This is a genomic window from Flavobacterium sp. ENC, assembly GCF_020991415.1.
GTDB lineage: Bacteria > Bacteroidota > Bacteroidia > Flavobacteriales > Flavobacteriaceae > Flavobacterium.
The window spans coordinates 57,672-115,342 of the sequence record NZ_JAJMOY010000010.1 but is presented as its reverse complement, the minus strand read 5'-3'; the positions used below and the strand labels follow the sequence as shown (position 1 = coordinate 115,342).

Annotated in this window: 45 protein-coding genes and 3 tRNA genes (2 of these 48 cut by a window edge); 27 read left to right on the top strand and 21 right to left on the bottom strand. The window is 36.8% G+C overall.

Annotation, left to right across the window (positions count from 1 at the left end; genetic code table 11):
- Nucleotides 1-1,748, top strand: partial view of a transthyretin-like family protein gene (locus LPB89_RS19785; RefSeq protein ID WP_230703368.1) — the 3' portion only. 121 nt of this gene lie to the left of the window's left edge; 1,748 of the gene's 1,869 nt are visible here — the last part of the coding sequence; the start codon falls outside the window, past its left edge; the stop codon is at nt 1,746-1,748.
- Nucleotides 1,749-1,825: 77 nt separating this feature from the next.
- Here LPB89_RS19785 and der read toward each other — a convergent pair whose 3' ends face one another.
- Both der and era read right to left on the bottom strand, forming a co-directional pair.
- Nucleotides 1,826-3,136, bottom strand: a complete 1,311-nt coding sequence (gene der, locus LPB89_RS19780) for a ribosome biogenesis GTPase Der (protein ID WP_127340343.1) — start codon at nt 3,134-3,136, stop codon at nt 1,826-1,828.
- 468 nt (nt 3,137-3,604) lie between these two features.
- On the bottom strand, nt 3,605-4,486 hold the full coding sequence (gene era, locus LPB89_RS19775) for a GTPase Era (protein WP_127340344.1): 882 nt from the start codon (nt 4,484-4,486) through the stop codon (nt 3,605-3,607).
- 116 nt (nt 4,487-4,602) lie between these two features.
- Here era and LPB89_RS19770 point away from each other — a divergent pair.
- A tRNA-Met gene (locus LPB89_RS19770) sits at nt 4,603-4,675 on the top strand.
- Between the two features lie 377 nt (nt 4,676-5,052).
- Here LPB89_RS19770 and LPB89_RS19765 read toward each other — a convergent pair.
- The 9 genes from LPB89_RS19765 to LPB89_RS19725 all read right to left on the bottom strand — a co-directional run bounded on the left by LPB89_RS19765 (nt 5,053) and on the right by LPB89_RS19725 (nt 18,157).
- Nucleotides 5,053-5,559: a hypothetical protein gene (locus LPB89_RS19765; RefSeq protein WP_230703367.1), complete on the bottom strand. Its 507-nt coding sequence runs from the start codon at nt 5,557-5,559 to the stop codon at nt 5,053-5,055.
- 11 nt (nt 5,560-5,570) lie between these two features.
- Nucleotides 5,571-9,314 carry a DUF6443 domain-containing protein gene (locus LPB89_RS19760; protein WP_230703366.1) on the bottom strand — a complete coding sequence of 1,248 codons (3,744 nt, stop codon included), beginning with the start codon at nt 9,312-9,314 and terminating at the stop codon, nt 5,571-5,573.
- Nucleotides 9,315-9,326: 12 nt separating this feature from the next.
- Nucleotides 9,327-12,542, bottom strand: coding sequence for a hypothetical protein (locus tag LPB89_RS19755; RefSeq protein ID WP_230703365.1), 3,216 nt, complete (start codon nt 12,540-12,542; stop codon nt 9,327-9,329).
- 87 nt (nt 12,543-12,629) lie between these two features.
- Nucleotides 12,630-13,811: a hypothetical protein gene (locus tag LPB89_RS19750; protein WP_230703364.1), complete on the bottom strand. Its 1,182-nt coding sequence runs from the start codon at nt 13,809-13,811 to the stop codon at nt 12,630-12,632.
- Between the two features lie 2 nt (nt 13,812-13,813).
- Entirely contained in the window at nt 13,814-14,617 is an 804-nt protein-coding gene (locus LPB89_RS19745; protein WP_230703363.1) for a pyocin knob domain-containing protein, read from the bottom strand.
- 667 nt (nt 14,618-15,284) lie between these two features.
- Nucleotides 15,285-15,962: a hypothetical protein gene (locus tag LPB89_RS19740; protein WP_230703362.1), complete on the bottom strand. Its 678-nt coding sequence runs from the start codon at nt 15,960-15,962 to the stop codon at nt 15,285-15,287.
- Nucleotides 15,963-16,321: 359 nt separating this feature from the next.
- A complete protein-coding gene (locus LPB89_RS19735) occupies nt 16,322-16,933 on the bottom strand; it encodes a hypothetical protein (protein WP_230703361.1) in 612 nt (203 codons plus the stop codon).
- Between the two features lie 194 nt (nt 16,934-17,127).
- The gene (locus LPB89_RS19730) at nt 17,128-17,553 is read right to left on the bottom strand and encodes a hypothetical protein (protein WP_230703360.1); all 426 of its coding nucleotides are present in this window, start codon (nt 17,551-17,553) and stop codon (nt 17,128-17,130) included.
- Nucleotides 17,554-17,698: 145 nt separating this feature from the next.
- The gene (locus tag LPB89_RS19725) at nt 17,699-18,157 is read right to left on the bottom strand and encodes an RNA methyltransferase (protein ID WP_230703359.1); all 459 of its coding nucleotides are present in this window, start codon (nt 18,155-18,157) and stop codon (nt 17,699-17,701) included.
- 350 nt (nt 18,158-18,507) lie between these two features.
- Here LPB89_RS19725 and LPB89_RS19720 point away from each other — a divergent pair, with 350 nt between their 5' ends.
- Nucleotides 18,508-19,644 (top strand): AraC family transcriptional regulator, encoded by a 1,137-nt coding sequence (locus tag LPB89_RS19720; protein ID WP_230703358.1) that lies wholly within the window; start codon nt 18,508-18,510, stop codon nt 19,642-19,644.
- A gap of 88 nt (nt 19,645-19,732) precedes the next feature.
- Nucleotides 19,733-20,287 (top strand): porin family protein, encoded by a 555-nt coding sequence (locus LPB89_RS19715; RefSeq protein WP_230703357.1) that lies wholly within the window; start codon nt 19,733-19,735, stop codon nt 20,285-20,287.
- 243 nt (nt 20,288-20,530) lie between these two features.
- On the opposite strand, the gene LPB89_RS19710 is transcribed toward LPB89_RS19715, so the two are convergent.
- Nucleotides 20,531-21,655, bottom strand: coding sequence for an acyltransferase (locus LPB89_RS19710; protein WP_230703356.1), 1,125 nt, complete (start codon nt 21,653-21,655; stop codon nt 20,531-20,533).
- Nucleotides 21,656-21,970: 315 nt separating this feature from the next.
- Here LPB89_RS19710 and LPB89_RS19705 point away from each other — a divergent pair.
- Nucleotides 21,971-22,042 (top strand) — tRNA-Glu (locus LPB89_RS19705).
- Between the two features lie 110 nt (nt 22,043-22,152).
- On the opposite strand, the gene LPB89_RS19700 is transcribed toward LPB89_RS19705, so the two are convergent.
- Nucleotides 22,153-22,875, bottom strand: a complete 723-nt coding sequence (locus LPB89_RS19700; protein WP_230703355.1) for a hypothetical protein — start codon at nt 22,873-22,875, stop codon at nt 22,153-22,155.
- A gap of 532 nt (nt 22,876-23,407) precedes the next feature.
- Here LPB89_RS19700 and LPB89_RS19695 point away from each other — a divergent pair.
- Nucleotides 23,408-24,502: an exopolyphosphatase gene (locus LPB89_RS19695; protein WP_230703354.1), complete on the top strand. Its 1,095-nt coding sequence runs from the start codon at nt 23,408-23,410 to the stop codon at nt 24,500-24,502.
- Between the two features lie 100 nt (nt 24,503-24,602).
- Here LPB89_RS19695 and LPB89_RS19690 read toward each other — a convergent pair whose 3' ends face one another.
- Nucleotides 24,603-26,069 carry a glycoside hydrolase family 130 protein gene (locus LPB89_RS19690; RefSeq protein ID WP_230703353.1) on the bottom strand — a complete coding sequence of 489 codons (1,467 nt, stop codon included), beginning with the start codon at nt 26,067-26,069 and terminating at the stop codon, nt 24,603-24,605.
- A gap of 341 nt (nt 26,070-26,410) precedes the next feature.
- Between LPB89_RS19690 and LPB89_RS19685 the strand changes: the two genes are divergently transcribed.
- The 9 genes from LPB89_RS19685 to LPB89_RS19645 all read left to right on the top strand — a co-directional run bounded on the left by LPB89_RS19685 (nt 26,411) and on the right by LPB89_RS19645 (nt 31,840).
- Nucleotides 26,411-27,139, top strand: a complete 729-nt coding sequence (locus LPB89_RS19685) for a hypothetical protein (RefSeq protein ID WP_230703352.1) — start codon at nt 26,411-26,413, stop codon at nt 27,137-27,139.
- Between the two features lie 87 nt (nt 27,140-27,226).
- Nucleotides 27,227-28,756: a glycosyltransferase family 39 protein gene (locus LPB89_RS19680; protein WP_230703351.1), complete on the top strand. Its 1,530-nt coding sequence runs from the start codon at nt 27,227-27,229 to the stop codon at nt 28,754-28,756.
- A 14-nt stretch (nt 28,757-28,770) separates the two neighbouring features.
- Complete coding sequence (locus LPB89_RS19675; RefSeq protein WP_230703350.1) at nt 28,771-29,064, top strand: hypothetical protein; 294 nt, start codon at nt 28,771-28,773, stop codon at nt 29,062-29,064.
- A 50-nt stretch (nt 29,065-29,114) separates the two neighbouring features.
- Nucleotides 29,115-29,639, top strand: coding sequence for a DUF4269 domain-containing protein (locus LPB89_RS19670; protein ID WP_230703349.1), 525 nt, complete (start codon nt 29,115-29,117; stop codon nt 29,637-29,639).
- 148 nt (nt 29,640-29,787) lie between these two features.
- Nucleotides 29,788-29,860, top strand: a tRNA-Met gene (locus LPB89_RS19665).
- A 59-nt stretch (nt 29,861-29,919) separates the two neighbouring features.
- Nucleotides 29,920-30,174: a GIY-YIG nuclease family protein gene (locus tag LPB89_RS19660; RefSeq protein WP_230703348.1), complete on the top strand. Its 255-nt coding sequence runs from the start codon at nt 29,920-29,922 to the stop codon at nt 30,172-30,174.
- Nucleotides 30,175-30,288: 114 nt separating this feature from the next.
- Complete coding sequence (locus LPB89_RS19655) at nt 30,289-30,543, top strand: GIY-YIG nuclease family protein (RefSeq protein ID WP_230703348.1); 255 nt, start codon at nt 30,289-30,291, stop codon at nt 30,541-30,543.
- 114 nt (nt 30,544-30,657) lie between these two features.
- Nucleotides 30,658-30,912, top strand: a complete 255-nt coding sequence (locus tag LPB89_RS19650; protein ID WP_230703348.1) for a GIY-YIG nuclease family protein — start codon at nt 30,658-30,660, stop codon at nt 30,910-30,912.
- A gap of 229 nt (nt 30,913-31,141) precedes the next feature.
- Nucleotides 31,142-31,840, top strand: a complete 699-nt coding sequence (locus tag LPB89_RS19645; RefSeq protein WP_230703347.1) for a pseudouridine synthase — start codon at nt 31,142-31,144, stop codon at nt 31,838-31,840.
- 56 nt (nt 31,841-31,896) lie between these two features.
- Here the strand turns inward: LPB89_RS19645 and LPB89_RS19640 are convergent, their stop codons facing one another.
- The 7 genes from LPB89_RS19640 to LPB89_RS19610 all read right to left on the bottom strand — a co-directional run bounded on the left by LPB89_RS19640 (nt 31,897) and on the right by LPB89_RS19610 (nt 42,809).
- The gene (locus LPB89_RS19640; protein ID WP_230703346.1) at nt 31,897-32,451 is read right to left on the bottom strand and encodes a hypothetical protein; all 555 of its coding nucleotides are present in this window, start codon (nt 32,449-32,451) and stop codon (nt 31,897-31,899) included.
- A gap of 726 nt (nt 32,452-33,177) precedes the next feature.
- The gene (locus tag LPB89_RS19635; RefSeq protein WP_230703385.1) at nt 33,178-34,281 is read right to left on the bottom strand and encodes an RHS repeat-associated core domain-containing protein; all 1,104 of its coding nucleotides are present in this window, start codon (nt 34,279-34,281) and stop codon (nt 33,178-33,180) included.
- A 68-nt stretch (nt 34,282-34,349) separates the two neighbouring features.
- On the bottom strand, nt 34,350-34,829 hold the full coding sequence (locus tag LPB89_RS19630) for a hypothetical protein (protein ID WP_230703345.1): 480 nt from the start codon (nt 34,827-34,829) through the stop codon (nt 34,350-34,352).
- Nucleotides 34,830-34,917: 88 nt separating this feature from the next.
- Nucleotides 34,918-35,082, bottom strand: coding sequence for a hypothetical protein (locus LPB89_RS19625; protein ID WP_230703344.1), 165 nt, complete (start codon nt 35,080-35,082; stop codon nt 34,918-34,920).
- A 155-nt stretch (nt 35,083-35,237) separates the two neighbouring features.
- A complete protein-coding gene (locus LPB89_RS19620; protein WP_230703343.1) occupies nt 35,238-35,666 on the bottom strand; it encodes a hypothetical protein in 429 nt (142 codons plus the stop codon).
- Nucleotides 35,667-35,671: 5 nt separating this feature from the next.
- Entirely contained in the window at nt 35,672-42,349 is a 6,678-nt protein-coding gene (locus tag LPB89_RS19615; RefSeq protein WP_230703342.1) for an RHS repeat-associated core domain-containing protein, read from the bottom strand.
- Between the two features lie 4 nt (nt 42,350-42,353).
- Nucleotides 42,354-42,809: a T9SS type A sorting domain-containing protein gene (locus tag LPB89_RS19610; protein ID WP_230703341.1), complete on the bottom strand. Its 456-nt coding sequence runs from the start codon at nt 42,807-42,809 to the stop codon at nt 42,354-42,356.
- A 763-nt stretch (nt 42,810-43,572) separates the two neighbouring features.
- Here LPB89_RS19610 and LPB89_RS19605 point away from each other — a divergent pair.
- From LPB89_RS19605 to LPB89_RS19550, 12 genes are all read left to right on the top strand, one after another.
- On the top strand, nt 43,573-44,175 hold the full coding sequence (locus LPB89_RS19605) for a DUF4255 domain-containing protein (protein ID WP_230703340.1): 603 nt from the start codon (nt 43,573-43,575) through the stop codon (nt 44,173-44,175).
- A complete protein-coding gene (locus tag LPB89_RS19600) occupies nt 44,172-45,014 on the top strand; it encodes a hypothetical protein (protein ID WP_230703339.1) in 843 nt (280 codons plus the stop codon). The genes LPB89_RS19605 and LPB89_RS19600 overlap by 4 nt, the downstream gene beginning before the upstream one ends.
- Before the next feature lie 18 nt (nt 45,015-45,032).
- Nucleotides 45,033-47,150 carry a phage tail sheath C-terminal domain-containing protein gene (locus LPB89_RS19595; RefSeq protein ID WP_230703338.1) on the top strand — a complete coding sequence of 706 codons (2,118 nt, stop codon included), beginning with the start codon at nt 45,033-45,035 and terminating at the stop codon, nt 47,148-47,150.
- Between the two features lie 30 nt (nt 47,151-47,180).
- Nucleotides 47,181-47,609 (top strand): phage tail protein, encoded by a 429-nt coding sequence (locus tag LPB89_RS19590; RefSeq protein ID WP_230703337.1) that lies wholly within the window; start codon nt 47,181-47,183, stop codon nt 47,607-47,609.
- A 2-nt stretch (nt 47,610-47,611) separates the two neighbouring features.
- Nucleotides 47,612-48,058: a phage tail protein gene (locus LPB89_RS19585; RefSeq protein ID WP_127339443.1), complete on the top strand. Its 447-nt coding sequence runs from the start codon at nt 47,612-47,614 to the stop codon at nt 48,056-48,058.
- Nucleotides 48,059-48,060: 2 nt separating this feature from the next.
- Nucleotides 48,061-48,219: a DUF5908 family protein gene (locus LPB89_RS19580; protein ID WP_230703336.1), complete on the top strand. Its 159-nt coding sequence runs from the start codon at nt 48,061-48,063 to the stop codon at nt 48,217-48,219.
- A 1-nt stretch (nt 48,220) separates the two neighbouring features.
- Nucleotides 48,221-48,904 (top strand): LysM peptidoglycan-binding domain-containing protein, encoded by a 684-nt coding sequence (locus LPB89_RS19575; RefSeq protein ID WP_127339442.1) that lies wholly within the window; start codon nt 48,221-48,223, stop codon nt 48,902-48,904.
- The gene (gene vgrG, locus LPB89_RS19570) at nt 48,904-50,649 is read left to right on the top strand and encodes a type VI secretion system tip protein VgrG (protein WP_230703335.1); all 1,746 of its coding nucleotides are present in this window, start codon (nt 48,904-48,906) and stop codon (nt 50,647-50,649) included. The genes LPB89_RS19575 and vgrG overlap by 1 nt, the downstream gene beginning before the upstream one ends.
- Nucleotides 50,650-50,653: 4 nt before the next feature.
- Nucleotides 50,654-50,944 carry a PAAR domain-containing protein gene (locus LPB89_RS19565; protein WP_127339440.1) on the top strand — a complete coding sequence of 97 codons (291 nt, stop codon included), beginning with the start codon at nt 50,654-50,656 and terminating at the stop codon, nt 50,942-50,944.
- Nucleotides 50,945-50,946: 2 nt separating this feature from the next.
- Entirely contained in the window at nt 50,947-51,357 is a 411-nt protein-coding gene (locus LPB89_RS19560; protein WP_230703334.1) for a GPW/gp25 family protein, read from the top strand.
- Nucleotides 51,358-52,178: 821 nt separating this feature from the next.
- Nucleotides 52,179-55,496: a baseplate J/gp47 family protein gene (locus LPB89_RS19555; RefSeq protein ID WP_230703333.1), complete on the top strand. Its 3,318-nt coding sequence runs from the start codon at nt 52,179-52,181 to the stop codon at nt 55,494-55,496.
- On the top strand, nt 55,484-57,671 hold the 5' portion of the coding sequence (locus tag LPB89_RS19550) for a hypothetical protein (RefSeq protein WP_230703332.1). 515 nt of this gene lie beyond the right edge of the window; the window shows 2,188 of its 2,703 coding nt (coding positions 1-2,188); it begins with the start codon at nt 55,484-55,486; its stop codon lies off the right edge, out of view. Before LPB89_RS19555 ends, LPB89_RS19550 begins: the two co-directional genes overlap by 13 nt.

The following is a 57,671-nucleotide window of genomic DNA, read 5'->3' as shown; positions in this document are numbered from 1 at the left end:
CTGCCAATGGAAAAGACGCATTTCATGTCGTTACCAAAGAAGAGGCAGCACAAAGAAAAGGATTACTTATAGACAAAAAAACAACGGATATAAATGGAGATTTTGAGTTTGAAATTAACGAAAGGTACCTGAATTCCGATTTCGATATTGATTTTGTCTGTGGTTCTGTTCCGCCAAAACATCCCAAACCAAAAAGAGAGGAGCTGGTACAATTTCACATCACCACTTTAGCGATGCAATCAGAGCTTGAAAAGCAGGCACAAGACCAAAATTCGAGATGGAATTATACCATTGCTCATAAATGGTGGTGTTACATTAGAGGGCACTTCTTTGATTCGTGGGTGATTTGCGGCCATTTGATGAACTGCAAAACAAATAAACCGATCGCCAATGCAACAGTTACAGCAATGGATGCCGATTTCCTGACCGATGATACTTTAGGAGTTGCAACAACAGATGCTACGGGACATTTTAGAATCGATTATTCGGCGGCAGATTTTAAAAAGACTTTTTTATCCCCGTGGCTCAATATAGAAACCGATCCCAATTTTCTTTCTTTCCAAAGTGGTCCTGATGTTTACTTTAAAGCCGAATTGGCCGGAACTAAACTAATTGACGAAACCAAAGCGGAGGCACGCAAAAATGTGGGCTATTGCCTATGTGTCAATTTATGTTCAGAAATCGCGGTGACCGATCCCGGAGACACTTTCCCTAGTGCATGGACCGGAATTGGAACTAAATTCAGTTCCTCTTACGGAACAAGCGCTCCGGATTTTGATGCTGAAGGTTACGCCAGTTTCGATAAAAATGTTTTGTTTTCAAAAATAAATCTGACTGGACAAGCTGCCTTAAAATCAGCGGCAGGGCATCCAATTGAATATCGTTTTTCAGTAAGTGATGCAACGCTTCCAAATGACTCTTTAATCAATCCTCCTTTGGACGGTTTTACTAAAATAGTTGGAAAATATCCTGATTTATTTGTTCCCGGCATTGTTTCTAAATTAGAAAGAAAAGTTTTTTCACTTATCAATAATCAGATTTCTGTATATAGTGCCCAAAGTGATTTTGATGACGAAGGCTGGTTTGATGTGAACCATGCAATCGAAAGAACACTCATCAGTCGTGGGTTAACGCCGGCAGATTTAGCTTTATATAATCTCATTGACGTGGATCCACTTATTACAATAGATACAGCAGTACTAACATCTGCCCCAAATGTACCGGACAGCTTTAGTGCCGGGCAGCCAATTCCTGCAGTGCATGATATTCCTGTTGAAAAATTTGCAATACGTTTCGAGATTAGAGAAGTGATTAATAAAGCTGCAAATCAATTTGGCTTCATCGATGGTGAAAAAATATTGAATTCGGCTATTATGAATAACAATCCAATATACAGAAAACTGGCCATTAAAGAGCTCGAAGAAAGTACGCTGTGTAGTCCAATTAATGGTACGATACATGCTAAATACACCTTATACCATCCCTATTTAGCTTCCGGCAGTTTGCACTTAAACAGCAACAGCCCTTCTATAGACAGAGACGTTTTAGATGGCGTAATAAATACAGCAGCAGTGAAAAGAATAAACGACAATGCAGCACTTAACGATTCGCCACTTGATAATCTGGTGCGTTGTACTTACAGTTTAAAATTGTATTCTTCTACCAGAAAACATAACGGAGATGATGGTGATTCTGATGGAGGTTCACCATTGGAACAACTTTTTTTCTATGATGAAAATCAGAGCTAGGCTAATTTGATTAAAAACAAAAAAGCAACATTTTCAAATTTGAAAATGTTGCTTTTTTTATTTTGTGAAAGAGAATTTTATTTCTCCCTGATATAAATATCGATCGGCACTCCTGAAAAATCCCAATTTTCCCTGATCTTATTTTCAAGATATCTCTTGTAGGGTTCCTTAACATATTGTGGCATATTGGCAAAAAACACAAACTGAGGGGTCAATGTCGGCAACTGCATACAATATTTAATTTTTACATACTTCCCTTTTGTCGCTGGCGGCGGATACGCTTCAATCACCTTCAGCATAAATTCATTGAATTTAGAAGTCGGGATTCTTTGTTTTCTGTTTTCAAAAACCTGAACCGTAGCTTCCAATGCTTTCAATAAACGTTGTTTCGTTAGAGCCGAAACGAACAAAATGGGCACATCAGTAAAAGGCATTAATTCTTTTTTGATTTTCTCTTCGTAATCACGGGTCGACATGGTATCTTTTTCTACTAAGTCCCATTTGTTCACTAAGATGACAACACCTTTACGGTTTTTCTCTGCCAGCCAGAAAATACTCTGATCCTGACCTTCAAATCCTCTGGTGGCATCGATCACCAATATACAAATATCGGCATGCTCAATCGCACGAACCGAACGCATTACAGAATAAAATTCCAAATCTTCCTTAACCTTTGCTTTACGGCGGATTCCCGCAGTATCAACCAGGTTAAACTCAAAACCAAAACGATCAAATTTGGTGTCAATTGCATCACGTGTCGTTCCTGCAATATCGGTCACCATGAAACGTTCTTTACCAATTAATGCATTGATAAAACTTGATTTTCCGGCATTCGGACGTCCCACAACGGCAAAACGTGGTAAAACTACCTCTTCCTGAACAGGTTCCGGTTTTTCCGGGAAAGATTCGATTAAGGCATCTAATAAATCTCCGGTTCCACTACCTGAAATACTGGCAAATGTGTAATATTCCCCTAAACCAAGGTTATAAAACTCCAGTGCATCTTTCTCACGCATGGCATTATCTACCTTATTGACAGCCAATAAAACGGGTTTAGTCACTTTACGCAACAAACGCGCTACCACGTCATCCATTGGTGTAATCCCTTCCTCTACATCTACTACAAAAATAATAACATCTGCTTCATCGATAGCAAGCTCTACTTGTTTACGGATTTCACCTTCAAATACGTCATCACTTCCGCGAACATATCCGCCGGTATCAATTACAGAAAACTCTTTTCCGTTCCACTCGCTTTTACCGTAGTTTCTGTCTCTGGTAACCCCGGAAACTGAATCTACAATAGCTTCTCTTCTTTGTATCAGCCTATTAAAAAGGGTTGATTTCCCCACATTAGGTCTTCCTACTATCGCAACAATGTTATTCATTTTTTTGAATTTTAGATCTTGGATTACAGCTTTTAGATTTTTAGTTCCCTAAAATTCTATCACTTATAAATCCAAAATGCTTTATTTTAATTTTTTGCAAAGGTAGGTAAAAAAGTGGCTCAGTCGCTAAGTTTCTAAGTACCTAAGTTTTTTATTATTTTTCCTGTTATTTTAAGGAGTATTTTCAGGAGCTGTTTCCTGCTATCCGTTTCAAACGAAGTTCACTGAACTCCGCTTTAAATATGAATAAAGTAAAGTAATCTTTTGTTACGCTAAAGCTTCACAAAAGGATTTCCACTTCTATCAGGGCTAAGGATTCGGTTTTCAGTTTTCAATCTCAGTTAAAATAAACGACTGGCATTTAAAAACCTGGAATAATCTGACTGTGCCTTTTTATAATTGCAAATCTGAAACAATTATCAATTCCAGTTTGAAAACTGAGACTGAACACTGCGACTGAAAACGCTCTTATTGGTTATACCCAAATCGTTTCAGCATATTTGCATTGCTTCTCCAGTTTTTATTCACTTTTACAACCAGTTCAATGTGGATTTGTTTTCCGAAGAATTTTTCCAGATCGGCACGGGCTTCGGTACCTACTTTTTTCAAAGCGGCGCCTTTGTGGCCTATGATGATTCCTTTTTGGGTTTCGCGTTCTACCATAATAATCGAACGAATTCTGATGATATTTTCGTCTTCAAAAAATTCTTCCGTTACGATTTCAACTGCGTATGGAATCTCTTTGCTGTAGTTCAGTAAGATTTTTTCACGGATGGTTTCATTTACGAAAAAACGTTCCGGTTTATCTGTTAACTGATCTTTTGGATAATAGGCCGGAGATTCCGGCAATAAATCGATAATTCTTGTAAAAACTTCCGGCACATTAAAATTCTGCAAAGCCGAAATTGGAAAAATCTCTGCGTTTGGCACTTTAGCGGTCCAAAAAGCGACCTGCTCTTCCAGTTGTTCCTGATTTGAATTGTCAATTTTATTCAACAATAATAAAACCGGGATTTTAGCGTGGATTATTTTATTAAAGAAAGCTTCATCTTTTAAGTCCTGCTCCCCTATCTCTACCATGTAAACCAGAATATCCGCATCTTCAAAAGCCGACTTTACGAAGTTCATCATCGATTCCTGCATTTCATAAGCCGGTTTGATGATTCCGGGAGTATCCGATAATATAAGTTGAAAATCCTCGCCATTTACGATTCCAAGAATACGATGGCGTGTTGTTTGTGCTTTTGATGTAATAATTGATAATCTTTCTCCAACAAAGGCGTTCATCAATGTTGATTTTCCAACGTTTGGATTCCCTATGATGTTTACAAAACCTGCTTTATGTGACATTTGCGTAATATTTATTGTGCAAAGGTAATCATATCAACCCAATACAGAAAATAAAACATTTTTTAAAGTTTTCGTTGTTTTTCTCAGAAATCGGCGTATCTTTGCACCCGAAACATCGCGGGATAGAGCAGTAGGCAGCTCGTCGGGCTCATAACCCGAAGGTCACAGGTTCGAGTCCTGTTCCCGCTACTAAGACGAAAAGCTTCAGAGAAATCTGGAGCTTTTTTTTTGTTTAAACTAAAACATAAAAAGTCTGAGACTTTAATAAGGTTTAGTTTTCATAGGAACATCAAAAAAATTGCGCAAAGTCAGAGACATTTGCGCAGCTTTTTATAAGAAACACTTCGGAGAGCGGGGGGATATTTTTAATCTTATTGAATGGCAAGTATATCAATAAATATAAAAATATTTCTTTAAATTGGTATGAGCTACATCAGAAATCATAACAAGGCTGTATTCGCTGATTATAGAATATATTCTTTACGATATTTCAGCCACTATTTAACTCTACAAAAAAAGCAAAAACCACTCCATAAAGAAGTGGTTTTTTTCTTTTGGCTCATTATCTATTTTTTTACAATTTCTGAATTAGTTTGTAATAATTTTCCTTTTTTGTCTAGAATCCAATAAATGCTATGATCAATTATAAGCGACTTCCTTTTATATCCATATAATTCTGGATTTTTCTCCCTTTCCTGAATAGTAGGAATAGAAATTTTTTCATAAATATTCTTTTTTACTTCATGGGAAACTATTGGTTGACCGTCCTTCATTTCTGAATAGAAAAGATAATCAGTATCAAAAATTATTGGATAAAATTTATCGTTAATAAATAGCTTTCTATTTGTTTCTAAAAATTCCTTATCATTTGAATTAATCAAATGAAACTTTAAAGTTGAATCCGAAAGGTGCTCAATGTAGAATACAATGTTTTTTTCTGTTGATTTAAAAACTTCTTTATAAATTGATTTCTCCGCACTTACATCAATTACATAAGGAATTACATATGTTTTTTTAACTGATGTGCAACTAATAAATAATAACACAAAACTTGATATAATTATATTTTTCATATTGATAAATTTTAAAAACCACTCCATCTTTTTAATGCATCTAATCCTATGTTGAAGTTACCAGTCCCTGTTGCTCCTTTAGTCGTACCTACACCGTTGTCTTGCACACCTGCTGGAGTAACTCGATTAATTTGCGCTTGACCACCGACTAGCGTATTGTATGCATCAATAGAATAGATTGTAACACCCGAACTTGCCGCAGTATTTTTATCTACTTCTGATGTCCCAGGGATATTTACTTTATTAGGGTCCTTAATTAAATTATGACCGTGAGCTTGACCCAATAATAAATTCCCTCCCTGAGTATTATAGCTTACACCGTCCTTATTTGTACGAGTTTCATAATCCATTGTTGTTAAACCATCCACTCCTGGATTTCCACGTACTGCCTTAACTTCTCCACTAGTTCTGTCTAAAACAATATTAGTCTGATGTTCAACATTTCTTGACTGGTCATTTACTTGCTGTAGCTCATTTTGAATCTGTGTATCATTCACAGTAACAAGTGTACTTGTCTCACTATTCTGCAACTGCGCTGTAGCTTCTGCTGACATTGTTGAACCTCCATTTGCTTCTTTAATATCATTATAATTATTTGAATCAATTAACCTAACATTATTTGTTGTTGCTCCATCTTGACCTAAAACTTTACCTGTCCTATCGTCGATATACCAATCTGGAGGCGTAGCCATCATTCCATCAGGATCGATAAAGTAAACAGGGTTATTTAACGCATAGGTGTAAGGACTAAATCTTCTACTCTTCTCCGCCAGCGGGTCAATATTCATCCAACGTCCAATTGCAGGATCATAATTACGTGCCTGATAATCGTACCAGCCAAGCCCCATCTCGTCTTGGAGCTCCTTGCCGTTGTACTTATACTGTTCCGCAATAGTATTACCGTAAGTAAATTTAGGAGTATTATTATATCCCTGATGTTCAAGTCCAAAAGGATAGTAATTGTTCTCTTCTATAATATCAATAAGACCGGAACTTGGATTCTTGGCATAACTAAGGCGTACATTACCCAAATGATCCTTATACTGAAATACATACGAGAGCGTCCCAGAATTATTGGCCACATATCCTTCCTGTATTGGAAAAAACTGTAGTTCAGTTGTTCCGCTATTCATCTTTTTATATTGAAATCCGTTTAAATACTCTGTTGTGATTGTATTTGCCGGAGATGTCTCTACAACTATTTTTTGAACCTTCTGTCCGGCAGCATTGTAAAGATAAGTAATATTCCCTGTCGGGAAAATTATTTTGGTTGGCAGGTTTAAATGGTTGTAAACAATATTGGTCGTCAGTCCTTTATTGGCATCGGTAAGCATATTGCCATTGGCATCATAGGTGTAATCATCTGCAGTATCTGCAGCTGTATTTACAGCATCGTCCTTAAAACCGTATTGATCGGTTGCAGCGGCATCGGCTACTTTCAGGAGTTTGTTTCCGGAATCATAAGTATAAGTCAGGTCATCCATCAGCCCGTAGTTGGCAGGTACAGCTATGGAAGGCATCGCTACAATTGCTCCTTTGCGCTTCAGTTTTAAAATATTACCGTTCTTGTCATATTGTATGTTGTCCTCATTAAAAAGACCTGCATTGTCTGTGGCACTTTTAAGCCTGTTTAGCGCATCATACGTATACATATAATTTCGTATGGTTTTATCCATATTATCACTCGCCCAACGGGTCTGGCTGATATTACCGTTGAATAATTTTTTGGACACATCTGCAATATCATTGTATTTGAGTTCAAAAGCGAACAAATCCTTTGGATCTGCACCATTTGTTAACAGGTCTACCTTATTAATTCCTTTAAGCCATCCTCTTATATTGTAACTGTAGTTAACGACCTGTAAAGGGGTATTTTCATTATTTCCGACTTTTTTAGAGATTAACTGCCCTAGTTCATCATATTCATTGTAGGCTAAAAGTTGTTGGGAAACTCCAGTAATCGTCTGTTTCACAGAAATCAGGCGGTCCTGATTGGAATAGGAATATTCATCTTTGATCGTGTTCACTGCCGCTCCGCCTATTCTCTGATGCGTGGTTATAGTATACATCGTTTTTCCGGCGAAATCCAGATTTGTATCGATCTGCTCATATCCTCCTAAGAAATTAGAAATATAATTTCGAATAGGTCTGGCTTTAGTATCATAAAGCACATAACCGATTTCGGCTTTTATTGGCGTTGTGGTAATGGCTTCAGGAATCCTTGTCCAGGAACCCGTTGGAAGTCCCACTGGTTTTACCGTGGTATTATAAAAAACAGGCTGTCCGGCTACAGCAGTAAAAACCGTTGGAGCAGCCGGATAATCATAGTTGTCATAATAGTTCACCGTTAAAACATGATATACAGTTGCAGGCACTGCTGTAGCAGAATTAGTTGGCCAGACCAGATTTGTATAACGTGTATCAACATTGTTGATAGTAGTAATCACCGAAGCTGTTTTGGTTTCGCTAAAGTTTGTTGTTTCTGAATTTCGTGCTGCCTGAATGCTTTTTCTGTCAGCAGGAGTTAGGGATGCAGCAGGCATCCAGCCCGTAATAACGGGTCTGTTAAAAGCATCGTATTTGGTGATTAGCCAGCCAGCAGATGTTAAATTATTGAAGGGCGAATTAGCAGGCCCTGTAGCCACGACACGGTCTAATTTGTCATAAACAATAAACTCCCATTGTTTGCCGGGCAGTTTTTTTTCAATTAACCTGTGACGGGAATCGTACCTGTATTGATAACATAAGTTATCTAAAATAGTTTCATTGCCAATTTCAATTCTGGCTGTAAAAGTACTCCCCGCCTTTGCATTAAATCCAGGAAGAAGCCTTATACTGTTTGATGCTGATAAGGAGACACTATTTCCTAAAGAGACAGTTTCTACAGATGTTATATCAGTTTGGTTACTTGTATTTGAGAAAATTATATCTGATGCTTTTGGAGGAATGACAAAAGTAAGATTTCCTAAATCATCATAAACATAATAAGTGTCGTGTCTTTCAATAGTTATACCTTGTCCAGAAGCTCCGTACGTTCTTTTTAAAACCACCTGCCCTTGTTTGTTTTTAAACTCTACTGTTGATCCACTTATCTCCAGAGGCACAGCAGCTGTATTCTCATCGTAAATTATAGTTTTGTATAAATCATTTGCTATATAATAACCGTTATTTACTAATTTTACTGTATTAGTCGTGTTCAGATTACTTAAATCCACACCAAAATTCTTTACTTTATCTTCATTAGCCCCACTACCCGAATTAGTTTGGTATTCAAATTTTATTTCGTGGCCGTTCCCACTTTTCCAATCATTTCCCGGAGCTGCTTGTTTTAAAACCCTGTCCAATGGTGAAGCTTCAAATTCTTTTTGTGAGTAGGGATTAGTAGTCTTGTCGTATGCAGGGATATCGTAAAAAGACCCAACATCGGTTAGTGCATTCGTTTTATAATCAAGAGAAGCGGCTGTTGCAGGCACATAGGGTAAATATTCTCTTGCCTGACGGCCAAAAGAATCATATTGTATCGGTATAACAATATCTTTTCCGGTAGCAGATTGTTTATGAGCTATTTGCTGAATAGATCTGCCCAGACCATCAAAGTAGGTAATATTTTGATTGACTTGGGATATTGTAGGGTTGGGAATCTTTACAGTGGATTCTACTTTATAAGTTGTACTTTTTATATAATTTTCTGTTTGGGTTTGACTGAATACTACAGCAGAAAACAGTATAAATACTAATATGGTTATACTTTTCATATTTCTCTTGAATTAGTTTTTATAATGGTATTCATTTTCTGAGAGAATTTTACCATCATGATCCTTTACAGTTTTCAATCTATTAAATTCATCATATTCATAATACGTATTTCTACCCTTAACATCTATTGTACTTGTTATTCCAACCAGAGGCTTATAGGTAAAAACATTCACTTGTGCATTAGTTAAACTGGTTTGAAGTACCATCAGCATTGTACGGATTTCTGCATCTGTTAATGCGATATTTTTGTAAATAACTTGTGGTGGTCCAGGCGAAACTACTACCTGTTTATACCCATTATTCAATTGGGTTAAAGTTGCTGTACCCAAAACATTAGTAATATCCTGATAGGTTGCATTTATTACTTTCGCTATTGGGTATTGGTTGTTGTATCCCCAGATATAACTCGTTGTAATTCCATCAGCCGGCTTTATCTCTAATATATTCCCTTTAGAATCATATTTTGGAAAAGTCGCTGCTTCCTTGTACCTACTGTCAAAGACAAAACCTGTTGGGTTAACTGTAGAAAAATTAAAACCACTTACGTTAATAAGATCATTAGTTTCCAATTCGAAAGTCTTTTCCACTTTTAAATCCTCAAAATAATTCAGTTTGCCTCCGGTCACATACTCAACCCCTCCTTTTACAATAGAATTGTTAATCTCCACCGGTATATCTACTACATTATTGGATACTAATGCTGCCAGATCATGAATCTCATTCGCAGCTGGTATGGTAGATAAAGGCGGAAATACATAATCATTCGCATATTTATATCTTTTTAATTCTACGATATTATTTGAATTTAATTTTGAATCTCTGCTTACATTCAGATGCCTTGGCGCATCATAGAAATACTCCTGTTCTGTTTTTATCTCATTACCAGAATAAAATTCTCTGGTGATGTTTTTCTTGAGATAGGAAGCATTCATATATTTTTTATATCCTTGTACCCTCAATCCCGAAATCTGATTAACAGATACATATTTATTGTTATCTATCTGATTGTTTGGATTAAATTCTACATTATCGGTATATTGATATTCAACTGTTTTAACAGGGTTACTTAAATCCGATTGTTTAAATATTTTCTGAGTTAATAATTTCCCTCTCAATATGCTTTTATCACTTCCCTGAAATTTAGAATTTTTGAATAAATTAAGCGGTGCGAAATCATTTTCATTAAGAGAGACCGAACCTGAAACCACAGATCCTTCAAGGTACAATCTGGTATTGCTTATTTCAGACGCAAATGTGTCGGGATGTGTTTCGTAGGTTGAAAAATTATTTTCTGTGTAACCTTTCCCAGACTCTATTTCGAAAACTTTTGAATAACCAACATTGTAACTGTCCAGACTTATTGTCTGAATATTAGAACTTGTAACTTGTAATTTTGTAGAAATGATCCCATTAGTATTCTGTGTGAAAAAATATTGATATCTGGGCCAATTCATTAAAATGCCTGAACTTATATTTCCATTTAAACCAGAAACATACTGATACTCTTTTTGTGAACTTAGAATCCCTTCAGCAGAATAATTAATTACTTTTTTGATTCTTGCTCCACCAGCTAATCCCCCGTTGTTAGTAAGTGCCGGAAGAAATAAACTTGCTGAATTCCTCTCAACTCTTTTACCGTAATAGTGAGGCTCATACTCATAAGAGGTGTACCCTTTTGTAGGATAGGTAATCTTGCTAAGAAGTGCTGTATTATAAGCCAATGGATCAGGATCTCTTGGCGTATTTATAAGATTATAGTCTCCCGTACTTATGTTGTAGGAATTATCGAAAGGCGCAATACTGGTGTTATTATCTTTAAAATTCCAGTAGCCCCAGTGATCTATGCCTGTGGTATAATATGGAGGTAATGAAGTTGTATTATAATACTCAAATGAATATTGCTGATTGGCATCAAGCTCTTTTAAGGCTGTCAGGAATGGTCTTGGGTTGGAACCTCCTAAATTGGAATATATAAAAGTTGTTTTTTTTAGTAAATCTAAACCTGTGTAAGTTTCCACATTATCGATTACCCACTCATTGTCATTGTTGTAAATAGAGGGTGCGCTGTTGCTTTCATATTTTACAGCATAACCAATGTCTTTATAATTTATTCTAATTTCATAATCTCCAAATTTAATTGAAGATAATATTGATTTTTTTAAAAAGGAATAATATGTATCGGCACTACTTAGTGTGCTGTATGACTGTCCACATAAAAAACCGCTTTGATTAGCCGGACAAGTTCTCAGGCTACCTGAGCTTAAACCCTGCTGATAAGAAGACTCCATAGAAATCAACAATCCATTGGGATACTGCTTAGTTCCTATTGTACTTGCATTTTCGCAAAAAAGATCAGGAAAGCTGTCGGTAATATAGTTGAATTCTATTACGCTTCCCGTACTCAAAATTATTTTGGACAAGCTAAAAGAATTAATAACAGGCATATTATCTTCTTTACTTGTACTTTTTACTCTGGAATAACTTATTTCATACTTCGACAAATCTCCTCCAAAAAAATATCTGTTCCCTTTTCCATCTGTAATTATAATCGTTGAAGCCGGGGGAATACATTCTGCATAATTGTATAAAGCCATTTGAGATAAATCTACTTTTATACCCGGATCCTCGGATTCGACAAGAACATTTCCGTCGTTTCCTACCATAAACTTTCCAGAAATACCTAAAGCATTGAAGTTAAAGACATCGGGATGTGTCTCATACGAATTAGAAGCCGATCCAAATACCCATTGTGTAAAATTATAAAATCCCGTTCCTCCTGTAACTTTATATGCATTTACATTATTTGACGGATTTGCTTTTACTCCGGCCAAAAAACCGGAACAATCATTTTTATATCCCCATCCTCCAGTATCAGGCGATATAAATCCCACATATTCATCTGGCACCTTATTAAGCTGTCTGGTAATTCTTCCCCCTGCCAATAATGTCCAGTTTATTCCGGGGGGATCTGATTTTTTATGAGGAATAAAACCCGATGAATCATAAGATAAAATTACAGGAACATTCATACCTCCAGCATCAAATGACGTTATTGGTATTTTCAAATCAATAGATCCTGTATACATATTTACAGGAACATTTCCATATTTTTCAAAAGAATGGGACTGAGGGGATTTAATTGGAACTAATTCTTCTCCAAACGAGCCCTGAGCTTTTATATTTGAAAAAGCGAATAATAACAGTATTAAAAGAAGTATTTTTCTCATATTTTGATTGGTAAAATTTATTTGTCTAATTTTTAAACATTATAATAATTTATAAACATCAGATAAATGACGTACATTCATTATTATTTATTTTTCAAGTTTCTCCAGACGCTTGTTTTGTTCTAAAATAAGTTTGTTAAGTTCCGAAATATAATTACTTAATTTTTCCGTTTTCTTTTCCTGATCAATAGCATAAAGTGTTAGTTCTTCAATTTTCTGCAAAAGCTTTATATTCATTTCAGATAAATTAATCCCCTCTTTTTTCATTTTGTCAGCAGAAGCAATTTCAGGTAAGTGTTTGTTTTCTTTGATGTATTTGTCAACAGCATCTAGAGATGCTAAGTTGTAGTTGTTTTCAAACACAAAATCGGCGCCGGCATCTACGGTTACTTTAACCTCGCGTGAGTTAATGTTCCCCGCAACTGTAAGCATCGAAGTAGGATTCATTGTTCCTAAACCTACATTTCCAGAAGTATTAACGTAAATATCAGGAGTGGTTCCTGATAATTGTGCGCTGATTAATAATGGTTTTGGAGTTCCGGGAGCAACAGCTGTTGACTTAAATCTATTATATTCAGCATTTGATCCATCAAAGAAAAACCCTCCGGCTGCATCAACTACATGTAACTTAGCAATTGGAGCAGACGTGGTTCCAATCCCTACATTACCACCATTAGGGTTAATTGATAAGTTTTTAGAACCAATACCGCCTTTTGATGATTGAATCCATGAATATTCACCTACCGTATTAATACCTAAATTTAAAGCTATTCTGTTAGCTGCTCCATCGTGTACTGCTATACCGTCAACACCTGATAAACCAGTACTCGTTGGCACTTTAACCTCAAATTTATTTAAGATTGAAGTTTGACCACCAATACCAATATTTCCGTTAGCTAAAATAGTCATAGCTAAAGAAGGGTTATTAAAACCAACCTCAGTATATAATTTTAACCCAGTTGTATTAACAGTTTGTTTAAACCCTTCAATCTTGGCTCCAATGTGGTTTGCAAACCCTAATCCAATTGATACAGTCCCGTTAACATCTAACGAAGAATAAGATGTATTATTTACAGTTAAAGTATTTGCAATTGATGATGGTGCGGCAACCCCAACAGCCGTATTACTATCAGCAATATTACTATCACCGATTACACCACTACTTATAAATTTAGGTATTCTATTTAAAGTTCCTGTTCCTGTAACTGATTGACCAAAGCTCAATGATGTTGTTAAAATAGCTGTTAAAAAAAATATTGTTTTTTTCATGATTATTTTTTGTTTTTTAGTTGATTTTCGATTTTAGAAAACCTTTCCGATAAAGTTTTAAAGGATTCGTTTTCTTTTTTTAATGCTTTTATCTCTTTTGATTGCTCAATCATATAAAGGGTCAACTCTTCGACTTTCTGTAGTAATTTAGCATTCATTTCTCCTAAATTAATTCCATTTTTTAAAACCTCTTCCTCACTTGGAATATCTTTTAAATGCCCTTTTTCATTAATCTGTTTTTCAACTTCATCGAGTGTTGGTAAATCGTAATTTTTTTTAAAGACAAAATCAGACCATCCAGTGGCTTGTACTTTTATTTCTCTTGCTCCAACAGAACCTTCAACAGCCAGTTTATGAGTGCCGGTTGTGGTGGTACCAATTCCCAAATTCCCATTTAGGATATAATTATTTCCGGCTCCTGTTAATTTTAAATTTCCGGAAGATTCAACATCGCTCTGCGAGTCTAATAATTTTCGCCAATCACTCCAAGTAGTCTGATTATAAAATGCACTTCTATACATAATCCTTCCTCCTTCCCAGGTACTTTGGAAGTATAATTGAGAAACCAGGTGTCCTACTTTTCCACTGACTTCCATCAATGTTCCATAGGTAGACGGTGCATTAGTTCCTCCATAATTGTCCCAAAGTCTTAAAGACATTGGAAAAACGTTAACTCTTGGCACAGCATTAAAATCTTTTTGTTCTGTTGCCCATCTTATAGTATTTGAGTATAAATTGCCATCAAAAGTCTGACTGTAAATAAAAGAAGGAAATGAAAGTATAATAATGAGTAGTGTTTTTTTCATATTTATTGTTTTAATTTTTTGTTCTGTTTGAGATAGTTTTTAGAGGAATAGATTTTAAAGCTTAATACCTCCTTTTTTAATAACTTGATCTCTTCTTGTTGTGCTTTATCTTTTCGGCAAATCTACCTTATTTATCTTTCATAATTTTGTGGGTTTCCACATTTTACTACGAATTCTCGAACTACTATTATACTAGAAGACAAAAAAATACAAATAATAAAAATTAATGAATAACCGATGCTTCTATTGACCATCTTTCAAATCTATAAACTATAAGACGAGTCGATTTTGCGATTGTAATATTTGGAAGTATCTGTGAAATAATCGGAATGTTTGCAGCTAAAGAAGGCACAAGCGATCAGATAAATTGGCCCGTTAGGGCTAATAAAATATGCTTCAGAAAAATCTGAAGCTTTGTTCTCTAACTTAAATCGTAAAAGTCAGGAGACTTTAGACAGGTTTACAATCTATAAGAATAAAAAAAAAAAACGCAAAATCTAGAGATTTTGCAGCTTTCCATGAGGAAGAATTCTGATAGCAGAAATCGATAAAAGCAAAAGCCACTCCGTTATGGAATGGCTTTTTTATTTGATTGCCCTCACGAGCGAGGGCCCTCGCGATAGGGGAAGTATTATTACAAACTTCGCAAAGCTATATTTTTGTTTTTCTAAGGTATAATTACTTTCCGTTTAATTTTACGTTCAATCTCGGGTAGTATTTTATCATCTAAAAGGTTATTCATGCTTATTTCAATATTTGGAAAATTTGGAGGGCTAAGTATATTTTTCTTTTTAATATTACTAATATTCCCTACATTAAAACTTGAAACTACCTCATTTGTTTCCAAATTTATAAAAGCATTATTTAAAAAAATATTTGTTCTTTTATCTCCATCAAAAACTCCTGCTTTTTCAAATTCTATTCCAAATTGGCCATCAACAATAAGCAAATAGTCCAAATTGTATTTCGTTTTTATTTTTTTTAAATCGTCGCTTACATATTCTGGTTTTGTCCAAACGAAAATTGGGGAATTTGCCTGACTGATTGTATCTTTTATTTGAGTAATTTCAACATTTAATGAATCTAAATTTTTTAAATACGATTTTAATATTCTTTCAGTCGGGTTTCCTTTTCCTGTGTCTAAAAACTTATAAGCACTATAAAACATATCCTTTTTGTCTACGTTTGATCTTTCAATCGTATTAGACATTGCTTGTCTGGTTATTCTGTACGGACCACTTAGATTAAAAATTAAACCCATTTTTTTCTTTTCAAAATTTTGCGAATAGCCAAAATTAAAAAGCGCAACTATACTTACAAAAAGAAAGATTTTTTTTATTTTCATTATTTATTTAATTAATGTTGAATTGAAGTTTTTTAGTAATTATTTGTGAACCTTCTGGTTTTTTAATGAGTTTTAAAAATGAGTATCTTCCGGAGAAACGTAAAAGAAATGCCATCTACTTTTTTATAGGCCTCAAATATAATAAACTTAGGACTGATAGCGATTGAAGACGAGTATAAGAAATATTATTACTAGAATTTAGAACCTTTTTTTAAATTGAGATAAGAATTTATTTCTGGTTACTAAGACAATGCTTCATAGAAATCTGAGGTTTTTTTTGTTCTTTGTCAAAGCTTAATTGTCCTTAAAAACGGGACGAACGCGCTAGCTGGGGTAAAAGCAATGTTAGAAAAAGTATTTTACTTTCCTATTTGATATTCACTATATAATTCAACAATCTTTGGATTTTCTGAAGAATAGATGATTTTGATTGAATCACCCTCATTGATTGATTTATTTTTGTCAAACATTTTTTTGGTAAGAAGAGTTGAGTTGCTTTTCCCATCGTTGTATTCTATGCTCGAGTATTCATTTTTTTTCACATCAGGGGTTATCCGAACAATTCTGGCATTTTCTATTACCCCATACTTTTCAAGTTGATATTTTTTTATGAAATTCATTATGAAAATGAAAGTTAAAATCGACAGAAAGAAGATCCCAAAGTTTATAATCCAGATGCTTTTTTTAATTTTTTTCGCATCATCTCCAAAATTGTCCACATAATCATCTGTCGTTGCCAAAGAAAAAGGTGAAACAAAATTATTTTTATGCTTTAGAAAAATTAACTGACTAATCATAATCCTTATAAATATAATTCCCAGCCAACATAGTCCAAAACAAAATAATATAAAAAATATAGGAACAGGACTTGCAGATTCTCTTAACCACCAATTTTGAAAAGCTAAATAAAAACCTGTGAAATTTAGAATTATATAAATAGTGAAATATTTCAATTTTGTTAGTAAACTCATTTAGTTTTATTTAAGCGGTTTCAATTTTATTTCTGCTAACGTTCCGGGACTATAACCGTTTTTGGATAAAATTAATTTGTGTTTCTGATTTGCACAATCATTTCAAATGCAAAATCAATTTCCCTGTAAGCCAATTACCCAAATCCGTTAAAGTGCTGTTATAAGTTGCTTCTATCACTATCTTTTTTAAGTTTTTAAATTTGACTTTCAGCAGTATTTTTCAATAAATAAATATCCGTTAGAATAAAGACAGAGATAAAAAAATTAATTACTACTACATTTGTAAATCCTAAATCTAAATCGATAACTCTCATAAATATTGAAATGGACCAAATAATAAAAAGATTTAAGTTAAAAATACCAGAAAAAATATAGAAAAAATTATTTTTCAACTTCAGCTTTAACTTACTTTTCTTTGCAAAAAAGAATACTCTCAAGAGTATTAAAATAAATCCTGTTCCAATTCCAAAGAATGTTCCATTTATAAAATTAAAGTAAAGTGTAAGCATGCTAAAAGAATATTTCAAAGAATTATAATAATCAAAGAAATTATATAAAATCCAAGCATAGATTAACAGTAAGGAGAAAATTATATTTTTGAAATGTTGTAATTTATTCATAGTTTCTTTTACACTTTCTGGTGACGTCGCCATACAGTGGTTATGGGACTAAATTAAACCCTATTTTCGGATTTACCAATCATCTCAAAAACAAAATCACTTTCCATTTGTCGACTAAGTGACGTGAAGGGCAAGCGGTTCTATTTTAAGATCTCGGTTTAGGCAAATTTCTGTCGTACATAATAATAGTTCCTGCAACCGCCACATTCAAACTTTTTGCCGATTTAAATTTTACTAAGTGATGGCATTTAGCCATTACTTTTTTGGAGAGGCCATGATCTTCTGCTCCCAGTAAATAAACACAACGTCTTGGATGCTCAAAGGTCTCTAAATCACTAGCTTTTTCGTCTAATTCAACACCAACCAATCGTGCCCCTTTGGGTAAGTTTTCAAAAAAAGCTTCAAAAGTATCATAATGAAAATAAGGAATTGCTTTTACCGCATCGTGAGTATCAGAGGCTTGCTTGGCATATCGATTACCTATGGTAAAAATAAAAGTAGCTCCCAAATTTTGGGCTGACCTCCATAAAACACCCAAATTTTCAGGCGTTTTACCATTTTGTATGCCAATCCCAAAATATTCATTTATAAAATTATCATTCATAAGCACAAAAGTACAAACTGTACATACATAAATCAATTTTTTATTGCGTGGAAAGAAAGATGTGGTATGGCCTATTTGAGGTACCTAATTTTAAATATTGCTAATATTCTGAACTTCATTCTGAATTCCCGTTACCCCATCGTGCAATGAGGAATTCATTCATTTATCCGGTTTTTTTATACAGATTAATAAATCATTTTAGTTAATCATTTCTTAACCCGTCAGGAAAGTCATTAGTATTACTATAAATTCGTTTTACCAATTAGTATGAAATAAGCTATGTTTTTTTTTAATGACTAATTAGCATGACATTCCAAAACAAATCGTGAAACCAACTTTATAGTAATAAATTGATTTATACAACACTTTTAAATATTGCGATCTTTCAGGGAATAGTCTTAGGCTTAATTTTTTTAAAGTCTTCCCTATTCAATAGTAATTCCAATAAATATCTGGCATACTTACTATTTACGCTTTCAATTATTTTACTGAATCATGTTTTTGAGATTGAAAAAGCATTTACTCCTTATCCTTTTCTGCGCTTTATTGACCACATCGAGTGGGTATTTCTAATTCCTGCTTTCCTATTCCTGTTTATTATCAACCGAACTGATGATACTGTCAAAAGCAAACAAAAAAATTATCTGTGCCTTATTCCATTTACCTATTCTGCTGTTCTTAATATTACACAAGATCTTGATCATGTTGCAGGAATTTATACTATTCCTGAGTCCGGCATTGATCTAATAAAAATACTTGGCCTGATCCATCTTGCTTTGGCTGTTACGTTCATCCCATTCCTGCCGATTTACTCTTTTTTTATGATAAGGCATTTAAAAGATTCAGAGGAAAAAAAATGGATCATTACCTTATTAACAATTGTTTCATCATTGTTATTTGCCTGGCTTATTACCGCTCTGGCTGGCTTATTCCTTCAATATGACATTTCTTCTACTATGAGTGTCCTGGCTTTATCTGCAACATTTATAATTCACTGGACAGCTTATATAGGTATTTACAAATACAAACTGGCCAAAAACAAAGATGCTATCTCCAATTTTCTTAATAAAGATTTAGTAATTTCGTATGCAGATCTGCAAATTACAGAAAATAATACACGAGAAGAATACAGGGAATCTATTACAGCAGATAATCTTTATTTTCAAAAACTGGAACTCCTTTGCAAAGAGCAGCACATTTATACCGACAGTACATTAAACAGAGAAAAAGTTGCTGAAAAATTAGGCATAAGCACAGGATATGTTTCACAAATCATAAACACCATAACAGGCGACAATTTTGCCAATTACATCAATCAATATCGGGTTGAAGCGGTCAAGAGAATGATTTCAGATTCTGAATATGAAAACTATAATTTGTTGGCGATGGGACTGGAATCCGGATTTACTTCAAAAACGACTTTTTATAAAGCCTTTAAAAAAGTTACTGGCCAGACGCCAAATGAATATAAAAATATCAGCAAATAGGTACCATTTTGTACATTTTTAAGCTTTTGAAACCTTTGCTAATTTTTCTTATGCGAATTTTGGATTTAAATAATTCAAAACAATTTTTATGAAAAAAATTTTAATACTAGCTGTTGTTACAGTTTTAGGATTTGCAAATGTTAATGCCCAAAAAATTAAATTTGGCGTTAAAGGAGGTTTAAACTTTGCCTCTATAAGCGGAGATGATACTGAAAATATTGATGTAGTAACATCATTTAATTTTGGTGTTTTATCAGAAATTCCCATTTCAGATAAGTTTTCTTTTCAACCTGAATTAATGTATTCCGGTCAGGGATATAGTTTCAATGATAATACAGTTGCCTTAAGTTATCTGAACATTCCTTTAATGGGAAAATATTATTTAACAAAAGGACTGAGTCTTGAAGCCGGACCACAAATAGGTTTTTTACTTGCTGCTAAAAATGAAAAGACAGACGTAAAGGATTCATTTAATACTTTTGATTTTGGTGTTAATTTTGGCTTAGGCTATAAACTTGACAACGGACTTAATTTTGGGGCAAGGTATAATCTGGGACTAACTGATATTAATAACTTAGAGGGCTATTCTGGTAAAAATAAAAACGGAGTATTTCAATTATCTATTGGCTATTTCTTTTTCTAAACTTTCATAATTCAATAAAGAAGTTTTACAAGCTGCATTGTAATGTTAACGTATTATTTCCCGGAAGATCTGAAAATTTTGAATTAATCCTTTAAATCATCCAAAAAATGGTTCGAGTTTTTGCAGCGTCGAACTACTCAAACAAGAAGCTTTAGAGAAATCTGAAGCTTCTTGTTTTAAATTTTTTGTCAACGTCTCATTGCTTTCAATACCTGGACGCTTAGGCCAGGAGGGCAATAGAATTCATATTTCTTTTATAGTTTTGTTCCTTATTTTCATAAATGGCTTTTCTATTTTCAAGTGAAGCATATACGCTCCTAAAACACAAGTTATTATACAAATCAGAAGCATGACATTATGCTCTATTTCAAAGTCTTTTAATAGCTGATGGGTTGTATGAATTATCCCTTTATGTGTCAAATAAATTGAAAAAGAAAGATTAGCGATAAACGTTGTGATTTTTGAATTCATTTTATATAAAAAGCTTGTTGGGGAAATCGAACCTACAACCATAAAACCAAAACCAAGTGCAATTAATGGAAATCCAAAAACAGCAACCCTCAAGGTCAGTAAGTCATCACATAAAAAATACGCACCTGTCAATACACATAAACTTAATACAATAAATTGATTACCATATTTTGAAATTTTTATCCATAAATTTGGTAAAAACTGATAAATTCCTGCAATAGAAACACCCACTAAAAGTCCGTCTAAGCGATTGTAAGTCGGGTAGTAAATAAATTTATACCAGTACATCCAACTATTTTCTTCACTAATTTTAGGCAGATACAGTTGATTAAAACTATAAAATCTGATCGCAAAACCGAATACAAACAATCCTATTAAGAGCCAAAATGATTTAGAGAAGAGTTTAAAGGTCTGTAGAAATATTAAAATAAGGGGTAAAAAAAGATAAAAATGTTCTTCTACACATAGCGACCAGCAATGTGAAAATGTTCCGTAATCCTTTAAATTAAGATTAAAGTTTTGAGTAAAAGTGAGAAACTTCCAAATGGGAGGCAGCGATTCTTTTTCTCTGAAATAAGGAAAGCAAAAATAAATCCCAACTGTTGCCAAAAAAGCAGGAACAATTCTAAAAAATCGTTTGATAAAAAAAGCTTTAAAGGAAATTAATTGCCCTTCTTTAATTTGAAGAAATAGTTGAGAAGAAATTAAAAATCCACTTAACACAAAGAATAAATCAACTCCTGTCCAACCAAATGAGGCTACACCAGGAAGCCAATCAGGTTTTCCGTCACTTACGATATAATAATGAAAAAAGAAAACTAAAACAATTGCAAAAGCCCTTAAATGATCAAGTCCGTATAGTTTTTTATGAACTTTAATCTCTAAATTATCTGTCACTATATATCTCTAATTTTTAACTTTAATTCTCGCTGAACTTTCAACAAACATAACACTTAACTTTTCAATATACACGAAAAAGAAAAGTGAAATTAAAAGTTTTTTTATCGTTACTATCTTAAAATAATCAGGAGACATTCGCCCAAAAAGAACTCTCCTGAGAGCGGGACTTTATCCGATTTACATTTTCTAGTAAACCAAATCGCTAACCTGCAGACACTTCCGAAGCTTTTCCAAAATAACTAAAAAAAAGTAAAAGATTTTTTTTGTGTATTTTAAAAATAGTTGCATTTTTGCACCCGCATTAGAAAAACAGGCCCGTTCGTCTATCGGTTAGGACGCATGGTTTTCATCCATGTAAGAGCGGTTCGATTCCGCTACGGGCTACTAAGACAAAGCTTCAGAGAAATCTGGAGCTTTTTTGTTTTGCAGCACTACTTTGGAACAACTTTGGGTTCACGAGCGATATACTAAAACCAGCAGCAATGTTTTACAGGTTATGGTTTTCCCATTAATTTTCGCGCTTTTTCTTTAATTTCTTCTGGGGTTTTCCCATTGCCGTCCCCGCTGTGAATAAAGTAATATACTTTAAGCCTTTTACTTGCTATGCCAATGTAACGGGTAACTGTTTTTGTACTATCATAAGAACTGCTTTGCCTTGTGGCTACAGGAATTTCAAGTGCTTGAGCCAGTGCAAGCGAAATTTCCAATTCTTTATCATTACCCCTGTAATCAGCAAAGATGGCGGCACTTTTTTTCCCGTTATCCAGATTAATAACAAATGCAATATCACAATTTTTTATCCCCCTTGCTCTCCAGGCCGGGCTTAAGGTAATATACGGTATGGTCTCTGCATCTGCATATTTTGTATAGCTGCTATCGGGCTGGTTTCTGTTGTAAGGGGTCGTTTGAGACACATAGTATCCGTCAGGCTGAATGTAACCCTGGTACATATTGGTTTGTCCAATGCGTTTTTTGGCTATTCCATAGCCTCTGCTCTTTTTAAATTTATTCTGAGCAGCTTCTTCCTTGGTGATGCCCCCATTTAAGTTGTATAATAATCCCTCATTGTTGGGATGGTAAGCATGTCTTGCACCATCCAGATTGAGGGCCAGCTTATTTGTCTGAAAGGTATGGGTGGTATCAATTGCCCCGGATTGTGCCAATGTCAGGTTTAGGGATATAAGTATGAATAAGGCTAAAAGGATATTTTTTTTCATGTTCTTAAAATTTAAAGTTTTTATTTTCGATAGCTATTCGTTTGGCCTGCTTGGTCAGTCAATCAATTTTTACTGCCGAAAGAAGCCCGGCAAAGTAGTATGGGCAAATAAAAATAAATTTCAGGTATATAGAAAAACCGTAAAATTATAGGTAGTCAGGATGAAACAGTATAAAGATAAGTATTTCACAAACCACCAAAACAAGTACAAATACCTGATTTAGTAACACTTAACAGTTTTCAAAAAGTATATTAAACTTAATTTTATTTTAACTTTCACACAATAAAAAGGTGGAATTAAATCTTTACAGCAAAAGAAAGTGAGCTAATTCCTGCATATCTAATTCCGAAAAAGCTACTCGAATAATTAAATATTATATTTTACAATAACTGCGGTTATGTTCGTAAATGTTTTTATAAATTTGCAATCTCGTATCGAAAGCCACTATTTTTAATTCAAAATTATGCCTTTCACATCATTAGCTTAAAATCTTTATTAAAAATAAATTATAGTATAATCATAATTAAATCCAATGTTTAAGAAAAACAAACCCCAAATTCTGCTTTTTATTCTTTTAAGTTTATTTTTTTCCATTAGTTCATTTTCTCAAAAAAATCTTTACGCCGGAATTGAAATCGGGCGAAGAGCCATAAAAACTTCGGTTCTGGATGTAAGCAACATCAGAAAAGCTGATTATAAGATTCTTTATTTCTCAAATGAAAGAATTAGCCTTGCTGACCACGTGACTGCTCAGGGCGAGTTTCCTCAGGAGGATGTCAACAAAATTACTGCGATAATTGTGGAGCAGATCAACAAAATAAGAACAGAATTTAAAGTTCCGGAAGCCAATATCTTTATCGTTGCCGCTCCTGTTTTTTCTGCTGCCCGCAACATTGACGCGCTAAAAAATAAAATCACAACCCTTACCAACAAAGACGTAGATGTCCTGAATGTTAACGAAGAGCCTAAAACACTGGTTAAAGGTGCTATACCACCGGTTGATTATGCTAATGCTTTCCTGCTGGATATTGGTGCCCAAACTACTAAAGGCGGTTACATTGATGAACTTGAGGATGACAAATTGGAATTTATACCTTTGGAACTTGATTTCGGTACCATGACCCTTACCGATGCTGTGAAAAAAACAGTGGCCAATCCAAACCAGGCAAATGATATGTCAACCTATCAGGAAAAATCGTTTGATTTTAATCCGGTACTTCGTAAGAAGATCAAAGAAATGCTGGATGCCAATCCTCTTTTATTAAAAAAAGAGAAAATGTATTTGTCAGGTGGAGCTGTATGGGCTTTTGCAACGTTATACTATAATGAAAATGTAAAAGATCATTATATTTCTTTAAGCCTTGAAGACGTGATCAATTACGATGCAATATTGAAAAATAATTTTGTCAAATTTACGAACCTGGCTAAAACCAATAAAGAAGCAGCAAGGGTTTTGAGTACTTATGACCAGCAATATCTTATTTCAGCCAATAACATATTATTGAGCTGTCTGGAGAGCATTCCAAATTTAAACACAAAGAAAATCTACTTTGTAAAAGAAGGACAAACCATCTGGCTTATCTCTTACATTGCAGACCGTTCTAAAAAAGTCAACACTAAGTTTTAAGGTATATTCTTATTCTTTTTAAAAAGCAAAAGCTTCAGGTTTCTCTGAAGCTTTTTTTATGCAGATCATTTAAGTTTTAAAGTCTGAACAATCAACTTTCTTATTTACTTTTCTTCAGTGCCTCCAGTAATTCAGCCATATCAACCGTTGCGTAAGTAGACGAATAATCGGATACGGCGTAGGGTAATATAAGGCTGTTGTTGTGAATAATAGCACCACAGGAATAGACCACATTAGGTACATACCCTTCACGTTCATCCTCTAAAGGTGAAAGTAAAGGTTCGGAAAGTCTTCCTATTTCTTTAGACGGATCATCAAGATCAAACAGAGAAGCCCCTATACAATAACGTCGCATGGTACCAACACCGTGGGTAATCACAAGCCAGCCTTCCGGTGTCCAGAGTGGTGAGCCGCAATTTCCTATTTGTGTCAGTTCCCATGAAAACCGGGGTTCCTGAAGAAGAATAGGATCATTCCATTGTGTAGCCCTGTCCGAATACATAATGTAATTGTTTACACCATCGATTCGGGCAAGCATGGCGTATTTGCCTTTTATTTTTCTTGGAAAAAGGGCCAGGTTTTTATTCTGGGCACCGGCTCCATGCAGTGGCATTACCCTGAAACTGTAAAAATCTTCGGTAGAAATCAGTTTAGGCAGTATGGTGTGTCCGTTATAAGCGGTGTAGGTTGCCATAATACGAACGGAATCGTCATCGTCTACAAAGCGTACAAAACGGGCATCTTCTATACCACGGCTTTCGGATTCGGATATTGGAAATATAACACGTTCGGTAATGTCTGAATCGTGTGTAAATTGCAAATCATAAAAAGAATTGGCCAGCCAGAGTATTTCCTGCAGCGCCATTTTTCTTTCCTCGCGAATCAGCGGATCGCCTAAAGAGGTATTCAGGCTATTCTTGAGAATGGCAAACTCGAATTCATCCGGCAAATCCTGCATAATCTGAGTTATGTATTTGTCCTCCGTATGCATCTCTGCCAGCTTGGTTAAAAATCGTTCTTTGTTGAATAAAGTTTTATGTTCAACCTCAGCCTTGTCAATCTGATTTCCAATTTTCATTATGGTCAGATTGTTATCCTTATCCAGGATTCCTCTTCTGAAAACGATAGACGAAATATGACCTTCTCCCGTAGCCCTAAAAGAAATGACTACCCTTTTTTCTCCGGCTCCCAGGCCTGTCTGATCAAAATCTTCTACAATCGAAGGATTAAAAATAGCCGCTGATTCGATGGCGTATTCCATGGTACAAAAAGATCCTATAAGCATTTTTCGATTAAGGGATATGCCATCATAATCGATTTGCATGTCCTCGATTACAGGCCTGATCTTTTCGCAATGTTTAAAAAAAACAGCTGAAATATTTCGGTGGCGCCTGGCAAACTCACGAAGTGTCTGCTCTAAAGTCTGCAATACTTGTTTATCGTCGAGCAACATGATACGAATCACCATTTGTTTGGTCCGCTCGTTACCGTTCATAAAATAACGGGCAACTACTCTTCTGGAATCTGGTGTAAATTTTATATTTTTTCGTATTACTGATACTCGCATAATTTGTTTTTTATTTTTAATAATAGATAATTGCAATTATTTAAAACAAGGATTTCATTTCTATTGCTATAACAAGTTAACAATTTTGTTAAAGAAAAAGCTTAATTTTTTATTAAAAATTATTTCTGGCCTTTATGTAAAACTCGAAAACTACCCGGATAGTATTGATTTTATTGCAATTGTATTACTTCTTTTTATTTACAGTACAAAAGACAATTTAATGCATCGCTTTTGTTAACAGACTAAAATACAAAAAGATGTCATTTGATTTCAAAAAATTAGTAAAATGTAACTTTTATTAATTTCTGCATACTAACTTTTATGAACCAAAACTATATCTTATGAAATCTAAAAAGTCATTGCTTCTCATTGCTGCTTTCTCTTTCATATGCCTGACTCTAAAGGCACAGGAAAAACCACAATCTCCTAAGCACAATGAAATACTGGAGTCCCGGATTAAAAATGAAGAGTATCAAATGAATTGGTTTGCCCTTCGTGATACCGTAAAAATGGAAATCGGAAAAGTATTTACTAAAGTCACCAAAACAAAAAATACGCTGAAAGTCACCACTACCGTAAAAATGAAAGACAAACCGGACTGGGTCGATGAAACTATTGCGGAACTTCCTAAACTACAACCGGTAAAACACACTTCTGTTAATACGCAAAGAGACATCACCCTTAATTTCGGAAAACAAACGACCGGTTATTACCTGGATAAAACCGGGAATAAAAAAACAGACATCAATGAAAAAACAGATGGTGACTTTTTTGACAGTAACCTTTATCCGCAATTAATCCGCTGGTTTCCGCTAAAGGAAAATTATAAAACAGAAATCACTATTTTTGATTATAATCCGATAACGAAAGCCGGAATTCTCAAAGCTACTATAACCAACACTAAAAAAGGAATCTACGACAATAAATCGGTTTGGATTGTTACGGTGACAGACGGGATTTCCCAAAACAAAGTCATAAACACCTATTATATTGATTCTGAAACGAATCAGTTTTTGAGACAGGAAATTGACATGGGTACCAGAAAGATGCTATTAGAAAAAGTATACTAATTATATATAAACCAAATGTCTTAAATTAGTGAGATAGAATATTTAGCCTGAAAAAGCAAAATAACCAACCTGAGAAACCAAACTTCCATGACCAGAAAAACGATACTTTTAATTGGGTTTATTATCCTGAAATTTGTTTTGCAATACGTTCTGCTAAGTCCGGAATACGATTTACAGCGTGATGAATACCTGCATCTCGATCAGGCGCATCACCTGGCATGGGGCTATTTGTCGGTTCCGCCGGTAACCTCGTGGATTTCTTATCTGATATTTTTACTTGGGAATTCTGTATTCTGGGTAAAGTTCTTCCCTGCCCTGTTTGGTGTTCTAACACTGGTTATCGTCTGGAAAACCATAGAAACTTTAAAAGGGAATTTATATGCCTTAATTCTGGGCGCTACCTGCATTTTGTTGTCATCGCTGCTTCGGATCAATATGCTGTATCAGCCCAATTCAATGGATGTATTGTGCTGGACCGCCTTTTATTACGTAGTTGTTCTCTACATCAAAACCGAAGATAAAAAATGGTTTTATATCGGTGCCGTTGTGTTCGCTTTTGGTTTCCTGAACAAATACAACATTTTGTTCCTTCTTATCGGACTCCTGCCTGCCCTTTTGCTTTCTTCGCAAAGAAAAATTCTGGCAGAAAAAAAAGTATACTTTGCCTTGGTTCTTGGACTGCTATTAATTCTTCCGAACCTTTTATGGCAATACAAAAATCAGTTTCCGATTGTGCATCACATGAAAGAATTAGCAGAAACACAACTCGTTAATGTGGATCGCATTGGATTTCTGAAAGAACAGCTGTTGTTTTTTATCGGTGCTGTTCCGGTTATTTTGGCGGCTTTATATGCATTGTTATTTTATAAACCTTTCTCAAAATATAAGTTCTTCTTTGCCACTATCGTTTTTACATTACTGGTCTTTTTATATTTCAAAGCAAAAGCCTATTATGCTATTGGTTTGTATCCCGTTTATATTGCTTTCGGATCCGTTTTCCTTTCCGATATTTTAAAATCCGGGTGGAAACGGTATTTACAGCCTGTTTTTATACTGATTCCTCTGTTGTTTTTTATTCCGATTTACCATTTGGCTTTTCCTAATAAGAGTCCCGAATATATCGTAGAGCATCCGGAAAAATATAAAGAACTGGGCATGTTACGCTGGGAAGACGGGAAAGATCATGCCCTGCCGCAGGATTTCGCCGATATGCTGGGCTGGAAAGAACTGGCCCGCAAAACCGATTCCGCCTATTCAGCCTTGCCCAACCAAGATAAAACGATTGTGCTTTGCGACAATTACGGACAAGCCGGAGCAATTAATTATTACACCACAAAAGGAATCAAAGCGGTTTCTTTTAATGCCGATTATGTTAATTGGTTTGATCTAAGCATACCATACAAAAACCTCATCAGGGTCAAGGAATACGAAGAAGGGAACACTGAGCTCAAAGAAACCAGTCCGTATTTTAAAACGTCGCGGATTGCAGGCGAAATAACCAATCCGTATGCCCGCGAGTACAAAACGACTATTTTCGTTTTTACGGATGCTACAGTCAACATCAACAAAAGGCTGGAAAAGGAAATCAGGGACGAAAAAGACTATAGCAAAGAATAAATAAAACATGAATTATGTTAGATTTCTATCTTATAAAAGACGAACAAATTACTCCGGATTCTCCAACAGGACTTGAATTTATTGGGCAACTGAACGATAGAACTTTTCGTAATTTACAAAACAAGGGAGTTATTGATAAACGTTATGAATATCACTCAGACTTTAGATGGGATATCGAAACAATATTACAAATGCGTCTAAACGGTACAAAATTACAAACACATAAAGATACAGACATCATTCAACTATTTCAAATAATTGACATTTCAGAAAACAAAAAAAGTGGCATTATTGCCTTTGGAGATTAAAAGTTTATCATAATTAAATTGTAATCCATTAATTCCAAATAATTATATAAATGATCGATTTCAGCAAGATTGAATATTTAAAAACCGGAAATCCAAAACAAATCCGTGCCTACGAAGTCTTAACACAAAATCAGATTTTGTCTCAGCTTGCCGAATTTGACCCGGTTTTAGTCGGTACGATTCCGATAAACATTGCTATCGAAAACAGTGACCTCGATATCATTTGTTACTGGAAAGACAAGGCTGATTTTATCGAAAAGCTAACCGCAATTTTTGGAAATGAAACTGAATTTACAATCCGGGAAACCATCATTATTAATCAGGAATCGGTCATCGCAAACTTCAAAAAAGCAGCTTTTGAAATTGAAATCTTCGGGCAAAATATTCCCGTTAAAAATCAGAACGGATACCGACACATGATCATCGAATACAAGATTTTACAATTAAAAGGTGAGAAATTCAGGCTTGAAATTATCCGACTCAAGCAAAAGGGTTACAAAACCGAGCCTGCTTTTGGTCTTTTGCTGGGACTAAAAGACGATCCGTATGTTGAATTACTGGAATATAAATTCTAAAACTGTGGTTTATGATGCAACTTCACGTCTATCAATCGTCATAAACAATTACAGGCTAATAACTTACAAAATTTAAGGTCTTAAATAAAAAAAATCAGTAATTCCTTTGCAAAACTATATTTACTGCGTATCTTTGCACCCGAAACATCGCGGGATAGAGCAGTAGGCAGCTCGTCGGGCTCATAACCCGAAGGTCACAGGTTCGAGTCCTGTTCCCGCTACTAAGTAAAAACACCACTTCAAAAAAGTGGTGTTTTTTCGTTTATAATACTTTGTATTTATGGAAGAATTTGTGGTTTACATCCTCTATTCTAAAAAATTTAATAAAACCTATACGGGTTATACTTCTAATTTAATTGAACGATTTAAATCGCACAATTTTCTCGAGACGAAGGGATATACCTTAAAATTTAGGCCTTGGACTGTTATTCACGTTGAATTTTTCAAATCCAAATCAGAAGCTTTGAAAAGAGAAAAATATTTAAAAACCGGAGTTGGAAGGGAATTTATTAAACAACTAATCCAAAAATCATAGCTCCTCGCGCTCCTATCCGCCGCGGCGGACACAGGTTCGAGTCCTGTTCCCGCTACTAAGTAAAAACACCACTTCAAAAAAGTGGTGTTTTTTCGTTTATAATACTTTGTATTTATGGAAGAATTTGTGGTTTACATCCTCTATTCTAAAAAATTTAATAAAACCTATACGGGTTATACTTCTAATTTAATTGAACGATTTAAATCGCACAATTTTCTCGAGACGAAGGGATATACCTTAAAATTTAGGCCTTGGACTGTTATTCACGTTGAATTTTTCAAATCCAAATCAGAAGCTTTGAAAAGAGAAAAATATTTAAAAACCGGAGTTGGAAGGGAATTTATTAAACAACTAATCCAAAAATCATAGCTCCTCGCGCTCCTATCCGCCGCGGCGGACACAGGTTCGAGTCCTGTTCCCGCTACTAAGTAAAAACACCACTTCAAAAAAGTGGTGTTTTTTCGTTTATAATACTTTGTATTTATGGAAGAATTTGTGGTTTACATCCTCTATTCTAAAAAATTTAATAAAACCTATACGGGTTATACTTCTAATTTAATTGAACGATTTAAATCGCACAATTTTCTCGAGACGAAGGGATATACCTTAAAATTTAGGCCTTGGACTGTTATTCACGTTGAATTTTTCAAATCCAAATCAGAAGCTTTGAAAAGAGAAAAATATTTAAAAACCGGAGTTGGAAGGGAATTTATTAAACAACTAATCCAAAAATCATAGCTCCTCGGGCTCCTATCCGCCGCGGCGGACACAGGTTCGAGTCCTGTTCCCGCTACTAAGTAAAAAAGCTTCAGAGAAATCTGGAGCTTTTTTTGTTTTAAACATATTTATCAACGTTTGGTTATTTTCGCTCACGCCAGCATGTAAACTCCTCGACGAACGGAGAAAAGTATAAAAACAAATAAGTGATAAAAGTGATTTTAATCGAAATCTCTTCTACTTTTGCCAAATGTTAGAAATTCTTTACCAGGACGAATATATTATTGCCATTAATAAACCAAGCGGGTTGTTGGTTCACAAATCATTTTACGCACGCGATGCAAAAGTGTATGCTGTTCAGGAATTGAGAAATCAAATTGGAGGGCAGCACGTTTATCCTGTTCATCGGTTAGACCGCAAAACATCCGGTGTCTTGTTATTTGCGTTGGATACAGCCGTTTTGAAAATTATGAATGATCATTTTGCCACACGCGAAGTCGAAAAAAAATATTTAGCAATTTTACGGGGTTGGTCACCTCAGGAACTAACGATTGATTATGATTTAACTAATGATGATGACATTACACAAAATGCAATAACATACTTTCATCGCTTGCAGAATGCCGAAGTTGATTTAGAATTTAACAATCAGCCCACATCGCGATATTGTTTGGTAGAGGCTATTCCTGAAACCGGACGCATGCATCAGTTACGAAAACATTTCAAACATATTTTCCATCCCATTTTAGGAAGTCGTCCACATGGTTGTAACAAACAAAATAAATTATGGCTGGAAAATTATGACCTGAAAGAAATGATGCTTCATGCCCATCAGTTAACTTTTAATCACCCCATAAAAAATGAGCAACTAATCCTCAATGCGAAGATTAATGAAGAGTTTAGCCGAGTAGGTACTATTCTTAATCTGGATTTGAGTAAGTATCAATAGAATAATAATTTGTAAATTATTGTTGTCTTTTGGGTAAAAAACAAGACTCTTACAATTTACCAATCAGCTTTATACTTGGTATTATTATCATTTAGTTTATGTCTTACATAAATATATTTCAAGGAGGTTTGTTTCTCTTCTAAAAATAAAGTGTCAGTACGAACTTTTAGATAATATTGCTTTTTCCCTAAATTATAATTTTCATCAATCGGAGCGATAATTTCAATTACTGTGTCTTTCTTTTTTATATAAGAAATCCCTCTAAACCCTGTCCTTAATGGATTTAATTCTGGTAAATTAAGCAAGCTATCTTTATTAATGACGAAATTATTCAAACATCCGTTTCCATAGAACTTAAGCCCATTCAAAAAACTGTTAAAACCTTTTTTGGTGCTAAATAATTCACCTTTTGAATCTAGATAAAAGCTCTCAATGTAAACAGAATTGGTATCTATCACTTTTGAAAGCACTACATGATATTTATACCTGTAATTTTTATGAAAGAATAATTTATCAACAGGAATTTTAGTAATTCCATCATCTAGTTTTTTAGATTTAATTGTCTCACATGAAACAAAAAAGAGAACTATTATTAAGCAAAATTTTACCATGTTGTGAAGGAATATTGTTCTGTCTGAAAATAAGGGGTATCGTTACAATTTCTTTAACTGCATCATCATACCATTGGCACAAAGCGTTAGGATAATAAACATCTATTTTATCCCAATAACTCTCTATTTTTTGCATTATAATATCTAGAATTTGATATGGAAAGCGTCTTTTTCTTAAACACCAATTAATATCTTCCAGAGATAAATCTGCAATAGGTTTATTAATATCTTTAGTATCAAAATCACCTGACTCCGTTCAGTTGAAAAATCATAAAGTGTTAGTAATTTGAGATTTTGATTTGTCATGTTTAATTGTATTTAAATTTAAGGCTACAATAAGTTTCTAAAAGATATTTTGAGCAAACGGGTCCCCAAAACATTGAAGAAATTATAATAACAAAAAAAACAACTGTCAGTATAATCGAAATTTTATGACTGCCGAAAAAAACCGGTTTTTCCTTTACTATCTTTCTAGACCTTTTAGACTTACTAAAGTGTAGATAATTAATCAATAAGGCAACTCCTATAATTGGGAACATAAAATATGTAATAATGTCATAGCAGAAATATCGCATTGCTACTATATCACAAACAACACTTATTAAATATCCTTCTCCAAATCCTAAAACCCAAATTGTAGTAGCATGTGGTTCATCTTCCTTTAGAACTTTTCTATAGAACAAAAAACAATAATAATATATAACATCCATGTAAAAGCATCTTAAATTAATATCCAAAATTCTGTTCCCTCCACGGGAGTACTGTTTCTCGCTTCCAATTCTGATAAGAATCCCAAGAAGTTATCCATCTACCCATTTCCCAACCAACTCCCCAAGCTGCGCCATATGTTCCTCCAAAAGTAGCATAAGCATTTGAGCCTTCTTCTGCTACAAAATTAAATTTGTTAATCTCACCATTTCGATAATCAAGAAAAATTGATCGTGCGTTATATGCTCCTAATAACTTTCCAACTCTATTTATTCTATTAGAAATTTTTAAAGCAGAAGTAACTTTTCCTCCTGTCGCACCATTGCCATTAAAATGTTGACCATACGTTTTCATCTTTTTTATGCTATACCAAGTTTCTTTATTGAACATCTTATATTCTCCGAAAGCCAAACTAGTACCTAGAGCAGTTAATACTCCTCCTGTCGCATTATATTTGTCATAAGGTTCTCTTAAGTGCTCATTATATTGTACGATTAATGGTATATTGAGTTTTATATTATTAACTGATTTGAAGTCAAAAACATTATTACTACGATTATCTTCTGAGAAACTAAAATCATTATTATCATTCACAAAAGAGTGAATATCATTCCCCGACCCTACAGCGCTAAATCCCAACACCGGAGGTTTATTATAATTATCCAGATAATTATTGGTCAGATTTGTCGCCACTGCTGAGGCTCCTGCTGATGCCCCTGCTGCGCCAATAGTAATAAAAGCCGAGGAATTCCATTTGGCAGGGTTTAATTCGCCTCCGCTGGCATAGGCACCCATTATATAACCTGATAAAAGGTAACCGAAAAATACGTTTATAAATTCACCGCTTGGGTCTGTATATTTTAAAGGATTGTTTAAAACATAGCCATAACGATTGTAATTCTGCGTATTAAACGGATCCTGAATATTGTTGTCCGGCTGTAAAAAACAATGCAGATTAGGATCGTAAATATGACCGTTCATGTTGATGAGACCCACACTTTGTATATGCTCATGTCCGGTGTATCCCCTGTCTAAAACGGTTAAACCCGATAGCGGCATACCGGCTCCGTTCTGTACCTTTTGTATACTACCCCATGCATCAAACAATCGCTTTTCAACCACTGACCCCAACTGATTGGTAATTTTAACTGTGAACAAAAACTATCCCCATTAATCTTTACCACTTCGAATTAAAATTTAGAAAACACAAAATCATTAGTACTATCTATCCAAATGACATCTGATTCTGGATCCATTTTATAGAGGTGACAAAAACCATTGGGTAGCTTTATTTTTTTGATTTTCGTCTCAAACTCGCTAATTAATTTAACTTCATCACTTTCTTTTTTTAAAAAAATTAAAGAGGGATATTCATAAAATCGCCATAATACGCTCAAAATCTTTCTATCTAATTCCCTAGCTCTTAAACACAATTTCATGTGATTATCTTTATCAATGAAAACCTTACAGGACAAATCTTCTATTAAACTTTCCAAATTATTATTAATTTCATTTTTATAAACAAAATCAAGTCGCCAACCTATAAAATAAATTTTACAATCATTTAAAATAGGGTCTAAAAAGATAAAATCCCATTTGGAATTACTAATATTTACATCACCGCTATCTTTTATTGATGTTAAGCCATTCTGATGATTTTTAATTTCCATTATATTCTAAATTTCATTGCACAAGGAAAAGCCTGATAATGTGGATTTATAGCTCTGTTTTCCCTATATAATCTTTCCTAATCTATTCCTATTCCCACCCAGACTGCCGGATATCGTTTTGGATATCCGGGCGATCGGGTGTGGTTTGTACAATTTTAACGATATTGGCTCCTCCAAACGATTTTGAAGTATATTCTATAGAACGGTAAATTTTATAGAAAAAATAATAGTAACTTTTCTTAATGAATTTCATAATACTTAAAATTTCATTGCGCCAGGAAAGGCTTGGTAACTTGGGTTTATACCTCTGTTTTACCTATATAAACTTTGCTAATCTATTGCCAATCCTACCCAGCCTCCCGGATATCCGTCTGGATATCCGAGCGATCGAGTCTGGTTTGTACAATCTTAACGATATTGGCTCCAATCTATCTGACTCATTAAATAAAATGAAAAAATCAAATTACTGATGATAAGCAAAATTATACCAAATACAATCCAACCGCCAATTCGATTCTTTTTCTTGGAATAATTTGCAAATTCGCTATTATATTGCTTCCAGCTATCTTTATAATGTATTGTGAAATAATTAAAAGCAAATACTATTACAGCTGGTATGTAAATAATAGGCATTGAAATATTTAGTTCTGTAGATATCTTTTTGTAAACTGTATAATAATTAGCCAACGAAAATAGTCCCCATGCTTCTAAAGCAAGCATAACAAGACTCGCTTTATTTATTGTAAGAAATTCCCCTCCTGTCAATTTTGAGGTATATTCTATAGAACGATAAATTTTATAGAAAAAATAATAATAACTTTTTTTGATAAATTTCATAATATTTATAGTTTCATTGCACCTGGAAATGCTTGATAATTTGGATTTATAGCTCGGTTATCTCGATATAAGCTTTCTTGATCTTCTCCTAATCCTATCCAGCTTTTAGGATAAAAAGCATCTATGCCAAAATAAAGTGTTGAAGGGATAGCCATCAAAGTACTTCCATAAGTCGCCATAGCCCCCATATAAGTGTTTAGTACAAATTTTGCCGGATGAACAGCATTTGGAGAATTTGGATTCTTCATATAAATACTTACACCAACAACATCAATAATAAGTCCTGTATAAAAGAATCCCTCACCAGCTACTTTTGCCCATTGGCCCACTTTAGATATTGGAATTGTAGCTTTCGTCATTGGAGCCTCTCTAAACAAACTAAGGTTTCTGCCTGTTAACGGATAATTTCCTGAAAGCCCTCTTCTGATACCTTCAGCATACATGCGCTCTGAGTTTAGACTTCCTTTAACGATTCCCATTGCAGAAGCAGTCCCAAAAGCCCAATTTACTTTACCAACTGGTCCGTACCAGTCTACCGCATTTGAGTTATTATCACTTACTGGTGCTCCTACACTACTATTACTACCTACATAGGAATGCATATCATTCCCCGATCCTATTGCACTAAATCCCAACACCGGAGGTTTATTATAATTATCCAAATAATTATTGGTCAGATTTGTCGCCACTGCTGAAGCTCCCGCCGATGCCCCTGCTGCGCCAATAGTAATAAAAGCCGAAGAATTCCATTTGGCAGGGTTCAGCTCGCCTCCACTGGCATAGGCACCCATTATATATCCTGATAAAAGGTAACCGAAAAATACGTTTATAAATTCACCGCTTCGGTCTGTATATTTTAAAGGATTATTTAAAACATAGCCGTAACGATTATAATTCTGCGTATTAAACGGATCCTGAATATTGTTGTCCGGCTGTAAAAAACGATGCAGATTAGGATCGTAAATACGGCCATTCATGTTGATGAGACCCACGCTTTGTAAATGTTCATGACCGGTGTATCCCCTGTCTAAAACCGTTAAACCTGATAGCGGGATACCCGCTCCGTCCTGTACCTTTTGTACACCACCCCATGCATCAAATAATCGCTTTTCAACCACTGATCCCGCCTGATTGGTAATGGCCACTATCGAACCCTGATAATCCCGGTGTAAATATAAATAATTTTGATTGCTTCCGCCGTCGCTCCTGAATACTACAGGTGCTGTATACCCATCACCACCGATATATGTGGTAAATTCAACTGCTCCTGTTGTTTTATTTTCCTTAATTTCCATGGTACCGTCAGCAGAATAGTGTTTTCGGTAAGGTCGTAAAAGCTTATCCTGCACTCCGCCGTAAAACATCGTACTTCGGTCATTATGATCATTGTAATTAAAACTTACTTTCTCAAGACCCGTTTCTTCTATTTGCTCGGGACTATTAAAAGAAGTATACGTAATGATCTGAGCTGGTTTGCTCTGATAATAAGGTAAGGCTTTTGCCGTAAGGTCAACAGACGAGTGCTGATATACTTTTCCGCTGGTCGGATACGTGTAAACGCCCTGTTCATTTGACGTAATTCTGCCTTTGTCATCATATCCCTGGGCAATCGTGCTTTTTTGCAGCCCAATCACATTATCAATCTGAATAACATTGTATAAAGGAGAACTCGTTTTCTCTATTAGTAACGTTAAATCACTGTATTTAGTGACGGTGTGATTTATAGTGATGGTTTTCGATGACGTTAGTGTCGCTTTAAAAATTTTAACTTTTTCCAGCGTTACCGGATCTTGTTCCTGTATGTAAGCAATAAAAAGATCTGAACCCACAAATTTTCTTAAATCAAAACTCAGCGTTATTTCATCCCCTATAGCTTTACCTGTAAGTAATGTTTTTTTCACGGCAACACCACTGTCCGAGATCTCCGCAACAAGACTGCCACCGGACACACTTAATTTTCCTTTTTCGGTTTGATATCCTTCTGTACTGGTGGTACTAAAGGTACTGTTTAAAAACTGTCCGGTGGTACTGGTAGTCGTAAGCCGGTCTAACGAATCATAGTCAAAGTCTTCAGGGAAATTAAAAAGGCTGTTTTTTCTATTTTTCAAATTTCCAGTTTGAGCATCAAAAGAGGTTTCATGTTTTAGTATGCTTGTTGTTCCTAAACTAAAATCTTTACTGTTTATATAGCCAATATTAGTATAAGAGTTAGTTACTTGTATGCTATTGCCATAGGTACAGGAAAGCAGCGATCCGTTTGGACTGACATTGTCCGTTTGCCATAAGACGGTTGCATTATCCATGATTTGGTAGGGGCTGCCGTTTTTATAGGTTTTTGTAATCGTTTTGGTACTTGTTTTACCTGTAGTTGTTGCCGCAGTATAGGTTTCCGTATTTACCCTTCCAAAAGCATCGTAGCCGAAAATTTTAGTAAAGGTGGCATAGGGAGTCGTTTCAATCACCTTGTTGACTCTTTGCCAATTGTCATACAGATACGAATTACTTATAGTGGTACTTCCGTTTTTAAAGTCCGTAAAGGTACTGCCCGTTAATAGTTTTGTGGCCGGATTATAGGCATAAGTCGTCCTGGAATTTGTTTTTGGCCCTGCAATTGTTTTCTCTTCCGGCTTTCCGAAGGCATTTAATTTATAATTGGTAATTCCGTTGTTATTCTCCTCTTTAATAAGTTCATCAAAGTCATTGTAAGTATATTTAATGATCCCTGCAGAAGGGTCGTCAAGCTGTATTTTCCTGCCCCATTTATCCTGAAGTATACTTGTTTTTATCCCGTCATAATCGGTTTCTTTCAGATTACCGTTTGCGTAATAACTATATTTAATTGTACCTCCCGGAGTATCAGTTACAGCAACTACATTTCCGATGGCATCCTTAACTGTCGTTTTTGACTTTGTGCCGTCATTTACCGTGGTACGCAAACCGGAATAAGTAATTTTGGTGGTCTTTCCGGTGAACGAAATGTTTTCGGTAACCCTACCGTAACTATCATATTTAGTTTCGTTCCATTGGCGTGGAACATTTCCGAAATAGGGTTCGCTTACTTTATACTTTCGATCGTAAATGTCATACAGATAATATACGAAAGAGAAATTTCCCGCTATATTTTTACTGCCTTCTCTTACTTTTCTGCCCCAACCATCAAAGGTTTCCATTGTGGCACTGCCATCCTCTGCGGTTGCCGTAATGATAGTGCTGCCCATAAGAGCTGAATAGACATAGGTGATGGTCTTACCCAGATAGTTTGTTGCTTTTGTTTTTCGGAACCAGGCGTCATACTCATATGCTGCCGTTTGTCCGTACGGATTGGTCTCTATGTGCAGCGTGCCATTTGGATAGTATAAAAAGGTGGTTCGTAAAGACTCAATATCTGTTTTTGCTGTCAGAAATCTGCCCGAAGTGTCATAGGCCCAGCTTGCCGTCCTGGAATTTGGTCCTGCCGTAATTTTTTTCGAAATGATATTTCCATATAAATCATAGCTGTTATCTTCTGTAATGTAGCTGGTAGTAGCATCAGCCCTTTTTTTAACCTGAGAAAGTAATTGCTGGGCATTATAGCTATATACTTCTTCGCTTGTTGCCACATCGCCGTTGTAAAAAATTGTTTTTATTTTACTTTTGGGTCTGCCCACAAGATAAGGTCCTGCAACAGGATCCTGATACGCGATATCCGTTACTGTTTTTTGTACTACGGCCAATGCTTCGTCTTTTACTATACTTGTTATTTTTAGCGGGTTATTCGAGGCATCATATTCTGTTGCGGTTTCCGTTCGGGTCCCGGCCAGGCCATCAAAGTCAGCTGTTGCTATATTTACAAGTTTAAAAACTTTATTAGGCTGTAAGGCTTCTTCCGGTCTGTTATACCTAAATTTAGATTGTGATATAAAAGATGCCGGCGTTTCAGCAGAAGGCAATACCATGCCTTCCACGCTGTAATTTTCAACATTTGCCCCTCTTAAAAGAAAATTATTTTTGGAAACAGTTGAAATTATTGCAGTGTCAAAATGATCATATCTATTGGTTCTCATGGTCGCCTGAAAACCTAAAAAACCTAAACCTTCCACATTTAGCATCGCTCCATAATACTTAAATTCCTTTTTTGATGGCCCGTTATTGGGATAATCAATTTGCGATACGACCTTAAATTCCGGGCTGTACTGAATACTCAGGTTCGGATAAAGCTGTGGGCTGCCCGCTTCATAAACGCCATTCCCGTTTTTTAAGGCACTGTAGGTCAGGTTTTCCTTTACCCCATTGCCCAAAGTAATACTACTTAATAAATGCTGATCGGAAACATAATTCGTACAGGAAAAAACCGAAATTCTACCACTTCCTGTATTCTCAGGGGCGCCAATCAGAGCCAATTCTGTTTTTAAAGGATTTTTTTTCTTTACATCAGCCAGCAGCATAAAATTGAATGCATTATCATTTGACGCGTCCGTATCGTTGTGATAGGTTTGCAGCATCTTGTCAAAACCAAAAGAATTCCACGAAGCCGCGTTAACTCCGGGTCTGTGATACGAGTCGATTTTAATTCCATAATCGTAATTGTACCTGTAGGTTTGTACATTACGCACATACCACTTACCTCCTGACTGGTACATTTCCTGAGCAGTATATTTTTCTTTATATTCCGTTCTTTTGGGCTCTAACCGAACGATATCCGATTTGCCGTCGTTATTGGAATCCACGGACATGAAACTTACCGTATACGGATAGACCAGCGCAGGAAAAGATGCGGGCAAAAATTCCTCTATAAAATACATTCCTGCCGTAGCAATTAATACTTTCTTAAGCGCCACCAATAAAATATCGCTTTTGCCATCCCCATTATAATCCCCGATTACAATAGGAAAGCGTTGAACGCCTGTCCCTGCTATGGTCGTATTGATACCGGCTGTGTGTTGCTGAAAGAAAGTGCTGCCAACATCGCCGGGCAAGTCCTGTTTCCAGCTGATAATTTCTGTTAATTTACCCGCTATCAGGGTATAGCCTTTAATATCATTGTACGGAGCACCCCTGAAAAGAATCAGGTCCATTTTTCCATCGCCGTTAATATCGCCTTTTTGAAGTATGGAGGAACCGGTAATGACGGCCAATCCGTTAGAAACGTTGGGAACCAGATTAAACGTTTTAACTCCGGTTGGCAGCGATCCGATGCTGGTTACCAAATTTGAAGTGACTCTCCTGTCAAAATTAAAAAATTCAACCTGACTGATACCGTTCACTTCATTATGCACGCGAATCACATCCGTTAAATTATCTCCGTCAAAATCACCCGTAAATAGCCCGCCGGTATTTTGATTCTCTCCTCTCAGCGCTACTGTTGCATTGGAATGGAATGTTCTTTCATAATCCAATACCACTTTTTTTGAATCAGGGTTATAATTAAAAATCTTATACCTGTAATCGGTTTCACCGTTACTCACATTATAAGAATAAAATCTTTGGTCTTTAGGGATTTTTAAGTCCTTGTCCAACACATTTATAATTCCTGCCGGAAACTCGCCCGCCGGAAGACCTAATGACAATAAACCGGTACTCGAAACCTCCTGAACGGAGTAATCATCTGCTATTTCACCCAGAGTAATGCCGTTTTTCCTAAGTAACAACTCATTTTCACCGTCGCCGTCAAAATCACCCGACAGGGTTTGCGTAATACCTTCTGTTGTAAATTTATTCAAACCGGTACGGGTCAGTTCCATTGACGGTACATAGGCCGTCTGATTTTCCGCATAGGTAAAAACGGTTGGGTTGAGGCTTTTAGAATTATCTCCTGTTTTTTCCGTAAGGGCTGTTAATCTTTCATACCCAAGCGAGGAACGATCGTAGCTCAGTGTATAATTGCGAAAACCAACTCCTGAACTTTTCGTCGTGATGCCGGTTAACAACAAATCATCACGTACCTGCTGTCCGGCAATTAACTGAATGTCCCGCTTGAATTTATTGGTATAGGTGAAAATTATTTCATTTGGCGCCGTACCCTCATTTCTCGCACCATATTTAATTGAGGCAATATTCAGAGTATTGTTAGTATGCGGAAAATAGGAATAACTGATCCTCAGCCCCTGGGCATTTTCCCAATAGGTAATCGCATAATGAATGGGACCCTGGGAATTAGAGCTGTTTCCTCTTACGTATCCATAATACGCTTTGGAACCATCGGGATACTCTGCCACAAAAAATTCCGGACCGATATCACGGTTAGACGATATGGCACCATAGGAGGTAACTTTTACATTAGAGTAATTTTCGGTTTCATATACGGTACCGTTTCGGCCGTAAAGTGACTGTTGCCCGTTTTTTACCAGTAAACGCTGACCGTCCAGGGCATAATTATCAGAAATAGTATACGTAATGGTACCTGCATTGCCATTGTGAAACCGGGTTGACGGAATGCGGGTAATGGTTGAAATACCACCTATATTCCAGCCGTAGCCTGCCGCTCCGTTTCCGGACTGGCTATTGTACAATAAATTGATTTGGGGTATCACTCCGTTAATTCCGGGTGGTACCGTAATCGGAATTTTATAATTTGCCGCACCGCTAAGTGAAACAGACAATTCTCCTTCGGTTACACCCACTTCTGCTGACGAACCGGTTGATGTTGTCTGGGCATTGACGAATAAACCTAATAAAAAAGAAAGAACAAAGTAAAAACTTTTCATATCGTTATTGTTTGATAATTTTAATTGATTTTTGAGAACCATTGCTGTAGTAAAGCGCTACGATATAGATTCCTCCGGAGTAATTTTGAAAAGGGATATTCAGTTCATGGACACCTGAGCCGACGGAATAGGTTCCTAAAACCTGTCCTAAAAAAGAAAAAACCTGAACAGAGTTCACCGCATTATGGTCCTGCTGTTTCCATGTCAGGTACAATGTTTCTTTGACGGGATTCGGATAATAAGAAACAGCCTCTTCCGATGAAAAGGGTACTATCTTTTCCTCCACCAAAGCCACGGCTTCTTTTGTCTGATCGCTTTTGCCCGTTGCCGACGAACATTGCAAACACAAATACCTTTTTGTCTGATTGCCGGCAGCATCATATTCGAATACAATTTTAGGGGTTTGTGCATGAGAGAGTAAGCAAACGAGGAATACCAGAAGTAGTAATTCTTTTTTCATATATAAGATTTATTTTTAAAAAAAGTATTTAACTGTACGAAATAAGCTTAAAAATAAAAATGACGCAATACCCACTTTCCGTGATTTTTTCAGGCTACCGGAAACTGGGTATTTTTGAACAAATGGTGTATTAAAAATGGGTAGAAGCCAATTAAAGCAAACATTGCCTTGATTTTTTTGAAGAGATTCAGGGTATGACTTGTCATTTCTACAGAGGAGACTCGAGCGATAGCGAACAGACGAAGTAAATCGCATTACGGTATTCGCCAACAGTACGTGATTTGCGCATGTGATTCCTCGTGCCCCGGAATGACAAATCCGTGGAGTTATTGTATGTAATTCATTGTTTTTAGAACCTTTACATTCAGGTGAATGCAATAATTTCAAATCAAAAACAAAACTATTTATTACCGTTTTAATAGTCTTTACAACTGCTCAGGTTCCTCTATTCCTCAAAATAAAACAAAATGCAGAGCCACAACAACTATTTAATAATCAGTATTTTAACCTTAAAAAAAAGGGTGTTTTTCCCCTTTTATAATACCTGCTCGTTTGTATAACTTCGACAATTCAATTAGCACTCGATATAGTACCAATTGAAAGCACGCCGGAAGCCCCCCACTTCTTTATTTTAAAATCTAAGCCTTAGATCGCATCCGTCAGCAGATTCAAATGATGCTGTCATAAACAGGATGTCGTTTTTAAAAACAAAAATACCTGCTTGATTAACAATACTATTAAATGTATTAAAACCTGTCATAAGATGATTTTTGAAGTTATTCAGATAATTACGGAACAAGTAAACAACTATCTCGACGAAATCGGACTGGATAAAACCGTTGTGGCCGAAAATATTGCTTTACTGGAATCCCAAAACGAAATCGTCTCTGCCAATTTAGAAGATAAAGTAGCGCTGACTTTAATCAATCTGGATGAGGAAGGTACTTTAAAGAACTTTCCGAATCATACAGTTGAAAACTCCAAAACCATTTATAAAAACAGTGTCATTAATCTAAACCTGTATTTGCTTTTTAGTGCCAACAGAAATAAATACATCAATTCGCTTAATGATATTTCCAAAATCATAGCCTTTTTTCAGGGCAAAAAGCTTTTTACTCAGGCCAATACTATTTACAACCGAAATAATGTGGCCATGACCAATATTGACAACTTCAGATTTTCGGTGGAGCTCTATACGCCCACTTTTGAAGAGCTGAATTATATCTGGGGAACGTTAGGCGGCAAACAATTTCCGTCGGCTTTGTACAAAGTAAGCATGATACAAATCGAACGCAATATCCCTCAGGGCGAAGGACAACTGATCAGCAAAGTCAAAGGTATAACCAAAACAAAAGAGCAGTCATGAGTTTTAATCTTACATACGGATTGTTATTTGAAGTAACATTTTTGCACAATTATTTCCTGAACAGTGGTGAGGCTGCTTATGCGGGCATGTCGACAGCAGATAAGCAAAAGATGCTGCAAAAATTCAATTACGATTCCTTTGCCATCATAACCCCAACGGTAGAAACGAGCACCCGGATACGAAACTACAAAATGGCATTTAAGCCTACCAAAACGGGATTCAGGCTCTATATTAAAGTAAAAGAAAACGATGAAACCGATCCCTACATCAGTGTTCCTCCCGATTTGAAACTGGATTTTATAATCGCGATAAAGGACTTTCAGTTTGAACATTACACCGATCTGGAATTTGTACTGAACCAAATGTTTTTATTCAGTAACGTAAAGCCTTCCACTGAACCGGTAACGTTTCAATACCTTCCGAAATTCAATGAGAATATCCTGATTTCAAATGATTTTTTAGTATCAGAAGAAACAACTGAACATTTCTTATCCGAGCTCCATACGGCAGAAAGCCGTGGTGTCTTCGGACTGCTGTCACTGAACATGAAAGCCGATAACGCTGCTAAGAATATTGTAACCAGCGCGGGCAAAATGCTGAGTCCCAATTTTAAGATTCATTTTGATAACCGGAAAACGCTGTGGAAATACATCGACAGGAAAGCGGCAACCGAAATTAAAACCAAAACGGCAAAGCCACTGACCTATTCGGGTTTTGTTGAAATTGATCCGGTTACAGACTTAATTCCCGCTCAATTAGCAGACACTCACTATCCTAATCCATCGGTAAAATCAATAACAAAAAAGGATGGTGATTATTATTCGGAAATATTTATTTAATAATTAAAACAATCAATTATGGCAACAACTTACAAAACACCTGGCGTATATATTGAGGAAATCGTAAAGTTCCCTCCTTCTGTTGCTCAGGTCGAAACAGCAATTCCCGCTTTTATTGGCTACACAGAAAAAGCTGTTAAAAAAATCGAGAACGATTTAGACAGGGTTCCTACCCGAATTACTTCTTTACTGGATTATGAAACGTATTTCGGGTTTGCGTATCCTGAAGACTCTATATCTGTAGAGATTACAGATCAAGTCACTGACAATGTTTTAACGGACAGAAAAATTGTAGTGAACCAACCCAGTGACCCTAAGCCTTTTTTGATGTATTATGCTCTTCAAATGTATTTTGCAAATGGAGGCGGACCTTGTTATATTGTATCTGTTGACAGATATGAAGACGTGAATGGCAATCAAAATACCGTTTCCTTTATGGACGTAATAAATGGAAAAAGCTTAAAAAATGGTCTTGACTTGTTAAAAGGGGAAGACGAACCAACGCTGATTCTGTTTCCGGATGCAAAGGCATTGAGTAAAGCTGATTTTTATGCGCTGTATGGTGATGCTTTGACACAATGCCATGATATGCAGGATCGTTTTACAATCATTGATACCTATGCTTCTGATGATATTGCAGAAGACGCTGCTGCCCTGAGAGATCAAATCGTTTTGGACAAGGACTATCTGAAATACGGGGCGGCCTACTATCCGTACCTGGAAACCATATTGGATTACCGATACAACGAAGAGGATATTTTAATCCATCATGTTACGAATGTTCCTGATGCGATAAGCACAGCATCAAACGATGTTGATAAGGCCTTAGCCTCCATTCCGACAACGCTTTCCAATCTTGTCAGTATCAGTAATGCCGGCGGAACTCCCGCAGATGACACTATCGAAGGAAAAATAGCGAATGTCCTTCTGTTTATAGACTCTCCTAATCCGGCCGGTTTTAATGTTGCTGCCGGGCCTGCCAATTATGCGCTTAATTTAAAAAATGGATTTGCAGACAAGCTGACTAAATTAACTGCCGATTTAGGTTTATTAATTTCCGATAAACAAACAATAGAAAACGCAGCCAATTCGGTAATAGCATCTGTTAAAGATGATAATCCCGGTGCTGAAGCTCCTCTTGTTGCAGCGCTGACAAAATTTACAACTTTATTTGAAGGTCCAAATAAAATTGAAAGTGTAAAAACAGCCCTGGATGACCTGAGAGCAAAAGCGCTTGCCGCTAAAACAACCGCAGCATTGGGTACCGTTGTAGACAATGTAGTGGCTGAGCTTGACAAATTATTTAAATTTTCTGTCCCGGCTTCTATTCTTAATTTACCGGATGACACCCTGACCATCGGAACGGATGTCTTTAATAAACCATTGCCGGGTAAAACTTTGACTGCATTAGTGAATGATATCAAAGCTGAAATTAATGCTATTAATTCTGAAGACACCAACAACGGCGCCATGAACGGTCGTTATCTGGGGGACATTGAAGGCCTGGACAACAAATCGTACAATGCCATAAAAGCAGAAATCGGAGCACTTCCTCTTACGTTGCCTCCAAGCAGCGCCGTAGCAGGCATCTATGCCCGTGTAGACTCCAACAGAGGGGTTTGGAAAGCGCCTGCCAATGTGGGAATCAATTATGTGATCAAACCAACGCTAAAAATAACAAATGGCGATCAGGATAATTTAAATGTTGATACTGTAGCCGGTAAATCCATCAACGCCATCAGAAGTTTTACAGGTAAAGGAACCTTGATTTGGGGGTCAAGAACCCTGGCGGGTAATGACAACGAATGGCGTTATGTACCGGTGAGACGTTTCTTCAACATGGCCGAAGAATCCATCAAAAAAGCAACGGAACAATTTGTATTTGAACCGAATGATGCCAATACCTGGATAAGAGTCAGAGCCATGATTGAGAATTTCTTAATCCTTCAGTGGAGAGCCGGGGCCCTGGCCGGAGCCAAACCGGAACAGGCTTTTTATGTAAGGGTCGGACTGGGTCAGACGATGTCGGCTCTGGATATTCTGGAAGGCCGGATGATTATTGAAATCGGAATGGCAGTCGTGCGTCCGGCAGAATTTATCATCCTTCGTTTCTCTCACAAAATGCAGGAATCTTAACTAATCTATCAACATAAAAAAATATAAATCATGAGTTATCCATTATCAAAGTTTCATTTCTCAGTAGACTGGGGCGGAACAAAAATAGGTTTTACAGAGGTCTCCGGATTAGATGTAGAAACTGAAGTGATCGAGTACCGTCAGGGCGCAAGTCCGGAGTACAGCAAAATCAAGATGCCGGGCATGCAGAAGTTCTCTAACATTACGATGAAAAGAGGCACTTTCAAAAGCGATAATGAATATTACGCCTGGTGGAATACGGTAAAGCTAAATACCATCGAAAGAAGGGACATTACCATCAAACTTCTGAACGAGGAACACGAACCGGTGATTACCTGGAAAGTAAAAAATGCCTGGCCGGCCAAAGTGCAGTCGACTGATCTGAAAGCCGACGGAAACGAAGTGGCTATCGAATCAATGGAATTGGTTCATGAAGGTTTATCGATCCAAAATGATTAATCATGGCTAACTATTATCCACCTGTCGGTTTTCACTTTTTAGTTGAATTTGAAGGTCTTGGCTCGCAGGCAAAAGACCATCAGTTTCAATCGGTTTCCGGTTTATCTGTCGATATTGAAACTGAAGAGATAGCCGAAGGTGGTGAAAACAGATTCAAACACAAACTTCCGGTCAAGACCAAATATCCAAACCTGACTTTAAAAAGGGGAATGCTGATTGATTCTGCCGTTATCGACTGGTGTCGGGATGCCATTGAAAACTTCTCGTTTAAGCCGGTCAACCTGACCATCAAATTGCTGGACGAGGAACATCAGCCTCTGGTTTCATGGAATGTAGTGCATGCTTATCCCATAAAATGGGCCGTTGAGGATTTTAATGCTGAAGAAAGTAAGCTCGTTGTCGAAAACTTTGAGCTTACCTACAATTATTTCACCTTAATAAAAAGTTAGTCATGCCGATAGAAATAAAAGAGCTTCACATCAGGATAAACGTCGACGAAGGATCAAAACCAAATGCTCAGGCCAAAGCTTCAAAAAGCCAGGTTGACGATCCGGTAGCCGAATGTGTAGAACAGGTAATGAAAATTATAGAACGTAAAAAAGAACGCTGACATGGCTGGTGAATTAGAAAAACTCAAGGTGGTTGCGTATAGTGATCCGGAATTTAACAACAAGATTGCGGATGGTGAATTTTCCACTTTAATGAATCCGGAGAAGTACACCTATCACTATAAGATTGAAACCGATGACACTCAGGCGGCCGGTACAAGTACGGTTTCTCCGAAGTTCAATAAAAAATTACCCGAAAACCTGGAACTCGATTTCGTGTTTGACCGCTCGGGAGTTATTAACGGCTATGCCAGTTCTGACGACGGAATCATTGATGACATTGAGAAATTCAAGAAAGTCATCCTGGATTACAACGGCGACGAGCACAAGCCCAATTACCTGATTATTTCCTGGGGAACGCTGCTCTTTAAGGGAGCCATGACCGAAATGAACGTGGAATTCAAACTCTTCAAACCCGACGGTACCCCGATCAGGGCGATTGCAAAAGGAAAATTCCAGGGTTTTGTAGAGGATAACTTAAGGGCTGCAAAAGAAAACAATAAATCACCCGACCTGACCCATTACAGAACGGTAACCGAAGGTGATACATTACCTCTGATGTCCTTTAAGATCTACGGCGATTCCAAGTATTATCTGGAAGTGGCCAGAGTTAATAACATTGTCAATTTCAGAAAACTAAAAACCGGGCAAAAACTATTTTTCCCACCCTTACAAAAACAATCCTGATGAACAACAGCGGAGTCATACAAACCAGTAAAAGTGCCGATTTAGTAACGCATAAAATTTTAATTGAAGGGGAGGAATTATCTAAAACCTATCAGGTAAAAAATATTGTGGTACAAAATGAGGTGAACCGGATTCCTATGGCCCAAATTATTCTGACAGACGGGGAAGCTTCTGAAAGGGATTTTAAATTAAGTAATGAAGATCTGTTAATTCCGGGTAAAAAAATTGAAATAACGGCCGGTTATCACAACGATGAAGAAACGATTTACAAAGGCATTGTCATCAAGCATTCCATCAAAATAAAAAGCGGTGCTTCACTGCTGATTATCGAATGCAAAGACGAAGCTGTAAAACTGACCATCGGCAGAAAGAGCAAATATTTCTATGATGTGAAAGACAGCGAGGCTTTCGAGGAAATTATTGATGCGTACGGATTGGAAAAAGAGGTAGAAGCAACCAATTTCAGTCACAAAGAACTGGTTCAGTACAATACCTCCGATTGGGATTTTATAGTGTCACGGGCACAGGCCAGCGGTAAACTTTGTTTTGTGGAGAATGGCAAAATCACCATTAGCAAACCCAATGTAACAGCTGCGTCTGTTGAAACAGTCACTTTCGGAGCCAGTTTACTGGACTTTGACGCTGAGATAGATGCCAGAAACCAATTCGCGAAAGTGTCTTCGTACAGCTGGGATTACAGCAATCAGGAACTGGTAGAAATTGAGGCGAATGATCCGGCTGTTTCCTTAAACGGAAATTTAAGCCCTTCAGATCTGGCCGAAACCATCGAATTGGAAAACCTCGAATTGCGTCATGGCGGCAATATATCGGATGTGGAACTTCAGGATTGGGCTGATGCCAAGCTGCTCTTTCAGCAATTATCAAAAATCCGCGGAAGGGTAAAATTTCAGGGAATACCTGCCGTAAAACCCAACACCATCATTACACTCGAAGGCGTTGGTGACCGGTTCAACGGAAAAGCGTACATCACCGGGGTTTTTCATGAAATCTCTGAAGGAAACTGGACAATCGACGCACAATTCGGATTGAATCCGGAATGGTTCTCTGAAACATTCGACATCCATACGCCTACCGGTTCCGGAATCATTCCCGCCATAAAAGGGCTGCACACCGGAATTGTAACGCAGCTCGAAAGTGACCCCAATGGAGAAGACAGGATTTTAGTAAAGATTCCGATCATCAATAATGAAGAACAGGGCATCTGGTGCCGCGTAGCTTCTCCTGACGCTGGGGAAAACAGGGGTTTCTTTTTCCGGCCTGAAATTGAAGATGAAGTGATCATCGGTTTTATCAATGAAGATCCGAATAACGCCATCGTTTTGGGAATGCTTCACAGCAGTGGAAAACCTGCTCCGATAACAGCAGCCGATGCCAATCACCAGAAAGGAATTGTAACTCGGAGCGAAATGAAGGTGGTATTTGACGATGAAAAAAAATCAATCGGAATTGAAACTCCTGCGGGGAAAAAAATCACGCTTGATGAAGACAAAGGGGTCATTATTATCGAAGATGAAAATTCGAACGTCATCACCATCGACAGCAAGGGCATCAAAATGGAAAGTGCCGGAAACATTGAATTAAAAGCGACCGGAGATGTAAAAATTGAAGGGACCAATGTTTCGGTAAGTGCCACCGCACAATTTAAGGCAGAAGGAAGTGCAGGCGCAGAAGTATCATCAGGAGCCACTGCCATTTTAAAAGGAAGTATTGTACAAATAAATTAAAATTATGGGAGCACCGGCCGCAAGAGTTTCAGACATGCATGTTTGCCCAATGGTAACAGCAACCGTTCCGCATGTGGGGGGCCCGATTTTACCTGCAGGCGTCCCCACTGTTTTAATTGGCGGAGTTCCGGCAGCCTGTGTCGGGGATATGGCGACGTGCAGCGGTCCTCCGGACAGCATAGCAATGGGTTCTTCAACGGTTTTGATTGGCGGGAAACCTGCAGCCAGAATGGGAGATTCCACCGCACATGGCGGAACAATCGTAGCGGGATTAGCAACTGTTTTAATAGGTTAATTATGGAAAGTGAACAAGCTTTTTTGGGAACCGGATGGAGTTTTCCACCCGAATTTAAGAAAACAACAAATGCGGTTGTAATGATTTCTGATGAGGAGGATATTAAGAGCAGTCTCGAAATTTTATTGTCGACCAAAATAGGAGAACGCATTATGCTGCCTAAATACGGCTGCAATATGGAGGAACTGCTTTTTAATCCGCTGAACAGAACACTAAAAACCTTTGTGTCCGAATTAATAAGAACCGCCATTTTATACCACGAACCCCGCATTGATGTAGAGAAAATCGATATCAGCCAGGGAGATGATTTAAACGGCGAATTATTAGTGGTTTTAGATTATAAAATACGGGCAACGAATTCAAGGACGAATATGGTTTATCCTTTTTATAAGGAGGAAGGGACTAATATTTAGTGTTGAGTTGTGAGTTGTGAGTTGTGAGTTGTGAGTTGAAAATTGTTATTGATCACTGTCTGGCTGGCTGAGCGAAGTCAATTGCCAGGATGAGCAACTCAATATTTGTCAGGCTTAATGAAATCAATTGTCAGGCTGAGCGAAGTCGAAGCCCGAAGCCCCGTGTGCCAATTGGAGCGCCCTTCGACTCCGCTCAGGGTGACTAAAAAACTGTCTGGCTGAACAAAGCCGATTGTCAGGCTGAGCGAAGTCGAAGCCCGAAGCCCCCTGTGCCAATTGGAGCGCCCTTCGACTTCGCTCAGGGTGACAACTAAAAACCTGTCTGGCTGAACGAGGCCGATTGTCAGGCTGAGCGAAGTCGAAGCCCGAAGCCCCGTGTGCCAATTGGAATGCCCTTCGACTCCGCTCAGGGTGACTAAAAAACTGTCCGGCTGAACGAAGCCGATTGTCAGGCTGAGCGAAGCCGTTTGTCAGGCTGAGCGAAGTCGAAGCCCGAAGCTCCGTGTGCCAATTGGAACGCCCTTCGACTCCGCTCAGGGTGACAACTGATAAGGCAAACTTTGTGCTAAAATATTTAGCCACAGATTATACGATTAGAATGATTTTATGATCTCCAAAATCTCCCAAATCTGCGAGAGTAATTTTTCCCCGCAGATTTAGCAGATCAGGCAGATTTTTAATCTGTTGAAATCCTTTATCATGATAGCTGTCAGGCGTGGCAAAAATTGCGGTCTGCGGGGAAAAAAGTAAAGCTATGCTTGTAAGTTTTTAATGAAACGTTTAATGAATTATACCCTTCGGGGTTCATATTTAATAGTATTATGTGTAACAACAGCGACCATACAAACGATATATTATTTAAAAGAAATGGTACAGACCAGGGCGATCGCCTGAATTCTATTCTCGATCCCGACAATCTGGAGCTCCACGACTTTGATATGGAGGACTGGTTACTCTTTACCTATAACTTCGCTAAACAGGTTAATTTCTTTGAAACCAACGACAGCGAAAATGCATCCGGTAACTGGCAGGAGATTTTTAACCACTTTGGTTTACCAAACGATATTCCGTACAGAAAAGACAAACCTTACACCGCCTTAAAACAAAATATATCAAAAATACTCAAAGACATTGAATTTGAAGGTACGCTGACTCCGCATATGACGCTTTTTGTATGTTTTCTAAAGCTATTGGAATTCTCTAAAACACGTTTCAATTCAATTACAAAAAAACACCTCGATTTCTTTTATAAAGACATCCTGCAAATCGAAAAACTTCCGGCAAGAGCTGATAAAGTGCATATTATTTTTGAACTGGCCAAAAAAAGTACCGAAGAACGAATTGCACCACAAACGCAGTTAGATGCCGGAAAAGATGCGGAAGGAAACAAACTTATTTATAAAACCACCGAAGAACTAATCGCCAATAAAGCTCAGATTACACAACTAAAAAGTGTATATAACGACATTAAATTAGGTGAAATAAAATCCAGTGATGTGGCTAATTCGCTTGATGGAAAAGGTGAAAGCCTCAAAGAGGGATCACAATACTGGCTGCCTTTCGGCTATACCTCTGCCGAAGAAAAATATACGGAACTACCAGCGGCCAAACTCGGATTTGCCATCGCTTCCCCGCTATTGGAATTACAGGAAGGAGAAAGAAATATTGATATCACCATCACTTTTAAGGAGGCCTTTAATTTTCAATCCGGACCTTTTACGGTGAATGACCTTACCGATAACATCAGTATTTTTTGCAGCGGCGAAAAAGAATGGCTGGGCGATTTTAAACTGAATGGTGCAGCTGCTGCATCAGCTATTTCAGGAAATCAGTTAAAACTTGTCTTTCAGGTTCCGAAAGATACTCCGGCTATTGTCAATTACAATCAGAAAATACTGGGCGAATCTTTCGCCGTGACGCAGCCTCTCATCCGATTTTTAATTCATACCGAAAATAAAAAAGGGCATTATTTATTCCGAAATTTAGTGACCAAAACCATCAGTGATATTACCGTAAAAGTAGCCGTAAACGATGTTAAATCTTTAGCACTGGAAAGCGACACTGGTCTGCTGAACGCCACTAAACCCTTCTACCCTTTTACGACACAACCCGTTAAAGGTTCCTCCTTTCTGATTAATTATCCCGAGATCTTTTCGAAAAAATGGAAAAATGTTGACATTACAATCAACTGGAAAAATACGCCAACTTCTTTCCAGACCCATTATGACGCTTACAAAAGCAAATACCTTACGACCATAAGCAAAAACATTTTTTATCAGGGAATGTTTATGGAAGAAATCGTAACGGAATTATCTGCCAACCAGCCGGAAGATCCACAACCGAAAGATAACGTGGTGGAGATTACTCCGGAGAAAGGCAGGCTTGTCCTGAATTCGAATACATCAGATCTTATTGTAGAGTCAGATGCTTATTTTAAGGCGACGGTTTCTGTATTAAATAAAGAAAACTGGGAGGAAAAAAGTAAAGAAACAGTGTTGTTTACAAAGAAAGATGCGCTGTATCAAACCATTTTCTCCGTGACAGGAAACACTTATGATGTGGATAAAAGCGGCCCCATCCGACTGACTTTAAACCAGTCCTTCCTGCATGCTTTATATCCCAAAATATATACGCTCGCCATCATGAGCAAAATTCCGGAAACGCTTATTCCAAATGAAGCGTATACGCCCTTTGCAGAATCGATCAGTTTGAATTATACAGCAGAGGAAACCACCAATTTCACCAATGAAACCGAGGAACAATTCGGGACAGAACGAATAAAATTATTTCATGAAGCCCCTTTCGGCCAGAGTGAAGAACATTCTTATCTAAAAAAGCTGGCTAGACAAAAAGCGGTTCTTGATGTCAATAGCACAATTGCAAGCCGTCTGGTCCCTGATTATTGTAATGGCGGCGAATTTTATATCGGCCTTGATGAAGCAGAAACTTCACAGCAGGTGGCTTTATTGTTTCAGATTCTGGAAGGAAGCGAGAATCCGCTGGCGGAATCCTTTACGGGAAAACAAAAAGTAGAATGGTTTGTTCTTTGCGATAACCAGTGGAAAAATCTTGAGAATGATATTCTGGGAAATTCCATAGATAATTTTTTAAAGTCAGGTATCCTGAAATTTAGTATTCCCAAACAGGCTACAAAAACCAATACTTTATTGCCGGACAACCTCATCTGGATCAAAGCAAAAATGCATAAGGCCTATGATGCAGTCTGCAAAGTAATCGATATAAAAACACAGGTCGTTACCGCCGAATTTTTCGACAATGACAATGAATTGTCGCATCTGGAAAAAGGACTGCCTGCCGAAACGATTTCGAAACTTATTACCAGAATAACACAAGTTAAAAGTGTATCACAGCCTTTTAATTCTTTTAACGGAAAACCGCAGGAGTCGGATGATACGTATTACAAACGCGTAAGCGAACGCCTGCGCCACAAAAACAGGGCCATCACACTTTGGGATTATGAGCATTTGATCCTTCAGGAATTTCCGGAAGTATTCCGCGTAAAATGCCTGAACCATACCAATAACGCAACCAATTCCTTTCTTTCACCCGGCGATGTAACCCTTATTGTAGTGCCGGATATTATAAACAAAAATGTCTTTGATATCTATGAGCCGCGAGTGAGCACGGCAACCTTAAATAAAATTCAGAATTACATCAGTAACCTGAACAGCATGCATGTAGAGGCAGTGGTCATTAATCCGGAGTATGAAAAAGTGGTGGTGAAATTAAGTGTCCGTTTTTATGCGGAATACGATGAGAATTTTTATAAAAAACAACTGAATGAGGATATTGCAAAATTCTTGTCCCCGTGGGCATTTGACACCTCTCAGGACATTCTTTTCGGAATTGAGCTGCACCGAAGCACCGTCATAGACTATATCGAAAAATTATATTATGTAGACTATCTGGCCGAACTGGAAATGGCTAAACTGGAAGATCCCACAGAACCCGAAAATGTAAACGATCCCGCTTATCAGGCTGCACTGGAATTTTTACCCGTAGTGTCGCCATCGAACCCAAAACGCATTCTTGTATCGGTAAAAAACCATATTATTTCGACCGATATAAAAACTTGTAAAAATCCTAATATTCAAGCACCAGAAACATGTCAATACTAAATCCACATAGCACTATTCCGAAAAAAGTCGCCACCGAAGACGACCTGGATTTCTTTTACCTGAGAAAAAAAGGTATTGCGTATATCGAACAGCTTGGTGGCAGATTATGGACTGATTTTAACTCGCATGATCCGGGTATCACGATGCTGGAGATGCTTTGCTATGCCATAACTGATCTTGGCATGCGAATGGATCTTCCGATCGAAAATATTCTGGCCTCCGACCAAAAGAGCAAAGGCATTGCTTCGCAGTTTTTTAAAGCCTCTGAAGTACTGCCGACAAGTCCGGTAACAGCTCTCGATTACAGAAAACTGTTTATCGATATTGACGGTGTTAAAAATTGCTGGCCGGCCAAACACAAAAAAACGGTCTATGTCAATTGCAAAGAGGATAAGCTGTCTTATGATTATAAGGATTTCACTGAAGTGCCGAGAGGCTTTAAAAAACAGTTTGAGCTTAAAGGATTATATGACCTTTATGTAGATTTTGAAAGCAAAAAGCCTTCTGAAATTAATAGTGTCAAAGAGAAAATCAGAGCAAAATACCATGCCAACAGGAATCTGTGTGAAGACCTGATCAATATTATAAAAGTGGATGAATATCCGATAAAAATCTGTGCCAGCATTGAGGTAGATACCCAGGCCGATGAAGAGATGGTGCATGCGCTTGTCTTACAGGCGCTGGATGGTTATTTATCAACAACAGTCAATTTTTATTCGGTGCAGCAAATGATGGATAAGGGATATACTTCCCTGGAAATTTTTGACGGCCCCATTCTGGAAAATGGCTTCATAGACACCAAAGAGCTGATCGAAGCGGAACTGACCAGTGAAGTACGATTATCCGATATTATAAAATTAATAATGAATGTTCCCGGAGTGATTACCATCAAAGACATCTCCCTGGGAAATTGCGGTGACGGTGAACCGGATGCCAATCAATGGCTAATCTGTCTCAAAGAATACCAAAAACCGGTTATTTGCTATAAAAGCGTTTTCAATTACAATAAAGGCCTGCTGCCGCTGAATATCAACAAAACGCAAGTACAGCTGTATCTGGATGAGTTTGAAGCGGCAAAAGATGAAGCCACCGATTTTTCAGGCCACAATAAAGAACTGAAACTGCCGAATGGGAATTATCTTGACATAGAAAGTTACACCACCATACAAAACGATTTTCCGGAGACCTACGGGATTGGGGAAAATGGCCTGCCTTCAAGAGCCAGCGTAGCCCGAAAATCTCAGGCGAAACAACTCAAAGGCTATCTCTTATTCTTTGATCAGATTTTGGGCAGCTATTTTAAACATTTAGGTCAGGTGAATGAAATGCTTTCGGTAAGCGGTAATCTTACCAAAACCTTCTTTACCCAGGCGATAAAAGATATCGAAGGCCTTAGTGAACTGGTAAGCGACTATCCTGAAAACAATGATGAGTACCTGACTGAAATACTTTTTAAACAACTGGACAATAACATTGACAGAAGAAATAATATTCTGGACCACCTTTTAGGCCGTTTTGCAGAACGTTTTTCCGAATATGTTTTCATCAACAAAAGCATATACGGTACGGCTACTGACGAAGTGGTGCTGAAAACCAAAGAAGACTTTCTGAAAGATTATAAAATCGTAAGCAAAAACCGCGGCAACTCTTTTAATTATTACAAGCAGCCGAATAGTAATTTGTGGGATACCGATAATGTTTCGGGCGTAAAAAAGAGAATTTCCAGGCTGCTGGGTATCAAAGATTACAACCGAAGACACCTTTCAGATTCTTTTGTTGATTTATACCATTTTACCGATTCCGACAATCAGCTGGTATACCGATGGAGAATCAGGGATACGGAAGATAATATCATACTCTCCGCCACCGATGAGTATTACGATACCTCAGCCGCCAACAGGGAATTGTATTTTGCCGTTTTGCAAATTATCCAGACGCGGGAATATAATGTGGAAGAAGCCTTTAAAAACGGAATTTCGGATCCTGAAGTGATTGATAACATTCAGATCCATCAGGCCGATTCCGGTAAGTACTCGTATGATATTATTAATCCGTTAATAAAAGACGAAGACAATGCCGACCGGATTATTGCAAAACGCTATACGTACTATGACACTCTGGAGGAAGTAAAACAGTCTATTCTGGACCTGATTTATTTCATGAAAGAAGTTTTCA

Excerpts from the sequence above, each read along its gene's own strand:
- LPB89_RS19650 (WP_230703348.1), top strand. The coding sequence starts at position 30,658 with ATGGAAGAATTTGTGGTTTACATCCTCTATTCTAAAAAATTTAATAAA.
- LPB89_RS19760 (WP_230703366.1), bottom strand. The coding sequence starts at position 9,314 with ATGAAAAGTATAACCATATTAGTATTTATACTGTTTTCTGCTGTAGTA.
- LPB89_RS19725 (WP_230703359.1), bottom strand. The coding sequence starts at position 18,157 with ATGAATGATAATTTTATAAATGAATATTTTGGGATTGGCATACAAAAT.
- LPB89_RS19695 (WP_230703354.1), top strand. The coding sequence starts at position 23,408 with ATGTTTAAGAAAAACAAACCCCAAATTCTGCTTTTTATTCTTTTAAGT.
- LPB89_RS19630 (WP_230703345.1), bottom strand. The coding sequence starts at position 34,829 with ATGGAAATTAAAAATCATCAGAATGGCTTAACATCAATAAAAGATAGC.
- LPB89_RS19565 (WP_127339440.1), top strand. The coding sequence starts at position 50,654 with ATGGGAGCACCGGCCGCAAGAGTTTCAGACATGCATGTTTGCCCAATG.
- LPB89_RS19660 (WP_230703348.1), top strand. The coding sequence starts at position 29,920 with ATGGAAGAATTTGTGGTTTACATCCTCTATTCTAAAAAATTTAATAAA.
- LPB89_RS19735 (WP_230703361.1), bottom strand. The coding sequence starts at position 16,933 with ATGAGTTTACTAACAAAATTGAAATATTTCACTATTTATATAATTCTA.
- LPB89_RS19680 (WP_230703351.1), top strand. The coding sequence starts at position 27,227 with ATGACCAGAAAAACGATACTTTTAATTGGGTTTATTATCCTGAAATTT.
- LPB89_RS19670 (WP_230703349.1), top strand. The coding sequence starts at position 29,115 with ATGATCGATTTCAGCAAGATTGAATATTTAAAAACCGGAAATCCAAAA.
- LPB89_RS19715 (WP_230703357.1), top strand. The coding sequence starts at position 19,733 with ATGAAAAAAATTTTAATACTAGCTGTTGTTACAGTTTTAGGATTTGCA.
- LPB89_RS19755 (WP_230703365.1), bottom strand. The coding sequence starts at position 12,542 with ATGAGAAAAATACTTCTTTTAATACTGTTATTATTCGCTTTTTCAAAT.
- LPB89_RS19765 (WP_230703367.1), bottom strand. The coding sequence starts at position 5,559 with ATGAAAAATATAATTATATCAAGTTTTGTGTTATTATTTATTAGTTGC.
- LPB89_RS19580 (WP_230703336.1), top strand. The coding sequence starts at position 48,061 with ATGCCGATAGAAATAAAAGAGCTTCACATCAGGATAAACGTCGACGAA.
- LPB89_RS19555 (WP_230703333.1), top strand. The coding sequence starts at position 52,179 with ATGTGTAACAACAGCGACCATACAAACGATATATTATTTAAAAGAAAT.
- LPB89_RS19655 (WP_230703348.1), top strand. The coding sequence starts at position 30,289 with ATGGAAGAATTTGTGGTTTACATCCTCTATTCTAAAAAATTTAATAAA.
- LPB89_RS19600 (WP_230703339.1), top strand. The coding sequence starts at position 44,172 with ATGAGTTTTAATCTTACATACGGATTGTTATTTGAAGTAACATTTTTG.
- era (WP_127340344.1), bottom strand. The coding sequence starts at position 4,486 with ATGTCACATAAAGCAGGTTTTGTAAACATCATAGGGAATCCAAACGTT.
- LPB89_RS19605 (WP_230703340.1), top strand. The coding sequence starts at position 43,573 with ATGATTTTTGAAGTTATTCAGATAATTACGGAACAAGTAAACAACTAT.
- vgrG (WP_230703335.1), top strand. The coding sequence starts at position 48,904 with ATGAACAACAGCGGAGTCATACAAACCAGTAAAAGTGCCGATTTAGTA.
- LPB89_RS19575 (WP_127339442.1), top strand. The coding sequence starts at position 48,221 with ATGGCTGGTGAATTAGAAAAACTCAAGGTGGTTGCGTATAGTGATCCG.
- LPB89_RS19585 (WP_127339443.1), top strand. The coding sequence starts at position 47,612 with ATGGCTAACTATTATCCACCTGTCGGTTTTCACTTTTTAGTTGAATTT.
- der (WP_127340343.1), bottom strand. The coding sequence starts at position 3,136 with ATGAATAACATTGTTGCGATAGTAGGAAGACCTAATGTGGGGAAATCA.
- LPB89_RS19645 (WP_230703347.1), top strand. The coding sequence starts at position 31,142 with ATGTTAGAAATTCTTTACCAGGACGAATATATTATTGCCATTAATAAA.
- LPB89_RS19730 (WP_230703360.1), bottom strand. The coding sequence starts at position 17,553 with ATGAATAAATTACAACATTTCAAAAATATAATTTTCTCCTTACTGTTA.
- LPB89_RS19685 (WP_230703352.1), top strand. The coding sequence starts at position 26,411 with ATGAAATCTAAAAAGTCATTGCTTCTCATTGCTGCTTTCTCTTTCATA.
- LPB89_RS19610 (WP_230703341.1), bottom strand. The coding sequence starts at position 42,809 with ATGAAAAAAGAATTACTACTTCTGGTATTCCTCGTTTGCTTACTCTCT.
- LPB89_RS19595 (WP_230703338.1), top strand. The coding sequence starts at position 45,033 with ATGGCAACAACTTACAAAACACCTGGCGTATATATTGAGGAAATCGTA.
- LPB89_RS19560 (WP_230703334.1), top strand. The coding sequence starts at position 50,947 with ATGGAAAGTGAACAAGCTTTTTTGGGAACCGGATGGAGTTTTCCACCC.
- LPB89_RS19620 (WP_230703343.1), bottom strand. The coding sequence starts at position 35,666 with ATGAAATTTATCAAAAAAAGTTATTATTATTTTTTCTATAAAATTTAT.
- LPB89_RS19750 (WP_230703364.1), bottom strand. The coding sequence starts at position 13,811 with ATGAAAAAAACAATATTTTTTTTAACAGCTATTTTAACAACATCATTG.
- LPB89_RS19625 (WP_230703344.1), bottom strand. The coding sequence starts at position 35,082 with ATGAAATTCATTAAGAAAAGTTACTATTATTTTTTCTATAAAATTTAC.
- LPB89_RS19640 (WP_230703346.1), bottom strand. The coding sequence starts at position 32,451 with ATGGTAAAATTTTGCTTAATAATAGTTCTCTTTTTTGTTTCATGTGAG.
- LPB89_RS19690 (WP_230703353.1), bottom strand. The coding sequence starts at position 26,069 with ATGCGAGTATCAGTAATACGAAAAAATATAAAATTTACACCAGATTCC.
- LPB89_RS19675 (WP_230703350.1), top strand. The coding sequence starts at position 28,771 with ATGTTAGATTTCTATCTTATAAAAGACGAACAAATTACTCCGGATTCT.
- LPB89_RS19740 (WP_230703362.1), bottom strand. The coding sequence starts at position 15,962 with ATGAAAATAAAAAAAATCTTTCTTTTTGTAAGTATAGTTGCGCTTTTT.
- LPB89_RS19590 (WP_230703337.1), top strand. The coding sequence starts at position 47,181 with ATGAGTTATCCATTATCAAAGTTTCATTTCTCAGTAGACTGGGGCGGA.
- LPB89_RS19700 (WP_230703355.1), bottom strand. The coding sequence starts at position 22,875 with ATGAAAAAAAATATCCTTTTAGCCTTATTCATACTTATATCCCTAAAC.
- LPB89_RS19615 (WP_230703342.1), bottom strand. The coding sequence starts at position 42,349 with ATGAAAAGTTTTTACTTTGTTCTTTCTTTTTTATTAGGTTTATTCGTC.
- LPB89_RS19745 (WP_230703363.1), bottom strand. The coding sequence starts at position 14,617 with ATGAAAAAAACACTACTCATTATTATACTTTCATTTCCTTCTTTTATT.